Annotated in this window: 49 protein-coding genes and 1 tRNA gene (2 of these 50 cut by a window edge); 30 read left to right on the forward strand and 20 right to left on the reverse strand. The window is 68.4% G+C overall.

Annotated features, from left to right (window positions below; all coding sequences use genetic code 11):
- The 3 genes from ACNI65_RS25700 to ACNI65_RS25710 all read left to right on the forward strand — a co-directional run.
- Positions 1-1,815: the 3' portion of a peptidase inhibitor family I36 protein gene (locus ACNI65_RS25700; protein ID WP_416760398.1), read on the forward strand. It extends 201 nt beyond the left edge of the window; only the last 1,815 of its 2,016 coding nucleotides appear in the window; its start codon lies off the left edge, out of view; it ends in the stop codon at positions 1,813-1,815.
- A 206-nt stretch (positions 1,816-2,021) separates the two neighbouring features.
- Positions 2,022-2,462: a hypothetical protein gene (locus tag ACNI65_RS25705; RefSeq protein ID WP_416760400.1), complete on the forward strand. Its 441-nt coding sequence runs from the start codon at positions 2,022-2,024 to the stop codon at positions 2,460-2,462.
- A 736-nt stretch (positions 2,463-3,198) separates the two neighbouring features.
- Complete coding sequence (locus tag ACNI65_RS25710) at positions 3,199-3,585, forward strand: VOC family protein (protein ID WP_416760401.1); 387 nt, start codon at positions 3,199-3,201, stop codon at positions 3,583-3,585.
- A 43-nt stretch (positions 3,586-3,628) separates the two neighbouring features.
- Here ACNI65_RS25710 and ACNI65_RS25715 read toward each other — a convergent pair whose 3' ends face one another.
- Positions 3,629-4,042 carry a DUF3224 domain-containing protein gene (locus tag ACNI65_RS25715; RefSeq protein WP_416760402.1) on the reverse strand — a complete coding sequence of 138 codons (414 nt, stop codon included), beginning with the start codon at positions 4,040-4,042 and terminating at the stop codon, positions 3,629-3,631.
- Between the two features lie 189 nt (positions 4,043-4,231).
- Between ACNI65_RS25715 and ACNI65_RS25720 the strand changes: the two genes are divergently transcribed.
- From ACNI65_RS25720 to ACNI65_RS25730, 3 genes are all read left to right on the forward strand, one after another.
- Positions 4,232-5,026: an AraC family transcriptional regulator gene (locus ACNI65_RS25720; protein WP_416760404.1), complete on the forward strand. Its 795-nt coding sequence runs from the start codon at positions 4,232-4,234 to the stop codon at positions 5,024-5,026.
- Positions 5,027-5,180: 154 nt separating this feature from the next.
- Positions 5,181-5,774: a Panacea domain-containing protein gene (locus tag ACNI65_RS25725; RefSeq protein WP_416760405.1), complete on the forward strand. Its 594-nt coding sequence runs from the start codon at positions 5,181-5,183 to the stop codon at positions 5,772-5,774.
- Positions 5,775-5,782: 8 nt separating this feature from the next.
- Positions 5,783-6,238, forward strand: coding sequence for a hypothetical protein (locus ACNI65_RS25730; RefSeq protein WP_416760407.1), 456 nt, complete (start codon positions 5,783-5,785; stop codon positions 6,236-6,238).
- A gap of 12 nt (positions 6,239-6,250) precedes the next feature.
- On the opposite strand, the gene ACNI65_RS25735 is transcribed toward ACNI65_RS25730, so the two are convergent.
- Positions 6,251-6,382: a hypothetical protein gene (locus tag ACNI65_RS25735; RefSeq protein ID WP_416760408.1), complete on the reverse strand. Its 132-nt coding sequence runs from the start codon at positions 6,380-6,382 to the stop codon at positions 6,251-6,253.
- 327 nt (positions 6,383-6,709) lie between these two features.
- Between ACNI65_RS25735 and ACNI65_RS25740 the strand changes: the two genes are divergently transcribed.
- Positions 6,710-7,930, forward strand: coding sequence for a hypothetical protein (locus ACNI65_RS25740; protein ID WP_416760409.1), 1,221 nt, complete (start codon positions 6,710-6,712; stop codon positions 7,928-7,930).
- An 18-nt stretch (positions 7,931-7,948) separates the two neighbouring features.
- Here the strand turns inward: ACNI65_RS25740 and ACNI65_RS25745 are convergent, their stop codons facing one another.
- From ACNI65_RS25745 to ACNI65_RS25765, 5 genes are all read right to left on the reverse strand, one after another.
- Positions 7,949-8,611, reverse strand: coding sequence for a 3-keto-disaccharide hydrolase (locus ACNI65_RS25745; RefSeq protein WP_416760411.1), 663 nt, complete (start codon positions 8,609-8,611; stop codon positions 7,949-7,951).
- Positions 8,611-9,255, reverse strand: coding sequence for a gluconate 2-dehydrogenase subunit 3 family protein (locus tag ACNI65_RS25750; protein WP_416760412.1), 645 nt, complete (start codon positions 9,253-9,255; stop codon positions 8,611-8,613). The genes ACNI65_RS25745 and ACNI65_RS25750 overlap by 1 nt, the downstream gene beginning before the upstream one ends.
- A 2-nt stretch (positions 9,256-9,257) precedes the next feature.
- Positions 9,258-11,072: a GMC family oxidoreductase gene (locus tag ACNI65_RS25755; protein WP_416760413.1), complete on the reverse strand. Its 1,815-nt coding sequence runs from the start codon at positions 11,070-11,072 to the stop codon at positions 9,258-9,260.
- Between the two features lie 90 nt (positions 11,073-11,162).
- Complete coding sequence (locus ACNI65_RS25760; protein ID WP_416760414.1) at positions 11,163-12,041, reverse strand: helix-turn-helix transcriptional regulator; 879 nt, start codon at positions 12,039-12,041, stop codon at positions 11,163-11,165.
- A complete protein-coding gene (locus ACNI65_RS25765; RefSeq protein ID WP_416760416.1) occupies positions 12,038-12,439 on the reverse strand; it encodes a VOC family protein in 402 nt (133 codons plus the stop codon). The genes ACNI65_RS25760 and ACNI65_RS25765 overlap by 4 nt, the downstream gene beginning before the upstream one ends.
- A gap of 153 nt (positions 12,440-12,592) precedes the next feature.
- On the opposite strand from ACNI65_RS25765, the gene ACNI65_RS25770 reads away from it, so the two are divergent.
- The 9 genes from ACNI65_RS25770 (at position 12,593) to ACNI65_RS25810 (ending at position 21,809) form a co-directional block, all read left to right on the forward strand.
- Positions 12,593-12,973: a hypothetical protein gene (locus ACNI65_RS25770; RefSeq protein WP_416760417.1), complete on the forward strand. Its 381-nt coding sequence runs from the start codon at positions 12,593-12,595 to the stop codon at positions 12,971-12,973.
- Between the two features lie 103 nt (positions 12,974-13,076).
- Complete coding sequence (locus ACNI65_RS25775) at positions 13,077-13,514, forward strand: hypothetical protein (protein ID WP_416760418.1); 438 nt, start codon at positions 13,077-13,079, stop codon at positions 13,512-13,514.
- Positions 13,515-13,542: 28 nt separating this feature from the next.
- Complete coding sequence (locus ACNI65_RS25780) at positions 13,543-13,995, forward strand: SMI1/KNR4 family protein (RefSeq protein ID WP_416760419.1); 453 nt, start codon at positions 13,543-13,545, stop codon at positions 13,993-13,995.
- The gene (locus ACNI65_RS25785) at positions 13,992-15,212 is read left to right on the forward strand and encodes a serine hydrolase domain-containing protein (protein ID WP_416760420.1); all 1,221 of its coding nucleotides are present in this window, start codon (positions 13,992-13,994) and stop codon (positions 15,210-15,212) included. The genes ACNI65_RS25780 and ACNI65_RS25785 overlap by 4 nt, the downstream gene beginning before the upstream one ends.
- A 10-nt stretch (positions 15,213-15,222) precedes the next feature.
- Entirely contained in the window at positions 15,223-16,299 is a 1,077-nt protein-coding gene (locus ACNI65_RS25790) for an alpha/beta fold hydrolase (RefSeq protein WP_416760421.1), read from the forward strand.
- A 143-nt stretch (positions 16,300-16,442) separates the two neighbouring features.
- Positions 16,443-19,514, forward strand: coding sequence for a two-component regulator propeller domain-containing protein (locus ACNI65_RS25795; RefSeq protein ID WP_416760422.1), 3,072 nt, complete (start codon positions 16,443-16,445; stop codon positions 19,512-19,514).
- A 143-nt stretch (positions 19,515-19,657) separates the two neighbouring features.
- Entirely contained in the window at positions 19,658-20,008 is a 351-nt protein-coding gene (locus ACNI65_RS25800) for a GntR family transcriptional regulator (RefSeq protein WP_416760423.1), read from the forward strand.
- The gene (locus tag ACNI65_RS25805; protein WP_416760424.1) at positions 20,005-20,886 is read left to right on the forward strand and encodes an ABC transporter ATP-binding protein; all 882 of its coding nucleotides are present in this window, start codon (positions 20,005-20,007) and stop codon (positions 20,884-20,886) included. The genes ACNI65_RS25800 and ACNI65_RS25805 overlap by 4 nt, the downstream gene beginning before the upstream one ends.
- A gap of 26 nt (positions 20,887-20,912) precedes the next feature.
- Positions 20,913-21,809, forward strand: a complete 897-nt coding sequence (locus ACNI65_RS25810; protein WP_416760425.1) for a hypothetical protein — start codon at positions 20,913-20,915, stop codon at positions 21,807-21,809.
- Between the two features lie 35 nt (positions 21,810-21,844).
- Here ACNI65_RS25810 and ACNI65_RS25815 read toward each other — a convergent pair whose 3' ends face one another.
- The 3 genes from ACNI65_RS25815 to ACNI65_RS25825 form a co-directional block, all read right to left on the reverse strand.
- A complete protein-coding gene (locus ACNI65_RS25815; RefSeq protein ID WP_416760426.1) occupies positions 21,845-22,060 on the reverse strand; it encodes a hypothetical protein in 216 nt (71 codons plus the stop codon).
- A 31-nt stretch (positions 22,061-22,091) separates the two neighbouring features.
- A complete protein-coding gene (locus ACNI65_RS25820) occupies positions 22,092-22,226 on the reverse strand; it encodes a hypothetical protein (protein ID WP_416760427.1) in 135 nt (44 codons plus the stop codon).
- A 198-nt stretch (positions 22,227-22,424) separates the two neighbouring features.
- Complete coding sequence (locus ACNI65_RS25825) at positions 22,425-22,862, reverse strand: Lrp/AsnC family transcriptional regulator (protein ID WP_416763706.1); 438 nt, start codon at positions 22,860-22,862, stop codon at positions 22,425-22,427.
- Positions 22,863-23,129: 267 nt separating this feature from the next.
- On the opposite strand from ACNI65_RS25825, the gene ACNI65_RS25830 reads away from it, so the two are divergent.
- The 6 genes from ACNI65_RS25830 to ACNI65_RS25855 all read left to right on the forward strand — a co-directional run bounded on the left by ACNI65_RS25830 (position 23,130) and on the right by ACNI65_RS25855 (position 29,779).
- Positions 23,130-24,224 (forward strand): saccharopine dehydrogenase NADP-binding domain-containing protein, encoded by a 1,095-nt coding sequence (locus ACNI65_RS25830; protein ID WP_416760428.1) that lies wholly within the window; start codon positions 23,130-23,132, stop codon positions 24,222-24,224.
- Positions 24,225-24,380: 156 nt separating this feature from the next.
- The gene (locus ACNI65_RS25835) at positions 24,381-25,886 is read left to right on the forward strand and encodes an aldehyde dehydrogenase family protein (RefSeq protein WP_416760429.1); all 1,506 of its coding nucleotides are present in this window, start codon (positions 24,381-24,383) and stop codon (positions 25,884-25,886) included.
- Complete coding sequence (locus tag ACNI65_RS25840; protein WP_416760430.1) at positions 25,879-26,982, forward strand: 2-oxoadipate dioxygenase/decarboxylase family protein; 1,104 nt, start codon at positions 25,879-25,881, stop codon at positions 26,980-26,982. The genes ACNI65_RS25835 and ACNI65_RS25840 overlap by 8 nt, the downstream gene beginning before the upstream one ends.
- Entirely contained in the window at positions 26,976-28,403 is a 1,428-nt protein-coding gene (locus ACNI65_RS25845) for an FAD-binding oxidoreductase (RefSeq protein WP_416760431.1), read from the forward strand. Before ACNI65_RS25840 ends, ACNI65_RS25845 begins: the two co-directional genes overlap by 7 nt.
- 84 nt (positions 28,404-28,487) lie before the next feature.
- Positions 28,488-28,572: transfer RNA gene (locus ACNI65_RS25850), tRNA-Leu, on the forward strand.
- Between the two features lie 133 nt (positions 28,573-28,705).
- On the forward strand, positions 28,706-29,779 hold the full coding sequence (locus ACNI65_RS25855) for a LacI family DNA-binding transcriptional regulator (protein WP_416760432.1): 1,074 nt from the start codon (positions 28,706-28,708) through the stop codon (positions 29,777-29,779).
- 47 nt (positions 29,780-29,826) lie between these two features.
- Here the strand turns inward: ACNI65_RS25855 and ACNI65_RS25860 are convergent, their stop codons facing one another.
- Positions 29,827-31,380, reverse strand: a complete 1,554-nt coding sequence (locus tag ACNI65_RS25860; protein WP_416760433.1) for a tryptophan halogenase family protein — start codon at positions 31,378-31,380, stop codon at positions 29,827-29,829.
- Between the two features lie 229 nt (positions 31,381-31,609).
- Between ACNI65_RS25860 and ACNI65_RS25865 the strand changes: the two genes are divergently transcribed.
- The 6 genes from ACNI65_RS25865 (at position 31,610) to glk (ending at position 39,938) form a co-directional block, all read left to right on the forward strand.
- Positions 31,610-34,066, forward strand: coding sequence for a TonB-dependent receptor (locus ACNI65_RS25865; protein ID WP_416760434.1), 2,457 nt, complete (start codon positions 31,610-31,612; stop codon positions 34,064-34,066).
- A 20-nt stretch (positions 34,067-34,086) separates the two neighbouring features.
- Positions 34,087-35,394: an ABC transporter substrate-binding protein gene (locus ACNI65_RS25870; protein WP_416760435.1), complete on the forward strand. Its 1,308-nt coding sequence runs from the start codon at positions 34,087-34,089 to the stop codon at positions 35,392-35,394.
- Between the two features lie 8 nt (positions 35,395-35,402).
- Positions 35,403-36,404, forward strand: a complete 1,002-nt coding sequence (locus ACNI65_RS25875) for a carbohydrate ABC transporter permease (RefSeq protein ID WP_416760436.1) — start codon at positions 35,403-35,405, stop codon at positions 36,402-36,404.
- Positions 36,391-37,287 carry a carbohydrate ABC transporter permease gene (locus tag ACNI65_RS25880; protein WP_416760437.1) on the forward strand — a complete coding sequence of 299 codons (897 nt, stop codon included), beginning with the start codon at positions 36,391-36,393 and terminating at the stop codon, positions 37,285-37,287. Before ACNI65_RS25875 ends, ACNI65_RS25880 begins: the two co-directional genes overlap by 14 nt.
- A 13-nt stretch (positions 37,288-37,300) precedes the next feature.
- Positions 37,301-38,740 (forward strand): GH1 family beta-glucosidase, encoded by a 1,440-nt coding sequence (locus ACNI65_RS25885; RefSeq protein ID WP_416760438.1) that lies wholly within the window; start codon positions 37,301-37,303, stop codon positions 38,738-38,740.
- A gap of 193 nt (positions 38,741-38,933) precedes the next feature.
- On the forward strand, positions 38,934-39,938 hold the full coding sequence (glk, locus tag ACNI65_RS25890; protein ID WP_416760439.1) for a glucokinase: 1,005 nt from the start codon (positions 38,934-38,936) through the stop codon (positions 39,936-39,938).
- Between the two features lie 47 nt (positions 39,939-39,985).
- Here glk and ACNI65_RS25895 read toward each other — a convergent pair whose 3' ends face one another.
- The 4 genes from ACNI65_RS25895 to tkt form a co-directional block, all read right to left on the reverse strand.
- Complete coding sequence (locus ACNI65_RS25895; RefSeq protein WP_416760440.1) at positions 39,986-41,833, reverse strand: S8 family peptidase; 1,848 nt, start codon at positions 41,831-41,833, stop codon at positions 39,986-39,988.
- A gap of 221 nt (positions 41,834-42,054) precedes the next feature.
- On the reverse strand, positions 42,055-43,053 hold the full coding sequence (gene gap, locus ACNI65_RS25900) for a type I glyceraldehyde-3-phosphate dehydrogenase (RefSeq protein WP_416760441.1): 999 nt from the start codon (positions 43,051-43,053) through the stop codon (positions 42,055-42,057).
- Between the two features lie 216 nt (positions 43,054-43,269).
- Positions 43,270-44,328, reverse strand: a complete 1,059-nt coding sequence (locus ACNI65_RS25905) for a hypothetical protein (protein ID WP_416760442.1) — start codon at positions 44,326-44,328, stop codon at positions 43,270-43,272.
- 235 nt (positions 44,329-44,563) lie between these two features.
- A complete protein-coding gene (gene tkt / locus ACNI65_RS25910) occupies positions 44,564-46,624 on the reverse strand; it encodes a transketolase (protein WP_416760443.1) in 2,061 nt (686 codons plus the stop codon).
- A 203-nt stretch (positions 46,625-46,827) separates the two neighbouring features.
- Here tkt and murU point away from each other — a divergent pair, with 203 nt between their 5' ends.
- Positions 46,828-47,520, forward strand: a complete 693-nt coding sequence (murU, locus tag ACNI65_RS25915) for an N-acetylmuramate alpha-1-phosphate uridylyltransferase MurU (protein WP_416760444.1) — start codon at positions 46,828-46,830, stop codon at positions 47,518-47,520.
- A gap of 68 nt (positions 47,521-47,588) precedes the next feature.
- Here murU and ACNI65_RS25920 read toward each other — a convergent pair whose 3' ends face one another.
- The 5 genes from ACNI65_RS25920 to ACNI65_RS25940 form a co-directional block, all read right to left on the reverse strand.
- Complete coding sequence (locus ACNI65_RS25920) at positions 47,589-48,692, reverse strand: Abi family protein (protein WP_416760445.1); 1,104 nt, start codon at positions 48,690-48,692, stop codon at positions 47,589-47,591.
- Between the two features lie 226 nt (positions 48,693-48,918).
- Positions 48,919-50,055 (reverse strand): YbdK family carboxylate-amine ligase, encoded by a 1,137-nt coding sequence (locus ACNI65_RS25925; protein WP_416760446.1) that lies wholly within the window; start codon positions 50,053-50,055, stop codon positions 48,919-48,921.
- Entirely contained in the window at positions 50,052-51,293 is a 1,242-nt protein-coding gene (locus tag ACNI65_RS25930; RefSeq protein ID WP_416760447.1) for a cation:proton antiporter, read from the reverse strand. The genes ACNI65_RS25925 and ACNI65_RS25930 overlap by 4 nt, the downstream gene beginning before the upstream one ends.
- A gap of 253 nt (positions 51,294-51,546) precedes the next feature.
- On the reverse strand, positions 51,547-54,777 hold the full coding sequence (locus tag ACNI65_RS25935) for a two-component regulator propeller domain-containing protein (protein ID WP_416760448.1): 3,231 nt from the start codon (positions 54,775-54,777) through the stop codon (positions 51,547-51,549).
- A 159-nt stretch (positions 54,778-54,936) separates the two neighbouring features.
- On the reverse strand, positions 54,937-55,917 hold the full coding sequence (locus ACNI65_RS25940; protein WP_416760449.1) for a potassium channel beta subunit family protein: 981 nt from the start codon (positions 55,915-55,917) through the stop codon (positions 54,937-54,939).
- A 147-nt stretch (positions 55,918-56,064) separates the two neighbouring features.
- Here ACNI65_RS25940 and ACNI65_RS25945 point away from each other — a divergent pair, with 147 nt between their 5' ends.
- Positions 56,065-56,714 carry the 5' portion of an alkaline phosphatase D family protein gene (locus ACNI65_RS25945; RefSeq protein ID WP_416760450.1) on the forward strand. It continues 1,138 nt past the right edge of the window, so only the first 650 of its 1,788 coding nucleotides appear in the window; its start codon is at positions 56,065-56,067; the stop codon falls past the right edge of the window.

The raw sequence follows: 56,714 nt of genomic DNA on the forward strand, positions 1-56,714 counted from the left end.
TACGAGAACGCCAACTACGCCGGCGCCGGCCTGTGCCGCAGCACCACGACGAGCTGGATCGGCCCCACCTGGAACGACCGCGTGTCCTCCATCCGCGTGCCGGCCGGCTACAAGGTGGAGCTGTTCGCCGACATCAACTTCGGCGGCCGCTCGGTGACGCTGACGGCGGACAACGCCAACCTGACCGGCGTCGGCCTGAACGACGCGATGTCGTCGATGAAGGTCACCAAGGTGGTGGCGTCGGCGGTGACGCTGGCCTCGGTGCAATTCGCGCAGTCCATGCTGTACGGCAGCGCCGACAGCCAGCTGGTGCTGGTCGGCAACAAGCCGGCGCTGCTGAAGGTCAACGTGACGGCGCCCGCGGGCACGGCCATTCCGTCCGGCGTCGCGCGCATCACCAACACGGTCGACGGCACGAGCCGCGACCTGCCGCTGACGCCGCCGCGTCGCGGTCTGCCGACCACGGTGTCGGAAACCCAATCCTTCGACGATGCCTACAGCGTCAGCATCCCGGCCGAGCTGGTGAAGAACGGCCTGAAGGTCACGGTGACGGTGGGCAGCGCCGCGGCGCAGAGCTTCACGCCGCGCGTGGGCGGGGCCACGCCGATGCGTTTCGTGCCGATCGCGGTGCGCATCGCCGGCACGACCGGCCAGCTGCCGGCGGACCAGACCGCGCACCTGCGCGCGCTGTTCCCGGTGTCGACGGTGACGCTGCAGTCGCATCCGACCTTCGTGTCGGGCAAGGTCACGACGATGCCGACCACGGACGCGCAGTGGAGCGATGCCTTCGGCAAGATCCTGGGCGAGCTGGCGGACCTGCACCGTATCGAAGGCGCGGCCCGCCACGACTACTACTACGGCTTCATTCCGAAGCGCACCTGGGGCCTGGCGGGCCTGGGCTACGTGCCGGGCAACTCGGCGGTGGGCTTCGACATGCCGAGCAGTCCCGACACGGTGCGCGACGTCGTCGCGCATGAGCTGGGCCACAACTTCTCGTTGCCGCACGCGGCCTGCGGCGGCGCGGGTTCTCCGGATCCGAAGTACCCGTACCCGGACGCCAACCTGGGCAAGCCGGGCCGCTACATCTGGAGCTACCTGTCGGACACCAACTCGTTCTACGACCCGCGCCCGACGGACCGTCACGACATCATGAGCTACTGCGGCGGCACGGTGTTCTCGGACTACAACTACCGCCTGATGCAAACCTTCCTGACGCCGGCGGACACGGCGAAGGCGCAGGCGGCTCAAGCCAAGGCGGTGGCGCAGGACGTGCTGCTGATCAGCGGCAGCATCAGCGGTCGCAAGGTCGAGATCAATCCGGCGAAGACGCTGTTCGCGAAGCCGGACGTGTCGTCGGGCGCGTATGTGCTGCGCGTGCAGACGAGTGCCGGCCAGATCGTCGATCAGGCCTTCACGCCGCAGTCGCTGGACCATGACGGCGACAACCAGCACTTCAGCGTGCTGATGCCGAAGGTGGACAACATCGCGAGCATCAGCGTGATCAAGGACGGCGCGACGCTGGCGCAGGCGCAGGCCAAGGTGGTCAACGGCCGCGCGAAGACGCTGGCCGCGGGCGCGGGCCGTGCGCAGGTGCAGGTGAAGGAAGCTGGCGGCAAGGTCACGCTGCGCTGGGATGCGGACGCAGTGCCGTTCCTGAGCGTGACCTGGACGGACGGCACCCGCCGCCTGAACCTGGCGCAGGACCTGCAGGGCGGTGAGGCGACGCTGGACACGCATGAGCTGCCGGCCGGCGGCCGCTTCGAGCTGATCGTGTCGGACGGCCTGAACGCGCAGCGGGTCGAGCAGGCGCGCTGAGCGTCACGCTGCTTCGAGGGGGAGATCCATCGGCTGACGCCGGTGGCGCACTCCCCAAAACGAACGCCTGGCTCATGCCAGGCGTTTTGCCTTTCCGAGCGCTTTGCACTCGATGCCGCTCTGGGCCTCAAGGCAGAATCCGGACGAACAGAGCTTCCCGGCATCAGGCCTGCCGGGCGCTCAACCAGAGGAATGGAGCAGCACCCATGGCACTGACGAAGAAGGGCGAGTTCTGGTACGGGACCACGTCGGGCGATACCCAAGCCGAGCTGCGCAGCTACAGCGTCGCGAATGGCTATGAGGCCACCCGGTTTGCCACGTCCAAATGCGACTGCGGCTGCCGGACCTTCGCGCTGCAGACGGATGAAGAAGCCGGTGTGGCGATCCGCACCTGCACCGACTGCGGGCAGGAACACCTGATGGGTGACAGCGCGGAGTACGTTGACGACGCCGCACCCGAGGGGCACGAATGCGTGTGCGAGAACGAGGTGTTCGAGCTGGTGTCCGGCGTCTCGGTGTACGAAGGAACGCATGACGTGCGCTGGTACTACATCGCTTGCCACTGCGTGGAATGCAATCTGGTCGGCGTCTTCGCGGACTGGAAGTGCGATGCAGGGGATGCGGCGGCTTTTCTTGCGAAGGTGTGAGCACGAAGTCGTCGATGGCCCGACTGCATCAATGAGCGCTTGCGCTGCGATGCCTCGGCGGCTTTAGGCTGGAAGCAGTCGGTGGATGAGTATCCCCAGGCGTCGCTAGCCAAGGAACTTTCAGCCGCTGAGAATCAGCGCAAATATGAACCCCACGCGACTATTTCTCCGCCTCTACGTCAACTGCGAGAGCGCAGACGATGCCAGTTCCATGGATGGCCGGCTCATGGCACAGCTATCGCGCTTCTCGCCTGAGCCACACGCCGAACCTCGACGCTATTGGAAGATGCCGGAGATGTTCGAGTTCACATACAGGCTGTCCCCCGCCTGCGCCACAACCGTCGGCGAGTTTGTCGCCCGTTCTTCCGGTGGTTGGAGTCATTCCACTGCGGACAACGAGTCCTCATCCGTTTGGAATCGACAGTCTGACCATGTGTTGCTCGTACCGGAGGTTGCGTGGGCACATTTGGAACTCCACGAGGTAGGGAGCTAGGTCGCTTCGACGCATGGGGCGCCGCTCGATGCATCCTCCATGCGGCTTCAGGCTGGGAGCGGGCATGGTGATGGGTGTCGGCGGCAGGTGTCGAAGCCTGCACTCCCCGAAGGGAGACCATTGTGATGGTGCGTATACCGTTCCGCGACGCCGACGGGCACATGCTATCCGAGCGTGTCCGTTTCCGCTGCAATGCAGCCCTTGCTCCGATACTCGCGCCTTCCTCACTTCCCGCCCGCTCACGTGATCCATCACATTGAAAACGGCGTCTCCGATCTCGAGAACTCGCTTCGGTTCTGGACGCCATTCCTGCGGCAGCTCGGCTACGAAGAGTCGCAGCGATGGGCGGGTGGGGTCAGCTATCGCCACGGGCCCGCATATCTGTGTTTCGTGCAGACCGCCAAGGAACATCTGGACGCCGGATTTCATCGCCAACGCATCGGGCTGAATCACCTCGCGTTCCATGGCCAGTCCCGGGCGCACGTCGATCAACTCTCCCGATGGGTGGAGACTGCCGGCGTCCACACGCTCTACGCGGATCGTTATCCCCACGCCGGAGGACGGGATCACTACGCGCTCTATTGCGAGGACCCGGATCGCATCAAGGTCGAAGTCGTGGCGCCGGACTGAATCGCCGGCCTGCGTCCTGACACGCTTCGACGCGCAGGCGAGCTCAACCCGCCTTGCCCGGCAGCGTGTACTCGAAGCGATACGAATGCGCGCCACCCGGCGCGATGTCGATCGTCATGCGGCCGGTCAGTCCGACCAGCTCACCGGTGCCCGAGTCCGGCACGACGGTGATCGACTGCGTCGGCATGCCGCGATTCATCGTCGAGCTGTGCTGCAGCACGAAGGTCCCGGCCTGACCGGCCAAGGTACCGCGCACGGTCTCCATCGCGACGTATCCGGCCGAGCCGTCCACCGCGCTGCGGAAGGCGAGCATCTCACCCGAACTGATGGCCTCCAATGGGCCATGGAATCGCTTGTCCAAGGTCATCCGGCCGAGTCCGGCTTGAGACGCTGCCTCGGTGGGCGGCTGGGGCGAGAGTTGGACCTCGAACGGTCCGTTGACGGTCAGGGCAACCAAGGCAGGCTCCTTTGTTGGATCAGCCGGCGTCGCATCGGCAACGTGGGCTCCGAGTAGGGCGCACAACGCGGCGCCGATCAGGGCTCGAGAAAACGTCATGGCATCATCAATCGAATCGGCCGTGAATGGCCGCGATCCCGGATTGAATCAACGAACCCGATGCCGACGATTGGAAAAACGCGACAGCCCGTGAGCCGCGAGGTGCGTGGTGTTCTGCATCGATTGCCGGCAGGCGAGTTCGCGCATTCGCGCATGGCGCCGCCGCCGGAGTTGGCCGATCGGATCGAGCACTTCTGGCGTGTGCGCTGGAATCTGGAAGGGCTGGCGCCGCAGGTGCAGGAGACCCTGCCTCACCCCAACGTCCACATCGTCATCGAACCCGGATCGTCCGCGGCATGGGGCGTGCATACCGCGCGCTGGACGCGCGAGCTGTCGGGCCGCTCCCAGGCGTTCGGCATCAAGTTTCGGCCGGGCGCGTTTCGAGGGGTGCTGGGAAGACCGTTGTCTGAACTGGCCGATCGGTCGGTGCCGACCGCAGACATCTTCGGCGCCGTCGCGCTCGTGTTGAACGAGGTCCTGGAATGCGAAGACGAACAGGCGGCCGAGCTCGCCTCCGACTTCCTGCGCGCGCGACTGCCCGAGCTGGACGCACCCGGGTTGCTGGCCGGCCGCATCGTCGACAGCGCGGCCGAGGATCTTGAGCTGCACTCGGTCGACGCGCTCGCGCGCCGCTTCGACATGACCCCACGTACGTTGCAGCGCTTGTTTCAGGAGCATGTCGGCGTCGGCCCGAAGTGGGTCATCAAGCGCTATCGCATACATGAGGCCGTGGCGCGCGTTCAGGCCGGACAGCCCGCTTCATGGGCAGCGCTGGCGCAGGATCTCGGCTACTTCGACCAGGCCCACTTCATCGCGGACTTCCGCCGTTTGATCGGTGAGACGCCTGGGGACTATGCGCGCCGCGCGAGTCACGCCCCATCGTGACGCCGAATCATGTCCTCGATCTCCGGGCTGACCACGCTGACCAGGGTGGCGATCGCCGCGGACGCCGTGGAGCAGATGTCGCGCAACTCGGATCAATGAAGTCGACCGGCCCGCGTTTTGACCCGATGGATTCCCGGCAGGATAATCACGGGCTATGCCGATCCTCACCCAAAGCGAACGACAGCGCCTGCTGCAAGCGGTGGTGTTCTTCGCATCCCACACCCAGCACTGCGGCAAGATCAAGCTGTTCAAGCTGCTGTACTTGCTGGACTTCGAGCACTTTCGGCAGACCGGCAAGAGTGCGACCGGCCTGGACTATCAGGCCTGGAAGTTCGGCCCGGTGCCTATCGAACTGATGGAAGAGTGGGAAGACCTTGGCCCTGATCTGGCCAACCTCGTTCATATCGTCGGAGAGAAGGTCTTCGATTACGCGCGCCAAGCTGTGAAGGTCAACGACGGCGTCGGGTTTGATCCGGAACCGTTCAGCCCGCGGCAGTTGCGAATCATGGAAGGCTTGGCCAAGCAGTACGACGACACGTACTCGCCGAAGATGATCGACGTCACCCACGCGCAGAACGGTGCCTGGGATCGCGTCTGGCAGAACGGCGAGGGTGCGCACCGCGCGATTCCTTACGAGCTGGCGATCAGCGCGACCGACCCGCACGCGGACGCGGTGCGCGAGTTGGCGCAGGAACAGGCCCAGTATCGAGCAGCCCTGTTGGCCGCGCGCCAAGCCGAGGCCAGCTGATCCCAGACATGGCGACGGTTGCTGTAGCCCAGCCGGGGCAAATCTGGCGCGACGACTGCTACTACCTGAACCGCACGACGGGCGAGTGCGAGCGCAAGTACCTGCTGGTGCTGGCAGTGGACCCTCGCAGTGGCGACTGGGTAACGGCAGTGTTCACCAGCAAGTCGCATGGGCTGATGGAGGAACCCGCCTGCAATCAAGGACCGCCGCGTGCAGGCCACTTTGTCGGTGCGCCTGGGGGCGTGCTGCAACAGCCCACTTGGGTGGATTTCAACAGCCTGCAGGACCTTGAGGCGGGCGACATGACCAAACTGCAACGCTCGGGTCGTCTGAGCCAGCTTCCACAGAACTTGCCCACACCGCCGCTCTGCGCCGTGCTGCGCTGCTTGCTGCAATACGACGATCTGACCGGCCGACAGGCCCGACTGGTCGGCGATGTGGCGGCGCTGTTGCGCTGCCCCTAGGCCCGCGTCGCTTTATCCATACAGCACGAACAAGACCACGAAGTAACCCAGCGACAGCGCCATGCACACGAGCTCCACGCTCACGCCGGTGCGCCGGGGACTCTTGCGAAACCAGGCCGACACGGCTTCCACGCGACTCCGCATCGGATGCGTCTCAGGGAGCGAGCGACAGGCAGTCCGCAACAGGCTCAGTAGGGCGGCCCCCGTCGCCAGGACCGCCAACGGGATGGCTATCGAGAAGGCGATCCAGGTCATCGTGTCTCAGCGCCTCGCTTGAATTCAGATGGCCCCATTGTCGCGGCCAAGCCCGCGCCATGTCGCATCGTTGATGCTCATCTTCTCAAGCCATTCAAGCCATCCGGACCCCAACGACCCTCAGCATTTCGGAAGCCCCTTCTCAGCGTGATGCTGATGGCCACCGGGCTGAATCGCCGCTAAGTTGAGGCGATTCGCGTCAACCAGGGGAGTCAGATGAAGACGTACGACGTCAGGCCCGACGCGCGGGAACCCCAGGCCCGCTCGAACGCGAGGACCGCTGCGCAGCGCAGCGCCGCGACGGCGTCATCGGGTGACACGCCGAATGCGCGCATCCCTCAGCTCGCCCAGGTCATCCAGCGCTCGGCCCGCATGGCAGCGCAGCGCCAGACCCTCGATGCCCTGAGCGCCGGCTCGGCCCCGGTGCAACTGGAGCGCAAGCACAAGTCGACGAAGAAGACGAAGAAGCAGCGCAATGAGGAGAAGCGGCGCCTGGCCGCTGTCGATCGGCTCAACCGCGGCAGTCCTGGTGCCTATGACCACATGGATCCCGAAGTCCGAGCCAACCTCCTGGCCATCGACGAGGCGCAGCCTCGCAAGACGGCCACTCGGCGGAACATGGCGTCCCGGGAACAGCGTCTCAAGGAGGCCAATCTGCCGTCGTTCGTCGAAGTCGGGGCCGGCACGGGGTCGGCCAGCACGCATCTGCGCGATCTCGCGGCAGCCGGGCACGACCCGGGGTCCTACATGGCGACTGACATCAGCCGTGCCGGCGGCAAGGGCAAGTTCTTGAGCGACTCTCGCAAGGCGGGCATCCGCAGTCGCGGGGGCGTTGATGCGAATCGACTCGAAGAGTACTTTCCCGAGGGCAGCCTCAAGGGCATCATCGGCGCCAACGCCTATGGCGACCGGTCGCAGCCCGGGGCCAGTTATGGCCTGGTCCGCGACACCGACACGACCGGCGGCACGGCCTGGGACGATCGATTCCTTCGTTCGGCGCACAAGGTGCTGGAACCCGGCGGCACCGCGCGACTCATGGCGCGAAGCAACTTCCTCGCCGACAAGGCCCAGGACCGCAGCGCCAGGCTCAAGAGGACCAACAAGTACCTCTCACCGACGGAGGCCGATCTGGGCACTGCGCCGCAGCTCGGCTATGACGTGTCCGTGAGTCCCGCCGAGCAGCCCGACACGGCCCATTTCTTCCGGCCGGATACGCACCCGGGATCACGCAAGGAACTCGGGGCCTACAACACGGAGTTCGCCTTCACCAAACGGGATGACCCCGGGACGCTCTCCATCCAGCAGTGGCTGGATGACAGTGGTTCGGATTCGGGCTTCAGCTCCGACGGCGAGGAACGGGATGGGGATGAATCCGATGGAGACGCGGAACTGGAGGCCTATCTGCTGCGCACGCAGAACTGGTCGATCGGCATCTGAGGGGAAGCAGCCCTTCGCTCACGGCAACACCTTCACCTTGATGTTCCTGAAATGCGCCTCGCTCTCCGGGTCGTGGCCTTGCAGCGCGAAGGTGCCGCTGGCGAGATAGCGCTTCTCCAATCCCTTCTTGCGGACGATCGGGGACTCCTCGGTGTAGTCCGCGGTCATCTCGCTGTTCACGAACGTCGTGACTTGCTTGCCCTCGACCCGCACCGTCAGCGTGAACCACTGCCCGTCGGGTGACACCACCTTCGGGTAGTCCTGCACCCCCCACAGGCCCCCCGTTCGACTGGGATCGCTGTGCGAGTTGTTGACCTGCACCTCATAGCCCAGCTCCGGCCATCCCACCTCCTGCCATCGGGTGTGGAAGTACACCCCCGAATTCGCCTTCGGGAAGGTCTTGACGTCGACCTTCAGTTCGAAGTTCCTGAAGTCGTGCTGCTGCACCGGCCCCATGTAGAACAGATGCGAGCGCGGACCGCGCACGACGATCGCGCCGTCCCTCACGCTGAAGGAACCGGGCTGGTCGCTCGCGCGCCAGTGTTCCAGGCTCTTGCCGTCAAACAGCAGTTGCCAGCCGGCGGCGGATTCTTCCGGAGTGAGCGTGTTGGGCATGTCGGCAGCCTGGGCAGTGGCGGACAGGACGAGCGCGGCCGTGGCCGCCAGGGGAGCAAGACGCATCAGGTGACTCCTACGATCTTCAGGACCTTGGGCGGCGGGCCGTCGAAAGTGACGGACGGAATGTTGCCGACGTAGCCGACATCCTTCATGCCGGCAGGCGTCGTGTAGAAGCCGCCCGCGGTCAGGTCGCGGAAACGCTTGAAGAAGCGCGCGGCGGCGGCGAACTCGGGTCGGGCGTTCTCGATCCAGCAGATGTCGTCAGCGATCCGCGACTGCTGCGTGACATCGAGCTGATCGAAGCGCTTGCCGTTGAAGCGCCGGCCGCTTTCCGCTTCCAGCCAGGCCAGGCCGTCCACGATGACGGGCTTGTCCTTGGCCTGATTCGGATAGGGCGCGCTGATCCACTCGTCGATGAAGCGGTGCACCTGCAGTTGCGCGGCGCTCGGCGATTGATCGTCGGCCGGGATGATCAACCCGCACAGCGCCTGCGCGGTGCGGTTCTGCGCGGCATCGAAGGTCAACGGCCACAGCTCGCCGCTCTTGTAGGAGCGGGTCAGGTCGGGGTCGGTGCCGTAGCCCACGGGCTTGCCGCCCTTGCCGGTCTTCGCGCCCGAACGACGCGCGGGCGTCGTGCCCGCCGACACGTCCAGGCTGAGCGCCGCGCTGGCCGCCAGCATCCATTGCAGGGTCGTTCTGCGGTCCATGCTCAGAGCTCCTTCCTGCGGAAGCGGTCGACGATGTGATCGGCCTGGCGCCACGCCAGCGCCATGATGGTCAGCGTGGGGTTCTTGTCGGCGTTCGACGCGAAGGGCGCACCGTCGGACAGGAACAGGTTGGGCACATCCCAGGTCTGACCCCAGCGGTTGGTCACGGAGGTCCTCGCGTCCGCGCCCATGATCGCGCCGCCGACCTCGTGGATGATCGATCCGCCCGGCGCGATCGCCTTGCGGCCGTCCAACTCGGGGCCGCCATCGAGCACCTTGCCGCCCATGGCCGCGACGATGTCGGCGAAGGTCTTCTGCATGTGCGCGGCCTGACGGGTCTCGTGCTCGGCCCAGCGCCAGTGGAAACGCAGCACGGGAATGCCGAAGCGGTCCTTGGTCGTCGGATCGATCTCGCAGAACGAGTCGTCGTTGGGGATCATCTCGCCGCGGCCGGCGAAGTAGACGAAGGAACCGAAGGTGCGGCGCACGTCCTGCTTGAACTTCGCGCCGTAGCTGCCCTTGGTCAGCCACTCGAGGTTGGCGCCGGTGCCCGCGCCCGGCATGCGGCGACCGGTGCCCAGCTCGATGTGATAACCGCGGGGGAAGCCCAGTCCCAGCTCGGACCACTTCGCGCCCTGCTTGCCGTAGAGCCACCACGGGGCGTACATGTGCGAGCCGCCGGCTCCGTCCTCGTTGTGCGGGGGCAGGTTCTCCAGCAGCGGCACCTGCGCGGACAGGTCGCTGCCCACGGTGTCCATCACGTACTTGCCGACCTTGCCGCTGCTGTTGGCCAGGCCTTGCGGATGGGCGCTCGACTTGCTGTTCAGCAGGATGCGCACGGACTCGCACGCGCTCGCGGACAGCACCACCGCGCGTGCCTTGGCCTCGATGTGCTTGCCGGTCTTGCGGTCCACGAAACGCACGCCGCTGGCCTTGCCGTCCTTGGTCGTGACCTCGTAGACCATCGCGTCGCACAGCACGTCGAGCTTGCCGCTGGCCAGCGCCGGCGGCAGATGCACCGCGGGGCTCTGGTAGGTCGCGCCGATGGAGCAGCCGCGCACGCACGGCGTCGCCCAGAAGCAGGCCGCGCGCTCGCGCATGGACTGCGCGACCAAAGCCTGCGCCCGCGGGTTGCCGGGGTGGAGCAGGGCAGGGATGCGGGCGTCGTCGAGCTTGGCGGTCAACACCGCGCGATGGATGGGCACGACCGGGATGCCCAGCTTGGCCGCGCGCTGCGCGACGAGGCGTTCTCCGACACGCGCGGCCGGCGCGGGCAGCAGGCAGCCCTCGGGCGAGTCGGGCGTGTTCTCGAGGCCCTCATTGCTGCCGTAGATGCCCACGAGCATCTCGACCTTGTCGTAGTAGGGCGCGAGCTCCTCGTAATCGATGGGCCAGTCGAAGCCCAGGCCATCGCGGGTGTGGGGCTTGAAGTCGTAAGGACCGTTGCGCAGCGAGATGCGGCCCCAGTGATTCGTGCGGCCGCCCAGCATGCGGGCGCGCCACCAGTCGAAGCGCTGCTCGTCGTTGTCGGAGGCCTGGGTGTAGGGCTCGCCGGGGACCTGCCAGCCGCCGTCGACGGTCGCGTCGTAGAAGCCGAAGGGTTTGTCTGGCGTGCTGGCGCCGCGCAAGGGGGCGTCATGCGAGGCCTGGAACATCGGCGTCTCGGTGCGGAAGTCGTAGTAGCGGCCGGCTTCCAGCATCAGCACCTTCACGCCCTCGAGCGCCAGCGTGTAGGCCGTCTGGCCGCCGCCAGCGCCTGAGCCGACGACGATGACGTCGTAGTCGCGCGCCATGTTGCGCGTCGTCACAAAACCCATGCGCCCTCCTGATGAGTCGGCGGAGTTTGCCACCGGGTCGTCGAGGGCGGAGCACCGCTCGGGCGAGCCGCGGTTGGTAGTTCCCCTGCCTCAGGAGGACGCGCGCAGATGGCCGCGCACGGCGGTGGGCGCGAAGCCGAAGCGGTCGCGGAAGCGCACCGCGAATCGTGACGGCGAGTCGTATCCCACCGACGAGGCGATGTCGGAGACGGGCCGTGTCGTGGCTTGCAGCAGCACCAGCGCCGAGGCCATGCGCACATCGGCGATGAGCTCGCGCAGCGTGACGCCTTCAACCGCGAGGCGCCGCCTCAACGTGGCCTCCGACATGGCCAGCGAGCTCGCGATGGTCTCGGAGCGCCAGTCGCCGTCGAGCTGCGTGGACAACATGGCGCGGATCTGTCCGGAGATGCGCGCGTCATTGGGCGGGACGCGCAGGACGAGTCCCTCGGCGAGCAGCCAATGCGCGACTTCCAGCATCTGCTGGCGCACGACCGCTTCCGGCCGCGACGGATCCGGCGCCATGCCCTGGCGCGCGCGCTCGAAGGCCTCGACCAGCCCCGACGGCACGCGCCGCAACAGGCCCACCGGCGAGCTGTCAGCCGAGCCTGCAGGCAGACGTTGCACCGTTGCGAGGAAGTAGGGATCGTCCAGCACCGCGCCGCCGAACATCAGCCAGCGCGCTTCGTAGCGTTCGCCGTCGGTGATGCGGTTGTGGAAGTCGACGGTCTGCCCGCCGGCCAGCAACAGCATCTGGCCGGGCAGGGCGCGGACGGCGCGCCCCGATGCCGGCTGCACGGACTTGATTCCCCGATCGACAAGGATCACGGCGGGACGCTCCACGCGGATGCGCACGATCTCCAGGCCTTCACCCTGCATCACATGCGCGGCCACGCCCAGGCCGGGCCGCACGTGCAGGGTCCGCGCGAGTTCCGCGCCGGAGGCGGACATCGCGTGGTTGCGGCGGCTCAAGCTGAGCTCTTCACGCGATGGAGGGCGCAGAGCTTGTTCCCATCCGGGTCGCGGACATAGGCGAGGTAGAACTGCCCGAGCGAGTCGACGCGCAGACCGGGCGGATCCTCGATGGAGACGCCGCCTTGAGCGACGGCGGTGTCGTGGAAGGCGCGGACCTGCTCCGGCGAGTCGCATCGGAAGGCGAGGGTGCCGCCGTTGGCGAAGGTGGCGGGCTCGTCGTTGATCGGTTGCGCGATGCCGAGGGTGCCGCCGTCATGGCGGTAGAAGAGGCGGTGATGACCGGAGCGGGCCTGATGCGGCATGGCGGCGCCGACGCCCAGCACGCCGAGCACCTGGTCGTAGAAGCGCCGGGCGCGGTCGATGTCGTTGGTGCCGATGACGATGTGATTGAACATGAGCGGTCCCTGTGGATGAGAGGTCCAGTGTAGGAAGCGCGCGCCGCGGCCGCGCGCCGCGACCGATCAAGTTTGGTGCTGATTCGATCAGGGGTGCAGTCGATGGTTGTCGATGGGCGAGAACATAATCGCGCGCCTATCTCGTCCGACACCATGACCACAACCGGGATCCGCTTTGCCTTGCGCGCCGCGCTCTTGATCATCTTCTCGTTGGGCGTGAGCCTCACGTTGCTCTACGTTTCGTACGACATCTACGAGCATGGAAGCTTCAGCCGACGAGGGAAGCTGTACTCGGTGCACGAGCACCCTATCGGGTTCTGGCTTTCCGTGGCGATCGCCGCAATGGGCGGCGCAATCGGCCTTGTGGGGACGTTGTTCGTCATATGGAGAGTATGGAGAGCGACGCCAGCCCATAGGCGCGACATTGAGGCCCCAAACCCGTTCGCTTATGGCCGGACGCGCCGCTGGATCGTGGTGGCGTTCTGGATCCTGGTGATCCCGTTCGTGATCGGAATGGTGGTGAGAGCCTCATGACGGCGAGATGGCCATGGCGTGACCGAAGAATCGAGTCTTGCCGCGCGGGATCGCGGCGGCGCAATCAGATCGGCGATACAGATCGATGACAGGGAGGAAAACAATGAAATTCAATCTGCCGGCCGTCGCCGCGATGGTGCTTGCCTTGACGCTCGCAGCACCGGCCTTCAGCCAATCCAGGCTCAAGGACGCGAGCGCGAATCGAGAGCTGAGCGATCAGATCATGGCGCTGGTCGTGAAGGGCGACATCGAAGGTGGCCTCCGATTGGCCAAGCCCTATCTGGTCATTCCGGAGTCCGAGGTCGATACCTTGATCGGCCAGACGAAGATGCAGTTGCCGGCGCTCGAGATGCGTTTTGGCAAGCCGGTGGGCGTGGAGTACATCGGGCAGGACAAGGTGGGCGAGCACGTGATGCGCATCGTGCAGATCTGCCGGTACGAGAAGCACCTGATGCGGTGGAACTTCTACTTCTATCGCACCCCGACGGGCTGGGTGCTCAACGCCTTCCACTTCGACGACAAGTTGCAGGCGTTGTTCTGAGCGGAGATGCCCGGAGCAAGGAGTTCAAGTGCCTTCCTGGAAGTTCAATTTCCCATTGATGGATGAACGGTGCGTCGATGCCTTCGAGCGCCAGATCGGCGAGCGACTTCCCGACGAGTACAGGCACTTCCTGCTCCGTATCAACGGTGGGGAACCAGTCGAAGGCTTCTTCGAGGTTGCAGACTGGGGCTCCACCCTCATTCACATCTTCTACGGCCTGGACACCGGCCATGACGGCTACAACCTGGATCGGAACCATGCCGTCTTCAGGCAGGTGGCTCCCGAAGGTTTCATCCCCATCGCCTGCGATCCGGGTGGCTACATCGTCTTCCTCGGCGTGAAGGATCCCTGGTCGGGCAAGCTCTACTTCTGGGATCGCGGTGAAACGCTGGATGAGCTCGTGGCCCTGTCACCGAGCTTCGAGACGTTCCTCGCATCGCTGCGTCCGGTACCAACCCCTATCCACCCATCCCCCCGATGAGCGACACCCCTTTTGACGCCCTCCATGCGTCGCTGCGCGCCGAGGTCGACAACGAGTTCCTGCCCAACGTCAGCATGGCGCTCCTACGCGGACGCGAGGTGGTGGACCGCTTCTGCTACGGCGCCGCCGATCGCGAGGCCGGCATCCCGCTGCGCGAGGACCACCTCTTCCGCATGTTCTCCAGCACCAAGCTCATCACTGCCTGCGCCGTGCTGCTGCTGGTCGAGCAAGGCAAGCTCGGGCTCGACGATCCCGTGGACCGCTTCCTGCCCGACCTCGCCGATCGACAGGTCCTGCGCCCCGGCGCCAAGGACCTCGCCGACGTCGAGCCGGCCCGCACGCCGATCACCACACGCCATCTGCTGACCCACACCTCGGGCCTGTCCTACGGCGTCTTCGATCCCGGCTCTCCGATGTACGAGGCCTACAACCGCGCCGCCGTCCTGCGACGCGATCGCGATCTCGCCGGGATGATGACGGCGCTCGCGCCGCTGCCGCTGTGCTTCCATCCGGGCACGCAGTGGGAATACTCGGTGTCGATGGACGTGCTGGGTCGGCTGGTCGAAGTCATCAGCGGTGAGCGCTTCGGCGCCTTCCTCGCCCGGCACATCTTCGAGCCGCTGGGCATGGTCGACACCGACTTCTGGGTGCCACCGTCCAAACGGGACCGGCTGACCGTGCTCTACGAGGGCGCGGACGAGCGGGACCCCGACAAGCCCGGCCTGCCGCGCGTCGACGACAAGCCCTATCCGGGTGCCTATCTGAACCCCGCGAAGCTGGAGTCCGGCGGCGGTGGGCTGATCAGCACACTGGACGATTCCATCCGGTTCCTGCGCAGCCTCATTCCCGGCCCCGGCAGGCCGACGCTGCTGCGGCCCGAGACGATCGCGCAGATGTTCAGCAACCAGCTGGCACCGGGCCTGCATGTCCGCTTCGACCTCGCTCCGCCCAACCGCGGATGGAAATTCGGCCTGGGCTCGGCGGTGCGCGACGCCGCCGCGCGCGGCGAGCCGCCCGAGATCCCCGGTGAGGCGAGCTGGGGCGGCCTGGCCGGCACGCTGTGGTGGATCCATCCGCAGCGCGGCATCGCCGCCGTGCTGCTGACGCAGCGCTTCTTCGGCCACGCGCATCCCTACGCGGCGCGCTTCAAGCGCAACGCGTACCGGGCCCTGCTGCACGGGGGCGTGACGGATGGCGCGATGGTCGGTCAACGATAGAGTCCCGCCGATGCAACGCTTCTTCCGATCGATGGGCCTCGCGCCTCTCTTCGCCGCCCTCCTGATGCTGGCCGGCGTGACCCACGCGGCGCCGGCCGCCGAGACCGGGCTTCTTCCCGCGTGCGCCGCGCCGGGTCAGGCCATCCGTGAAGCCGGCTACGTCACGATTGGCGGCATCCGCCAGTGGATGACGATCGACGGTCAGGACTGCGCCAATCCCGTGGTGCTCATCGTCCATGGCGGGCCGGGCAATCCCAACACGCCCTTCGCGAAACAGCTGTTCGGCGACTGGTCCCGGCACTTCACCGTGGTCCAGTGGGACCAGCGCGGCGCCGGCAAGACCTACGCCGAAAGCAAGCCCGCCGAGGACGAGACGCTCACCATCGATCGCCTGACCGACGACGGTGTGGAGGTGGCGCGATACGCCGCGCGGCGTCTGGGCAAGCAGCGGGTCATCCTGATGGGCGGATCCTGGGGATCGGCGCTGGCCGTGCACATGGCGATGCGCGCGCCCGAGCGCTTCCAGGCCTACGTGGGCACGGCCCAGCTGGTGAACTATCAACTCGATCTCGCGGCCAGCCATGCGAGGACGCTCTCGCTGGCCGAGGCGGCCAACGATGCGGACAGCTTGGCCAAGCTGCGCAAGATCGGTCCGCCGCCGTGGACCGATCCCCGCGCGTTCGGCGTGTTGCGCCGGATCACCCGCAAGTACGAAGCGCTGAGCAGCGATCCCGCGCCGAAGGGGTGGTTCACCTTCGGCCCCGGCTACGACACGCCGGCGTATGAGGCGGCCTACGAGGCGGGGGAGGATTACTCCTTCCTGAACTTCGTCGGCTTGAAGGGCGATGGCATGGGGCCGCGCATCGATCTGCGCCGGCTCGGGCTGCGCTTCGCGATGCCGGTCTACCTGCTCCAGGGCGAGGAGGACCTCGTCACGCCGACGGTGGTGAGCCGCGCCTACTTCGACGAGCTGATCGCGCCGAGCAAGCGCTTCATCCCGCTGGCGAGAACGGGTCACGATCCCAATCCCACGATGATCGACGCGCAGTACCGGGTGCTCGAAGAGCTTCGAGGCACCGTGCCCTGACACCAGCCCTCACCCCAACCCCTCTCCCGCTCCGCGGGCGAGGGGCTGCTTGCCACGATCCGCCTTGCGGGCGCTGACCGCCGATCGGGCCCCGTTCTGCTCGCACAATCCGGGGGCCACTTTTTCTGCCCCCCGGTTCTCCCATGCGCCTTGCGCTCATCGCTGCCCTGTGGGTCGGCGTGTCTGTCTTCTCCCCCGCGATCCCGGTCGCCGCCGCCACGGCTGAAACGGCCGTCGCGGTCTCGACCGTCGGCGCACCCACGCCGGTCCGGCAGCCGCTCGCGCACCTGCATCACACGGCCTGGACCGCCAAGGATGGGTTGGCGGGCAATGTCCTGGACATCGCCCAGACCACCGACGGTTACCTCTGGCTGGGCACGGGCAGCGGGCTGATGCGCTTTGACGGCGTCCGCTTCGAGTCCTTCGAGTCGCTCGCCGGCCAGGCCTTGCCCTCGCGCGGCGTGCATGCGCTGCAGGCGATGCCGGACAACTCGCTCTGGATCGGATTCGTCGAGGGCGGCGCGGCCCAGGTCAAGGACGGCCGCGTGCTGCGTGTCGATCAGGACAGTCCGCTGAGCACCGCGAGCACCCGCCGTTTCGCACTGGACCAGGACGGCGTGCTTTGGGCCGTCGACGGAAGCGCCGTGCTGCGCTTCACCGGACAGCGCTGGGTCGCCTGGAGCGAGGGCCTCCCCGAGCCGCGCGGCTTCCATCCGATGGAGATGCTCGCCGACCGCGCGGGCAACGTGTGGGTGTCGGCCAACCAGGGGCTCTTCGTCAAACCCCGCAAGAGCGACCGCTTCATGCAGGTCCCGATCTCGGACCTGAGCTTCCCCGGACTGGCTGTCGCGCCGGACGGGCGGGTCTGGGTGTCCGACGCGGCACAGGGTCGCGGCGTCCTGAGACTTCCGGACGTGCCCGAGGCCGGCGGCGCCTGGGGGCCGCTGCGGGACTGGCGCCCGGTGGCGGGCGGCATCACGCGGCCCTTCTTCGACGGGCAGGGCCATCTGTGGCACGGCACCGGCGATGGCATCGCGCGCGTGACGCCGCCCCCGACCGGGCCGCTGGTGCCCGGCGCGCTCGAGCGCGTCGCGCCCTCGTCCGGCGGCGTCTCCGGCTATTACCTGTTGAGCGCGTTGCAGGACCGCGAGGGCAATGTCTGGATCGGCACCAACGCCGGCCTGGACCGCTTCCGGGCCACGCGCCTGTCGCAGGTGCCCTTCCCCGAGGCGCCGGCCGCGGTGTCGATGGCGGTGGACGCGTCCGGCGTTCCCTGGTTCTCGGCGCATGAGCGGGGACTGTTCCGTTTCGGGGCCAGCCTCGAGCGCGTGGACACCGGCGTGCCCGGCGCTCCGACCTACATCGCGATGGACGCGCAAGGCGATCGCTGGTTGGGATATCGCAGCGGATTGCGGGAATGGAAGGACGGGGCCAAGCCCACGCTGCGCCTGCCGCCCGAGGCGCCGGAGTGGAACTTCTCCGTCATCAACCTGCATGTCGACCCTCAGGGCGTGGTCTGGATGGTGTGCAACGGGATGGGCTTCTTCCGTTACGACCATGGGCGCTGGGAACGTTTCCATCAGCGGCCCGGCGTACCCAAGGAGCCGCCGGTGAGCCTGGGCAGCGATGACACGGGCACCGTGTGGATCGGCTATCTGGGCGGACGGCTGCTGCGCGTGCGCGGCGACGAGCTGACGATGCTCACCGCCAAGGACGGCCTCCAGGTCGGCACCGTCAAGTCGATCACCTCGCGCGGCGCCCATGTGTGGGCGGGCGGGGATGCGGGTCTGCAGCGCCTGGACCTGCCCGGCATGCCGGCCATCCGGGTCCGGGACGGCGCTGGTCTCGAAGGGATCACCGGCATCGTCGAGACTGCGCAGGGGGACGTGTGGCTCAACGGCCTGACGGGCATCACGCGCATCACGGCCTCGGAGATCCAACGCGCGCTCGGTGACGCCACGTATCGGGTTGCCGTCACGCGCTTCGACACGCTGGACGGGCTGCCTGCCTTCGCCGAGCAGGCCTGGCCGCTGCGCACGGCGATGGAGACGCCGGACGGGCGGCTGTGGTTCTCGTCGACCAACGGCGTGGTGACGGTGGACCCCGCGACGCTGCGCCGCAATGAGCGGGCGCCGGAGGTTTTCGTCCAGCGGGTCGCGACGCCGGATCAGACCTTCCTCGACATGAAGTCGGGCCTGTCGCTGTCGCCGGGCACCCGCGACCTGACGCTGGTCTACACGGCGACGAGCCTGGCCATTCCAGAGCGGGTCCGCTTCCGTTATCGGCTGGTTGGCCTGGACACGGCGTGGCAGGACGCGGGCGCGCGGCGCAGCGCGTTCTATACGAATCTGGGGCCGGGGAAGTACCGCTTCGAGGTCGTGGCGAGCAACGAGGACGGCGTCTGGGGCACGACGCCGGCGGTGGCCGAGCTCGAGATCCAGCCCACGCTGACGGAGCGGGCCTCGTTCCGCGCGGGGCTCGCGCTGGCGGTGCTGGTCGCGGTCGCGCTGGTGGTGCGCTGGCGCACGCGCGCGTCGGCCCGCGTCGATCAGGAGCGGCTGCGCGCCCGGCTGGAGGAGCGGGTCCGGGTCGCCCAGGACCTGCATGACACGCTGCTCCAGGGCTTCCTGGGGCTGGTGCTGCGCATGCAGGCGGTGGCGCGCGCGGTGCCGCGTCAGGCGCCCGAGCGCACGAGCGAGGACCTCGATCGGCTGATGGCGGTGGCGGACGACTTGCTGGTGGAAGGGCGCGACCGGATCTCCGACCTGCACCGGCCGCCCGCGGCCGGGCCGGTGGAGGAGATGCTCGGACCGCTGGGTGAGGATCTGTCCCGGCACCACGGGATCGCTTTCGAGCTGCGCGTCGAGGGGACGCCGCGCGTGCTGCCGCCGGAGCTCCGGGACCAGCTCGGGCTGATCGCGCGCGAGGCGCTGTTCAACGCCTTCCAGCATTCGAAGGGCACGCGGGTCGCGGTGACGGTCGATTACAGCGGGGCGGATCTCCAGGTCAGCGTGGAGGACGACGGCGTGGGCATCCCGGCCGAGGTGCTGGCCGGCGGCGGTCGACACGGGCATTGGGGACTGCCGGGCATGCTCGCCCGGGCCACCCGGGCCGACATGCAGGTGACGATCGATCGCGTGGACGAGCGGACGACTCGGGTGGCGGTGCGGGTGCCGGGGGCGGTGGAGCGGGGTTCGGGCGGGGCCGCTTCCTGACCCGCTTCCTGGACCCGGTTCCTGACCCGTTTCCGCTTCATCCCCCCTTTTCTGCAGTTCGTCGCCGGACGCTGGGGGCGGGGAGGGGCGCTTGATATGGTGTGCTACATCAGCAACACACCGGCGCCCTGGCGCCTCGCGTCATGCAAAGCTGGAACGATCAAGCGCCGATCTATCAGCAGCTCGCCGACCGTCTGGCGTCGCAGCTGCTCGACGGCGATCCCCCCGAAGGCGAGGCGCTCCCCTCCGTGCGCACCCTCGCCAGCCAATACCTCATCAACCCCCTCACCGTCAGCCGCGCCCTCCAGGCCCTCGTCGACGAAGGCCTGCTCGAGAGCCGGCGCGGCATGGGCATGTATGTCCGCGACGGCGCCCGCATCCGGTTGCTGCACAGCGAGCGCGAACAGTTCCTCCAGCAGGAATGGCCCCGCCTCAGAGAGAAAATCCGCCGCCTCGGCCTGGGGCCCCAGGACCTGAATTGGGAGGACGCATGAACACGCTCATCGAGGCCCGCAACCTCAGCTTGCGATACGGCAAGAAGGCCGCCCTGCAGGACCTGACCTTCTCCATCCCCGCCGGCCGCGTCGTCGGCCTGCTCGGCCACAACGGCGCCGGCAAGACCTCCCTCATGAAGACCCTCGTCGGCCTCAAGCGCCCCGAGGGCGAGCTCCGCGTGCTCGGGCTGGACCCGCACACCCAGCGCGGCCAGCTGCTGACCTCGCTCTGCTACATCCCCGACGTCGCCGTCCTGCCCCGCTGGGCCCGCGTCTCGGAACTCATCCGCCTGATGGAGGGCCTGCAGCCGCGCTTCTCCGCGGACCGCGCCCGCCAACTGCTGCGCCGCACCTCCGTCACCGAGAAGGACCGCGTGCGCCACCTCTCCAAGGGCATGGTCACGCAGCTGCACCTGGCGCTGGTCGCCGCCATCGACGCGAAGCTCATGATCCTGGACGAGCCCACGCTGGGCCTGGACGTGATGTCGCGCAAGAGCTTCTACGAGATGCTCATCGACGAATGGTGCGACGGTGAGCGCTCGGTGCTCATCTCCACGCACCAGGTCGAGGAGGTCGAGTCGCTGCTGTCCGACGTCATGATGCTGGACGAGGGCCGCCTGGTCCTGAACATCTCGCTGGCCGAGATGGACCAGCGGTTCGTCGCGCTGTCCCACGACCCCGAGGCCGCCGACGCCGTCGCCGCCAACCACCCGCTGCTGCGCTACCGCACGCAGGGGCGCCCCACGGCGCTCTTCGACGGCGTGCCGCCGCAGTCCGTGGCCCACCTCGGCCAACGCGTTCGCCCCGGCCTCGTCGAGCTCTTCCTGGCCCTGACGCGCAAGCCCGAGAACGAAGCCCGCCAGGCCAGCGAGGCCTGATCCGCGACCCACCGCAAGGACATCCCATGACGCTCTTCAACACCCTGCTGCTGCGCGAGTGGCTGCAATACAAGCGGGCCTGGATCGGCCTGGTGCTGGGCCCGGTGCTGGTGCTGCTCGCGCTGGTCCCGTTCAGCCAGGTCAACGGCGTGGACGTGCCCAGCCCTGAGCCGATCGCGCTGATCGCCGGCCTGATCACCGTGGGCCTGGTGCTCATCCTGTCGCTGGCCGTGTCCGGCTATCAGCTGATGGGCGTGGCCCGGCGCGACCAGCAGGACCGCTCCATCGAGTTCTGGGCCTCGCTGCCCGGTTCCCACACCGCCAGCGTGGCCGCGCCGCTGCTGGCCCACGGACTGCTGGTCCCGCTGGCGGCCACCGCGCTGGCCATCATCGGCGGCGGCATCGTCGGCACATCGATGGCGTTCAAGGAATTCGGCCTGGCCGCGCTCCATCAGACCCAGTGGGCGGCGCTCTTCCAGGCCACGCTGTGGGTGGGCCTGCGCCTGCTGCTCGGCCTGGCGATGGCCGCCTTGTGGCTCTCACCCTTCGTGCTGGCGCTGATGGCGGCGTCGGCCTGGATGAAGCGCTGGGGCGCGCCGCTGCTGTTCATCGCGGTCGCGGCCTTCCTCAAGATCTACCAGGGCGAACCCGCCGCCGAGGGCCTGCGGAACCTGCTGGGCAACCAGGTCAAGGGCGCCGGTCAGTCGATGATCGAGGGCGGCATGTCCATCATCGTCAAGGGCGAGGGGGAACACGTCGACATGCAGGACTTCTTCGACATGCTGTTCCGCCTGCCCGACGCCGCGCGCGACAGCCTGCCCCAGGTGCTGCACCTGGCGGTCAGCCCGCAGTTCGTCGGTGGTCTGGTCGTCGCGGGTCTGTGCTTCACCCTGCTGGTGCTGCAGCGTCGACGTAGTTTCTGAGCTTGAGCCTGGGCCCTGGCCAGGGCCCAGGGAGATCAGGCCGTCGCGGTCGACGACACGAGCGCGGCGGGCACGCTGACCTGGCGCAGGTCGCCTTCAGCGTGGTCGAGCCAAGCCACGACGACCGCCACCGCCAGCAGCGCCAGCACGACGCCGGCCGCGGGCAGCAGCACGCGGCGCCAGCGATGGGCGGAGACGGAGGGAAGGGGCAGGTGCGGCGCGTGGCCGCCGGGATGGGCGGGGGCTTTCATGGCGGAACTCCGGAAGAGAACGCCGACGAGCTCAGGGCAGCACGGCGCCGAGACCCCACAGCAGCGCCGGATAGACCGCGCCCCAGGCCACCGCGAGGATCGCGAGGGCTTTCATGCCGAGGAAGATCGGCGGGACGTGCTTGGCAGTGACGGATGGCTTCGACATGGTGCGCTCCTTGAGCTGGCGGCTCATGGTTTGCAAACGGCGTGCCAGTCCGGCCCGTTGACCTCGCCACCGGCGGAAAAACACAGCGTTACCGGTGCTTCACGCGATCGACGCACGCCGCCGTGACCGACGTCACGGCCGTCACATCGGCTCACATCGCCAAGCAACGCTCACGGCTGAGCGGCGCGATCGGACCGCTCAGGCGCTCCGGTCGACCCGCAAGGCCAGCAGCACCGACGTGTGGGTCTTGATGACGCCCTCGATCTCGCCGATCTCGTCGAGCAACGCGTCCAGCCGCGCGGTGCTGTCGGCCTGCAGCAGGGCCATGTAGTCGAACTCGCCGCTGACCGACGCCAATTGCCGCAATTCGGGCAGCCGCGACAGCCGCTTCACCACCTCGCGGCCCGCGCGCGGCTGCACCGTGATGCCGACGAAGGCCCGCACGCCGCGCTCCACCGCCTCGCCGCCCAGGCGCACCGTGTAGCCGGCGATGAGCCCGTCGGACTCCAGCCGCGCCAGCCGGGCCACCACCGTGGTGCGGGCCACGCCCAACTTGCGTGCGAGATCGGCCGTGCTTTCCCGCGCGTTGGCCTGCAGCAGCGCGATCAGGTCGCGGTCGATCTGGTCGCGCAGCATCGCCGGCGCGGCGGCGGACTCGGTGCTCTCGGGCGTGGACTTGCGAGCGTTCATGGGCGGGCGTTCATGGGCGGGCGTTCGGGGACGTTCAGGAGACCTCGGGAATTACCCTCGTTCTCGCCGAAATGGCGGAATCGGATGACGGATCGTCAGCATAGGGGTGTTTTTCGTCGAACTCGCGCTTTCTTTCGTCAGGAGGGGTCGGGACACTGCGTTCATTCGCCTTTCTCTCGAATCACATCTTTCCAGGATCACAAGGAGCACGACATGAAAGTGGCACTGCTGGGCGCCGGACACATCGGCCAGACGATCGCGCGCTTGCTGCAAGGCAGCGGCGACTACCAGGTCACCGTGATGGACAAGAACGCCGGCGCGCTCAAGCTGCTGGCCGCGCAGGGTCTGACGACCCAGGCCGTCGACACCGAGGACAAGGCCCAGCTGGCCGCCGCGCTGCGCGGCAACGAGGTCGTCGTGAACGCGCTGCCCTATCACCTGGCGATCACCGCCGCGCACATGGCGCTGGAAGCGGGCTGCCACTACTTCGACCTGACCGAGGACGTCGCCGCGACCAAGGAGATCAAGCGCATCGCCGAGGGCGCCAAGACCGCCTTCATGCCGCAATGCGGCCTGGCGCCCGGTTTCATCGGCATCGTCGCGCACCACCTGGCCAAGCGCTTCGACACGCTGCAGGACGTCAAGATGCGCGTCGGCGCGCTGCCCGCCTTCCCGACCAACGCGCTGAAGTACAACCTGACCTGGTCGGTCGACGGCCTGATCAACGAGTACTGCCATCCCTGCGAGGCGATCCATGACGGCGACACCATCGCCGCGCTGCCGCTGGAAGGCCTGGAGCACTTCTCGCTGGACGGCACCGAGTACGAGGCCTTCAACACCTCCGGCGGCCTGGGCACGCTGTGCGAGACCTGGGGCGGCAAGGTCCGCAACCTGGACTACAAGACGGTCCGCTATCCGGGTCACCGCGACCTGATGATGTTCCTGCTGGACGACCTGGCGCTGAAGAACGACCAGGAGAAGCTCAAGGACATCATGCGCAAGAGCATGCCCGCGACGATGCAGGACGTGGTGCTGGTCTTCGTGACCGTGTCGGGCATGAAGAACGGCGTGCTGATGCAGGAAGTCTTCGCCCGCAAGATCTTCGCGGAGCGCGACGGCGAGCAGCCCTTGTCGGCCATCCAGATCACGACCGCCGCCGGCATCTGCGCCGCGGTCGATCTGTTCCGTGAAGGCAAGCTGCCGCAGAAGGGCTTCATCCGCCAGGAAGAGGTCGCGCTGCCTGATTTCCTCGCCAACCGCTTCGGCAAGGCCTATCAACAGAGCCGCCAGGTCGAATCCATCGGCTGAAGGAGCCGGCCTACTGCGCGGGCGCCAGGCGTCGTTGGGCGGTGCTCGGGATCCTCACGTACAGGAAGTACGTTCCGGTCCCTGCGCTCCGTCCGCCTAGCCTGACACCCGCTCGCGACGGCCGGGAGATCGGTTGCTTAGAGAGAGAATGCTTCGATGACTTCCACCACCACCGACTTGCTGGCCGCGCTGGGCGTGCCGGCCGCTGCTTTCACCGGCGGCCAACGCGCCGTGCGCAGCCCCATCGACGGCGCCGTGATCGGCCAGGTCCATGACGCGGCCGCCGCCGACATGACCACCGCCATCGGCCGCGCCCACGAGGCCTTCCTGGCCTGGCGCACCGTGCCCGCGCCCAAGCGCGGCGAACTGGTCCGCCTCTTCGGCGAGGAACTGCGCGCCAACAAGGCGGCCCTGGCCCGCCTCGTGTCGCTGGAGGCCGGCAAGGTCACCAGCGAGGGCGAGGGCGAAGTCCAGGAAATGATCGACATCTGCGACTTCGCCGTCGGCCTGTCGCGTCAGCTCCACGGCCTGACCATCGCCAGCGAGCGCCCCGGCCACCGCATGATGGAGCAGTACCTGCCGCTGGGCGTGGTGGGCATCATCTCGGCCTTCAACTTCCCGGTCGCGGTCTGGGCGTGGAACTCGGCGCTGGCGCTGGTCTGCGGCGACACCTGCGTCTGGAAACCCAGCGAGAAGACCCCGCTGACCGCGCTCGCCACGCAGGCGCTCTTCGAGAAGGCCGTCGCCCGCTACGAAGGCGCGCCCCGGTTCCTGTCGCAAGTCATCCTGGGCGGCGCCCCGGTCGGCGAGGCCCTGGTCGACGACGCGCGCGTCGCGCTGGTCTCCGCCACCGGCTCCACCCGCATGGGCCGCGCCGTCGGTCCGCGCGTCGCGGCGCGCTTCGGCCGCTGCCTGCTGGAACTCGGCGGCAACAACGCGATCATCGTGACGCCCAGCGCCGACCTGGACCTGGCCGTGCGCGGCATCCTGTTCGGCGCCTACGGCACGGCCGGCCAGCGCTGCACGACGACGCGCCGCGTCATCGCCCACGCGTCCGTCCACGATGAGCTCGTGTCCCGCCTGGACCGCGCCCGCGCGCAGCTGAAGATCGGCAGCCCCGTCGAGCCGGGCAACCTGATCGGCCCGCTGATCGACCAGGCCGCGTTCGACGCGATGCAATCCGCGCTGGCCGCCGCGCGCGAGCAGGGCGGCGAGGTCAGCGGCGGTGAACGCGCGCTGGCGTCGCAGTACCCCGAGGCCTTCTACGCCGTGCCCGCGCTGGTGCGCATGCCCGCGCAGACCGCGATCGTCAAGCACGAGACCTTCGCCCCCATCCTCTACACGCTGAAGTACGAGACGCTGGACGAGGCCATCGCGCTGCAGAACGACGTGCCGCAGGGCCTGTCCTCGGCGATCTTCACCAACGACATCCGCGAGGCCGAGACCTTCGTCAGCGCGAGCGGCTCGGATTGCGGCATCGCCAACGTGAACATCGGCACCTCGGGCGCGGAGATCGGCGGCGCCTTCGGCGGCGAGAAGGAAACCGGCGGTGGCCGCGAATCCGGCTCCGACGCGTGGAAGGCCTACATGCGCCGCACGACCAACACGGTCAACTACTCGCGCGAGCTGCCCCTGGCCCAGGGCGTGAAGTTCGATGTCTGAGCGGGCGGCGGAGCTGAAGGCGCTGACCGCGCTGAACGCGCAGGTCGCCATCGCGGCGGGCAGCGGACTGTTCCGGTTGCTGGCCGACGCGCTCGGTCAGGAGCCGGCACGCGCCGCGTTCGAGCGCGTGCGCGTCGTGCCGGCGCTGCTGCGCCCGGCCGGCGAGTCGGTCACGCGCGCCGAGCTGGCGCAGGCGCTGAACATGGCCCTGTTCCTCGACGTCACCGAGCGCGTGCCGATGGCCGCGGCCTACGTCGCGGACCTGCAGCGCGACGGGCAGCAGCTGGTTTTCGACCACGGCGCGTTGCGCACGGTGGCCTGGCCGTCCGGCGCGCTGCCGCCGGGCGAGGCCGCGATCACCCGCGTGCTGCGCCCGCTGGGCTTCACGATGGCCGCGACCTATCCGCTGCCTCGGCTGAAGATGACCGGCCGCGCCTGGCGCCACGCCGACTTCCCGGAGGACATCGCGCAGTTCTTCGTGTCCGAGCTGCATCCGGAGCGCTTCTCCGGCAGCTTCCAGGGCGCGGTGTCGCGCGTGCTGGCGACCTCGCGTGATCCGCTGACGCCGGCGGACCTCGCCGCGCTGGAGCAGCTCGCCCGCGACGGCGCGCTGCCGATGGCTGCGGCGGTCGTGCTGCTGCCGCGTCTGATCGGCTGCTTCGCGCGTCAGCACGGGCTGTTCGAGGCGGACGACTACCAGGCGCTGCTGGCCGAATCGGCCGAGATGGCCTGGATCGCCACCGAGGGCAACGCGTTCAACCACGCGACGGATCGCGTCGCCGACATCGAGGCGGTCGTCGCGGCGCAGCGCGCGCTGGATCGCCCGGTCAAGGACTCGATCGAGACTTCGGCCACCGGCCGCGTGCGGCAGACCGCGTTCAAGGCGGCGCGTGTGATGCGCGAGTTCCTGGATCGGGGCCAGCGCGTGATGCTCGAGGTGCCGGGCAGCTTCCACGAATTCATCCAGCGCGCGCCGCTGGACGCGTCCGGGGCGCTCGATCTGGCCTTCGATGCGGGCAATGCGACCGGCATCTTCAAGATGACGGCCGGCGCCGAGAAGGGCGCCGACACCGCAGGCGAGGCCGCGGCGTGCTGAACGACCCGGGCCAGCTCGGCGGCTTCCTCGCCGAGGCCCGCGCGGCCTGCGGCGAGGCCTTCGTGCAGGACGGCGCGACCATCGAGCCGCGTTACCTGCAGCCCGCGCGTTACGCGGCGGGGCAAGCGGCGGCGCTGGTGCGACCCGGCAGTCGCGACGAGGCGGCGCGGGTGCTTGCGCTGGCGGCGGCCTGCGGGCTGCGCGTCGTCGTGCAGGGCGCCCATACCGGGCTCGTGCGCGCGGCCACGCCCGATGACGCGCAAGGCGAGGTGCTGCTCAGCACCGAGCGGTTGCGCGAGGTCTTCGAGCTCGATCCGCTGGACCGCACGCTGCGGGTCTCCTCCGGTTATCGGCTCTCCGAGATCAATGAGCGGCTCGAGCCCCACGGCCTGTGGTTCCCGGTGGACCTGAGCGCCGATCCCTCGATCGGCGGCATGGTCGCGCACAACACCGGCGGCACGCGGATGCTGCGTTACGGCGACGTGCGCGCGAACACGCTGGCGTTGGAAGTCGTGCTGGCCGAGCCCGCGGGTCAGGTCGTGCGCTTCGGGCAAGGGCTGCAGAAGGACAACTCGGCGCTGGCGCTGGGCCAGCTGTTCATCGGCTCCTCAGGCAGCCTGGGGCTGGTCAGCGAGGTCACGATCAAGCTGTCGCCGCTGCCGCGCCAACGCGCGGTCGCGCTCGTGGCGCCGGCGTCGCTGGACGAAGTCTTCCCGCTCTACGCGGAGGTCATGCAGCGCTGGGGCGGGCTGGTGTCCGCTTTCGAGGGCATCAGCCGCGCGGCGCTAAAGGCCGGCCTGCATGGACAGGACGTGACGCGCTGGTTCGACGGCCAGTTGCCCGACTACGCGATGCTGATCGAGTTGAGCAGCGAGCTGCCGGCAGATCAGCTCGATCTGAACGGCTTGCTGCAGGGCTGGCTCGAGACCGCCTTCGAGTCGGGGCGGGTGCGGGATGCGGTGCTCGATGCCGATGAGGCGATCTGGGGCCTGCGTCATCGGATCAGCGAGGGCCTGCGGGTGCAGGGCAAGGTGATCGGGCTGGACTTGTCCTTGCCGCGCCGGCATTTCATGGCCTTCCGCGAGCGGGGCGCGGCCTGGCTGGCGTCGCGTTTCCCCGCGCTGCGCCTGGCCGACTTCGGACACCTGGGCGACGGCGGCATGCACTTCAACATGGTGTGGCCGGCGGGGGCAGAGAGCTGGGACGCCGAGCAAGAACTGACCCTCCGCGAGGGGCTGTACGCGCTGGTCGCGGAAATGGGCGGATCGATCAGCGCGGAGCATGGGGTCGGGCCTCAACTGCAGGCGGCGTATCGGGCGCATTGGGCGCGGGTCGAGCCGGGTGTACTGGATTGGGCGCGGAGAGTACAGATGTTGTGGGATCCGCACGCTCGATTGGGGAAAGTGAATTGGGGCGGCTGAAACGCTTGTCAGATTCCGAAATCGTGCTACAGTCCAATTCTTCGCTGCAACGCAAACGCAGTTGACGCAAAACAAATCCTGAAAGCCCAGGTGGCGGAATTGGTAGACGCACTAGTTTCAGGTACTAGCGGGTAACTCCGTGGAGGTTCGAGTCCTCTCCTGGGCACCAAACATGAAAAGCCGGCTTCTAGCCGGCTTTTCTCTTTTCCGCTCACGGAAGCGATGTGCGGCGGACATCGGGCTCTCCCTTCCACGCGTAACGAATCGCTGTGGCAAAGTCGGCCAAGCTTTACCGACTGGATATGCCCCCACCGAAACCCGCCACCATCATCGACGTCGCGCGCGAAGCGGGCGTTTCCATCAAGACGGTATCCCGGGTTCTGAATCAGGAGCCGGGGGTCCATTCCGAGACACGGGAATCGGTGCTGAAGGTCGTGGCCGACCTGAAGTACCGGCCGAAGCAGTCGGCGCGCAGCCTGGCGGGCGGGCGGTCCTTCCTGATCGGGCTGCTGTATTACGACCCGTCGGCCGCGTTTGTCGGCGGTGTGCAGCAGGGCGCGACGCTGCGCTGCCGCGAGGCGGGCTATCACCTCGTGGTCGAGTCCCTGCACAACGACGCCCCCGACCTCGCGATGCAGGTGGACCGCATGGTCTCGGCGTTGCGGCCGGACGGCATGATCCTGACCCCGCCGCTGTGCGACAACCCGCAGGTGCTGTCCGCGTTGCGCGAGAGCCAGACGCCGTGCGTGCTGATCTCGCCGGCGGCCGATGATCCTGACCATCCGAGCGTGCGCATGGATGACGTCCACGCGGCCGAGGAGATCACCAACCTGCTGATCAGCCTGGGCCACACGCGCATCGCGATCATCAAGGGCGCGAAGGAGCAGGTGGCGTCCAAGCGCCGCTACCAAGGCTACGCAGCGGCGCTGAAGGCGCATCGGATCGTGCTGGACAAGGACCTGGTCGTGCAGGGCGACTTCACCTTCGATACCGGCGTCGAGGCGGCGTATCAGCTGCTGAGCCGGCGCCAGCGCCCGACGGCGGTCTTCGCGAGCAACGACGACATGGCGCTGGGCGTGCTGGCCGCGGCGCAGCGCCTGGGGCTGTCGGTGCCGGGCGACCTGTCGATCGCGGGTTTCGACGACACGCCCGCCGCCGCGCGCGTGTGGCCGCCATTGACCACGGTGCGCCAGCCGATGGACGACATGGCGCGTGCCGCGGTCGATCTGCTGATCGGCGCGCCGCGCGCCGCCGAGGCGGACACCGAGTCGGCACCGAAGTCCAGGCACCGCGTGCTGCCGCACGAGCTGGTCGTGCGGGACTCCACGGCCGCGCTGGGCGCGAAGGCGGTGCCGCGCACGAAGAAGACCGGCTGACGTGTCTGCCGCGGCCTGATCGCGATCCGGTCGCGATCAGCTTGCGATCACGCCGCGCGCCGCCCGGTCCGCGCCAGCATCTGCTCGATCAGCGCGCGATGCGGCGGCAGATCCCGCAGCGCATGCGCCCCGAGCTGCGCGATGGTCGTGAACTCGCGCCGCGCCTCCTCGCCACGCGTCAACGGCGCGGCCCACGCGCCGGGCGCGGTCTTGAATTCCATGCCGTAGAGCACGTACTGCCAGCTCGCGGGCAGGTACATCTCGACGTCGGTGATGAAGTCCAGCCGCTGCGGCGGCCGGCAGCGCCACATCGCGAGCTTCTCCCGCAGCGACTCGGTGAAGGACGCCGGGTCCGCGTTGTCGCGCCAGAACGCCGTGTCCGTGCGCTGCGTCAGGCCGTAATGCAGCTTGATGAAGTCGACGATGCGCGCGTAGCGCTCCCTCATGAACGCATTGAAGTGGCGGGCCACCGGCGCCGTGTCGCCATTGAACGGGAACAGCTGGCCGATCAGGTAGGCGGCCGTCTCGATGAGCCCGATGCCCGAGGACTCCAGCGGCTCGAGGAAGCCGCCCGAGAGTCCCACCGCCACGCAGTTCTTCACCCACTGCGTCTCGCGATAGCCGATCTGCAGCGTGAGCTGGCGCGGGGTCAGCGCATCTGAAGCGGGGCCGATGTAGCGGCGCAGCGTGCGCTCGGCCTCGGCGTCGTCGCAGTGCCGGCTGCTGTAGACATGGCCGATGCCGCGCCGCTCCTGCAGGCCGATGTCCCAGATCCAGCCGTGCTCCTGGGCGCTCGCGATCGTGTACGAGGCGATCGGCGCGTCGGCCCGCGCGTACGGCACTTGCATCGCGAGCGCGCGATCCACGAAGAGCACATCGCGCATCGACGAGAACGGCGAGCCCAGCGCCTCGCCGATCAGCCGGGCGCGGAAGCCGCTGCAATCGATGTAGAGCCCCGCGCGCAGCGTGCCGGCCTCGCGGGTGTGCACCGCGGCGATTGCGCCCTGTTCATCGAGGTCGACGCGGTCCACCGTCGCGATCACCCGCTTCACGCCGAGCGCCTGGCCGTGCTTTGCCAGCAGTGCGGCGAAACGCCCCGCGTCGAAGTGATACGCGTAGTTCAGCGGGCCGAGGAAATCTCCGTCGCCGGCGCGCTTCGGTGCATGGCGCGCGTCGGCGACGGCCTTCTGCAGGGTGACCGATTCGGCGAATGAGCGGCCCTCGCCGGCCTCGCCGCGCAACCAGTAGGGCAGCAGCTCGGGCGCGCCGGGGCGCTGGCTGGGCTGGCTGAACGGATGGAAGTAGTGATCGGCGCCTGGCGTGCCGGGCGGCCGCACCCAGTGGTCGAAGCGGATGCCCTGCTTGTAGGTCGCCGAGCAGGCCTCGAGGAACTCCGCCTCGCCGATGCCGATCGCCGACAGCGTCCCGCGGATCGACGGGAAGGTGCCTTCGCCGACGCCGATGATGCCGATGTCGCTGGACTCGACCAGCGTGATGCGCACGCCCCCGGTGGCGGTGCCCAGCTGCCGCGCGAGGAAGGCGGCGGTCAGCCAGCCGGCGGTGCCGCCGCCGACGATGAGGATGTCCTGGATCGGGGTCATGTCTTGTCTCCGTGAACGTTGTGGCGCGCGGGCGACAGCCCCGTGTCCATCGGGGCTGTGACCGCGTCGGGTCGTCGTAAGCGAACTACGGGTAAATGATAGGGTCCAAAATGACAACGATGTCAATCGACGCGTTGACAACGTTGTCATGCGCCGCCTACGATGTACTCAAACTACAAGAACAAGACCCGGAACAGAGCTTCACCTCAAGAGCCCACCTGGAGACAACATGACTGACCGCTTCATCCGCCGGCCGCGACTTGGCCTGACCACGCCCGTCCAGTTCGCCGTTCTCGCGCTGCTGGCCGGCGCCGCGCATGCGCAATCGACCGAGGGCGCCGCGCCGGCGCCTCAGGCCGACACGAGCGCCACCGCCACCGCCACCGCCGCATCCCCCGACGCCAAGGACAACAAGGCCCTGCCGCAAGTGGTCGTGACCGCGACCAAGCGCGCGACCTCGCTGCAGAAGACCCCGATCGCGGTGACCGCGCTCAGCGCGTCCACCATCGAGGACAACCACGTCAAGAGCATGCTCGACGTGTTCAACCTCGTGCCCAGCATGCAGGGCACGGGGCAGGGCGACCACGGCATCGTGAGCATCACGCTGCGCGGCATCGGCAATGACTCCGCCAAGACCGAATACGCCGACCCCGAGGTCGCGCTCTTCGTCGACGGCGTCTTCGCGCCGCGTCCCGAAGGCGCGGCCACGATGCTCTTCGACCTCGACGGCATCGAGGTGCTGCGCGGTCCGCAGGGCACGCTGTGGGGCCGCAACTCCACGGTCGGCACGATCAACATGAAGACGGCCAAGCCCGTGCTCAAGGACAACTCGGGCTACCTCGAGCTGGGCACCGGCACCTACAACCGGCTCGGTGCCAAGGGCGCGATCAACATCCCGTTGAGCGACACCCTGGCCGCGCGCGTGGCCTTCATCCACGAGCAGCACGACGGCTACGTCGACTACCAGAAGCCCACGCAGTACACGTTGGCGCAGCAGCAGGCCGCGTACAACGCACAGAACACCGCGGGCACCTTCCCCCCGTTCCAGCCGCTGAACTACAACCTCTTCGTCACCGGTGGACCGAAGTACAACGCGCAGGACCAGACCGCCGCGCGCCTGAGTTTCCTGTGGCAGCCGGTGAAGGCTTTCCGCTGGGACCTGTCGCTGGAGCAGTTCGCCGATCGCGGAACGCCGTCGATGAGCCTGATGCAGACGCCGCGCGCCGGCGAGAAGCTGTGGTCCGCGCTGATCGACACCGCGCCCTCGCTCAAGCGGGACTCGACCTCCATCCGCAGCCGCATGGAATACGACCTCGGCGGCATGGCGCTGGCCTATGTCGCGGGCTACACCCACTTCAAGGGATCGGGCACCTTCGACCAGGACTTCGGCGTGCAGATGCCGACGAGCTTCACCACGGGCGCCACCCATCAGGAAGACAACACCGTCTGGACCAGCTACCGCAGCCAGAGCCATGAACTGACGCTGCAGAGCACGCAGAAGCAGACCATCGACTGGGTGCTGGGCCTGTACTACGCGGCCGAGGACAACGGCATCCGCTTCGACATCCCGATCATGAACGGCACCCAGCAGGGCACCGTCAGCTGGCAGGGCTCGTTCATCCAGCCCAAGGAGACGGTCGATTCCAAGGCCGCCTTCGGCCAGGCGACCTGGAACCTCACCGACGCCTTCCATGTCACCGGCGGCCTGCGCTACACGCATGACGATCGCAAGAACATCGGCGGCCGTGGCTGGACCTGGGCCTACAACGCGGCCGCGCCGCAGATCCCGCTCAACCCGACGATCGATCCGACCGATCCGGCCAACGGCTACCAGGCGGGCAACATCAACGACGCGCATTACACCGGCAGCAAGACGACCTGGCTGGCCCGCGCGACCTACGACATCAGCAAGGACTCGATGGCCTACGCCAGCGTGTCCACCGGCTACAAGTCCGGCGGCACCGGCGACGGCGGCCTGCCCTACGGCCCGGAGACGCTGACCAACTACGAGGTCGGCTACAAGACCTCGCTGCTGGACGGCCGCATGACGTTCAACATCAGCGCGTATCACATGAAGTTCAAGGACTTCCAGTTCAGCGCGCCGGTCATCGTCAATGGCAATCGCCAGTTCGCGTACTCCAACGCCGAGGGCGCGAAGGTCTCCGGCCTGGAAGTCGAGACCGCGTGGATGATCACCAACGACGACAAGCTGCAGTTCACCGCGTCGTACACCAAGACCAAGCTGGGTCAGCTGGTCGCCGCGTCCAACGACTACCAGCTGCCGACCTGCTTCGATCCGACGCTGGGCGGCACCTGCCTGAACGTCACCGGCAACGAGCTGCCGCACGCGCCCAAGGTCTCGATCCAGCTGATGTACGAGCATGTGTTCCCGCTCGCCAACGGCGACCAGGTCGCGCCGCGCATCAGCTATCACTACCAGTCGGCCAACTGGCTGTCGGTCTTCAACCTGGGCGACGGCGACCGTCAGAAGGCCTACTCGACGGCCGACATCGCGGTGCGCTACTCGTCGAAGAAGAACTGGTACGTCGACGCCTTCGTGCGCAACGTCTCGGACGAGAAGATCAAGACCAGCGCGGGCAGCTCGGTGAGTTACGCCAACCCGGTGTGGACCGCGCAGTACGCGGCGCCGCGCACCTTCGGCGTGAACGCCGGCTACAACTTCTGAGCATCGTGCCCAGCGGCTCCATGAATCGGCGATCGGCGGCGTGCGCGCTGCTGGCCGCCGGCATTTCGGCCGCGCTCCCCGGGACCGTGTCTTCCGCGACGTCCGCGATGTCCGCGGCGGCGCCGGTTCCCCCGACGCGCGCACCGAGCTCGGTGCTGCGCGTCGCCACCTTCCCCGACCTCGACCGCGCCGCGATCGCGGCCGCGCCCCGCTGGCGCGCGCTGCATCCGGAGGTCGAGCTCAAGCTCGCGTCGATGCAGTACGCCGATCACCACCTGTCGATGACGACGGCGCTGGCCACCGGCTCCGGGCTGCCCGACGTGATGGCGATCGACCTGCGCTACATCGGCAAGTTCGCCGGCTCGGGCGGCTTCGTCGATCTCAACCAGGCGCCCTACCTGGCCGCCTCCCATGCGGGCGACTACGTGCGTTTCGCGCTCGCGCAGGGCGTGGGCCCGGGCGGGGCGCAGGTCGCCATCCCTGCCGACATCGGGCCCGGCACGCTGATCTATCGCCATGACCTGCTGGAACGCGCCGGCGTGAGCGAGGCCGAGATCACGCGCGACTGGGCCTCCTACCTCGCCGCGGGCGAGCGCATCCGCAAGGCCACCGGCGCCTACCTGATGGCCGACGCCGCGGACCTGCGCGACATCGCGCTGCGCCAGGGGCTGCAGGACGGCGAGGGCCTGTACTTCGATGCCGACGGCCGCGTGCTGGTCGAGTCGGCGCGTTTCCGCCACGCCTTCGAGCTGGGGCGGGCCGCGCGGCGGGCCGGGCTGGACGCGCGCGCGATCGCCTGGACCAACGACTGGGCCGCCGGCTTCAAGCAGGGCCGCATCGCCACGCAGATGATGGGCGCTTGGCTCGTCGGTCAACTGCGCAACTGGATCGCGCCGCAGACCGCGGGTCTGTGGCGATCGGCGCCGCTGCCCGGCGGCGTGCGCGCGGCCTACGGCGGCTCGTTCTACGCGATCCCGAAGAAGGCCGCCAACAAGTCCGCTGCCTGGGATTTCATCCGGCTGATGACCGCCGACGCGCAGGTGCAGCTCGATGCGCTGCGCCAGCTCGACAGCTTCCCCGCGATGCGCGCCGTCCACCGCGATCCGGTGATGGACGAGCCCATCGAGTTCCTCGGTGGCCAACGCGCGCGCCTGCTGTGGCGCGAGACCGCCGATCGGATCCCGGCGATCCCGGTCAACCGCTTCGACGCGCTGGCCACGACAGTGATCCGCGACGAGTTCGAGCGGGTCGTCGCCAAGGGCAAGGCCATCGCCGAGGCGCTGGCCGATGCGCGTCATCTGATCGAGCGCCGCGCGCGCCGCCGCTGAGCCCGTCGATGCGCGCCCTCCGCCTGCCCCTGCCTCGGCGCCTGCACGCGCTGATCGCGTCCGCCGCGCGCTCGCGCCGCGTCGCACCCTACCTGTTCATCGCGCCGTTCTTCGCGCTCTTCCTGGTCTTCAGCCTCTTCCCGCTGCTGTTCTCGGTCTACCTGTCGCTCCAGCAGTGGAACCCGGCCGAGGGTCTGCACACGATGCACTGGGTGGGGCTGGAGAACTACGGCTACGCGCTCACCGATCCGTGGTTCTGGGACGCGCTCTACAACACCGCGTGGTTCGCGCTGGTGGCCGGCGTGCCGCAGCACCTCGTGGCGCTGCCGCTGGCCTTCTTCATCCATCGCCGCATCAAGCGCGGCCGCGACCTGATCGTCGGCGCGTATTTCGTGCCCTACATCACCTCCAGCGTCGCCATCGCGCTGATCTTCACGACGCTGTACTCGAAAGACTACGGCCTGATCAACGCGGCGCTCGCGGAGCTGACTCGCATCCCCTTCATCGGCAGCCCGCTGGCCTCGCTGACAGCGATGCGCGAGGGCGGCATCGACTGGCTGGGCGACGCCGACGTGACGCGGCCCGCGGTGGCCTTCGTCGTGTTCTGGCGCTACCTCGGCTGGAACCTGGTGCTCTACCTGTCGGGCCTGCAGGTCATCGACAAGGACCTCTACGAGGCCGCGACGCTGGACGGCGCGAGCGAGTGGCAGCAGTTCCGCCACGTCACGCTGCCGCTGCTCAAGCCGATGATGTTCTTCGCGGTGACGCTGACGATCATCGGCAACCTGCAGCTCTTCGAGGAACCCTTCATCCTCGTGGACGGTGAGAAGGGCGTGGCCTCGTCGGTGATGACGACGGCGATCTTCATGTACCGGACCGCCTTCTCGGACGGCGACTTCGGCACCGCCTCGGCGATGTCGTGGCTGATGTTCGTGCTGATCGCCGCGCTGACCTGGGTCAACGCGCGGCTCTTCGGCCGCGATCCGAGGAGCAGCCATGGCGCGCGCTGAGATGACGTGGTCGTCGCCACCGGTGCCCGCGCCGCGCGCGCGTGACGGGCAGCGTCGCCGGCGTCCCGCCGGACGGCCGTGGCTGGCCTGGCTGATCGTGGCGGTGGGCGCGCTGGTGCTGGTGTCGCCGCTGTACTTCACCTTCGTCTTCGCGACGCACGGCCGGGCCGAGATCTTCGACACGCCGCCGCCGCTGTGGTTCGGCGGCGCGGCGGCGTCCAACCTCACGCTGCTCGAGGAGCGCCTGCCCTTCTGGCGCAACCTGGGCATGAGCCTGTACGTGGCCTCGATGACGACGGCGCTCAACCTGCTGCTGTGCTCGCTGGCGGGTTACGCCTTCGCGGTCTACGAGTTCCGCTTCAAGCGCGCGCTCTTCGCGGTGGTGCTGGGCTCGATGATGCTGCCGGCCTTCCTGCACATGATCCCGAGCTTCATGGTGATGGACGCGCTGGGCTGGATCGACGAACCGCGCGCGCTGTACGTGCCCGCGGCGGCGAGCGCCCTGGGCATCTTCCTGATGCGGCAGTACATCGGCTCGGCCATCCCGCCGGACCTGCTCGACGCGGCGCGCATCGACGGCTGCGGTGAGCTGCGCATCTTCTGGAGCATCGTGCTGCCGCTGCTGACGCCGGCGCTGGGCACGCTCGGACTGATCACCTTCATCGCGAGCTGGAACAACTTCGTCGCGCCGCTGGTGGTGATGCGCTCGGCCGAGCACTTCACGCTGCCGCTGGCGCTGCGCTCGATGCAGGCGCCCAACAACACCGAATGGGGCGCGCTGATGATCGGCAGCGCCATCGCGATGCTGCCCCTGCTGGTGGCGTACTTCTTCAGCGCCCGGCGGCTCGTCGCCGGGCTGACCTCCGGCGCCGTGCGCGGCTGACCGAACCTCCGCCATGACTTCCTCGATCCCTTCGATCGCCTCGATCCCCCCGACAACAACGACCACGACGCCGACCATGCACGCGAACGACGCCAACCCCGCCGCCGACACCGCCACTTTCCACTCGCTGATCCAGTCGCTGCCGGCGGACTTCCAGTGGGGCTCCGCCACCAGCGCCGCGCAGATCGAGGGCGCGGCCCGCGAGGACGGCAAGGGCGAATCGATCTGGGATCACTTCTGCGCGCAGCCCGGCCGCATCAAGGACGCCTCCAACATTGACGTGGCCTGCGACCATTACCGCCGTTATCCGGAGGACGTGAAGCGCATGCAGTGGCTGGGGCTGGACGCCTACCGGTTCTCGTTCTCGTGGCCGCGTGTGCAGCCGCTGGGCCGCGGCGCCTGGAACGAGGCGGGCTTCGACTTCTATGACCGCCTGATCGACGAGCTGCTCGAGGCCGGCATCAAGCCCAACGCGACGCTGTATCACTGGGACCTGCCGCAGGCGCTGGACGCCTCCATCGGCGGGCTGCTGTCGCGCGACGTGGTGCCGCTGTTCGCCAACTACGCCGCCGAGATCGCGCGCCGTTTCGGCGACCGGCTCTCGACGATCGCCACGCTCAACGAGCCCTGGTGCTCGGCGACGCTGGGCTACGAGACCGCGCAGTTCGCGCCCGGCCACACCAACCGCGCGGAGGCCTACCAGGTCTCGCACCACCTGCTCATGATGCATGGCGCGGCGATGCAGTCGATGCGCGCGGTCGGGTCGAAGGCGCAGCTGGGCATCGTGCTCAACCACACGCCGTCCTTCCCGGCCGATCCGCTCAGCGAGGACGACCGCCGCGCCGCGCGCATCGATGACGGCACCAACGTGCGCTGGTACATGGACCCGGTGTTCCGCGGCCAGTACCCGGCCGACATCGTCGAGTACCTCGGCGCCGACGCGCCGCGCGTGCAGGACGGCGACCTCGCGCTGATCCAGCAGCCGCTGGACTTCCTGGGCATCAACTTCTACACGCGCAGCGTGCTCAACGCGCAGCAGCAGTTCGTGACCCCGCCGGGCGAGCTCGGCTTCACCGACATGGGCTGGGAGATCTATCCGCAGGCGCTGACGCAACACCTGCTGCGCATCACCCGCGAGTACACGCCGCCGCCCATCGTCATCACCGAGAACGGCATGGCCAACGCGGATGCTGTCGTCGACGGCCGCGTGCCCGACGCGGCGCGCATCGCCTACCTGCGCGGCCACCTCGAGGCGCTGGCCCAGGCGGTGGCGCTGGGCGCCGACGTGCGCGGGTATTTCTACTGGAGCCTGCTGGACAACTTCGAGTGGAACTCGGGCTACCTGAAGCGCTTCGGGCTGTTCCACGTCGACTACGCGACGCAGGAACGCCTGGCCAAGGACAGCGCCCACTGGTACCGCGATCTGATCACGGCGTTCAAGGCGGGCCGCTGAATCTGTCGCCGCGCGACGCTGAACGGCTCTGAGCGGCGCCGGTCACTGGCCCTCGTCGGCCAGCGCATCGGAGTCGCCGGGTCACGCGGCCGGACTGTGGCAGCATGCGGGACTTCCGCGTGAGCGGGCGGGGCGGGCACGCCTCGTGCCGCGTCACGTGAGGACAGACTGCATGGGTGAAGGAGTGTTGGGCATGAGGCAAGGCGATCCCGGCGACGTGACGGCGTCGCGGCTGCTGGCGGACGTGGGTGCCACGCATGTGCGTTTCGCCAGCCAGGGCGGTGCGTCCGAGCCGCTGGAGCATGTCGCGCGCTACGTGTGCCGCGACTTCGACACGCTCGCCGACGCGATCTTCTATCACCTGCATCGCGAGGGCCTGCCGCGCCCGCGCAGCTGCGCGATCGGCATCGCCACGGCCATCACCGGCGATCACGTGCGGATGACCAACCACCACTGGAGCTTCTCCACGCGCGCGCTGCAATCGGCGCTGGGCGCGGAGCGGCTGCTGGTGATCAACGACTTCACCGCGCTGGCGCTCGCGCTGCCCGCGCTCGGGCCGCAGGCCATGCGCAAGATCGGCGGCGGCGAGGCCGTCGCCGGCGCGGCCCGGGGGCTGGTGGGGCCGGGAACGGGACTCGGCGTGTCGGGCCTGCTGCCGTCGGAGGACGGCACGACGATGGTCGCCGTGGGCGGGGAGGGCGGTCACGCGACCCTGTCCTCCTATGACCCCGAGGAGCGCCCGGTGCTGGACCTGCTGCATCGGCGCTTCGGCCATGTGTCGGCGGAACGCGCGGTGTCGGGACCGGGGCTGGAGAACCTCTACACCGCGCTGGCGGAACTGCGCGGGCTGAAGCTCGCGCCGGGAGAAGGCCGCGACGCGCCCGCGATCACCGCGGCGGCGCTGGCCGGCGAGCCCTTCAGCAGCGAGGTGCTGACGATGTTCTGCGCGCTGCTGGGCGACGTCGCGGGCCACGTGGCGCTGACGCTGGGCGCGCGCGGCGGGCTCTACATCGGCGGCGGCATCGTGCCGCGGCTGGGCGAGTGGTTTGACCGCAGCCCGTTCCGCGCGCGGTTCGAGTCCTGCGGCCGCCTGACCTCGTACCTGCGCGCCATTCCGACCTACGTCGTGCACGAGGCCGACCAGGCCGCGCTGCTTGGCGCCAGCCGGGCGCTGGACCGGGACGTGCTCACGCACTGAGCCCGGCGCCGGGCCGGCCGGAGAGACCGCAGGCCCGGCCTTCCGATTTACTTCGAACGACGCTCGGCGCTCTTGCGCGAGATGCGCGCCAGGCGCTGCTGCTTGGCCGGCCAGCGCAGCGCCACGATCGCCAGGGCGAGCGCGGCCAGCCACGCCGCGTTCATCGCGCCGCCGCCACCGCCGCCCGACGAGGTGTCGGTGGGCGTGGTCGGCGTTGTCGGGGTGGTGGGCGTCGTGGGCGTGGGCGTGGTCGTGGTCGGTGCGACGGCGGCCACCGCGGCGCTGGCGTCCAGCATGCCGGCGCCGCAGTTGGCCGTGTTGCAGTTGCACTCGAGCTGCGGCTGCGTGCTGTTGCCCGCGACGCAGGCGGCCACGCCGGAGACCGCGCTCGGGAAGGCGCGGGCCGTCGACTGCAGGGTGCTCTTGATCTGCGCGGGCGTGAGGCCCGAGTTCGCCGACAGCATCAGCGCCACCGTCGCGCTGACCAGCGGCGTCGAGAAGCTCGTGCCCGTGCCGTAGGTGTAGGCGTTGCTGCCCGCCACCGGCGACGTCGTGCCGCTGTTGGTGGCAGTGACGATCGGATAGAGGCAGGGGCTGCCCGAGGTCGTGTTGACGCAGTTGCCGCCCGGCGCGCTGATCGTGATCTGCGGACCGAGGTTGGAGAACCCGACCTTCGTGCCCGAATGCCGCAGGCCCGCGACCGCGATCACGTTGTTGCAGTTGGCCGGCGTGCCGACGGCGATGCCGCCTGCCTTGGTCGGATCGTCGTTGTCCACGCCGTTGCCTGCGGCCACCACGACGGTCGAGCCCGCGCCCACGGCCGCGTCGATGGCGCTCTGGTAGGTCGTGGAGCAGGCGCCGTCGCCGCCCAGGCTCAGATTGATGACCTTGGCGACGTTGGTGTTGGTCGGGAGGCCCGGCACGGTCACGCCGGCCGCCCAGCGCATGCCGGCGGCGATGTCGGAGGCCCAGCCGCCGCACTTGCCCAGCACGCGGATCGGCAGGATCTTGGCGTTGTAGGCCAGGCCGGCCATGCCCTGGCCGTTGTTGGTGAGCGCGGCGATCAGGCTGGAGACGCGCGTGCCGTGCCAGGAGCTGTCGCTGATGTCGTCCTTGGAGCACGTGGTGCCCAGCAGGCCCGCGTCGATGTCGGCCTGGCTGACCCAGTCGCCGGGGTCGCTCGGATCGCTGTCGGCGCCGTTGCCGTCATTGGCCGCGGCGATCTGGCTGGCGGTGGCCGTGTTGCCGTTGTTGTAGCCGACCAGGTCGTAGCCGGACAGGAACTGACCGCTCAGGTCGGGATGGTCCAGGCGCACGCCGGTGTCCAGCACCGCGACGGTGACGCCGGTGCCGGTGGCCTTGTCCCAGGCGGCGGGCGCGTTGATCGACGAGATCAGCGTCGAGTCCGGCGGCTTCAGGTACCACTGGCCGGCGGTGACGTTGAGCGAGGTGGCCGTGGCGTACAGCGGGTCATTGGGCACCGCGAAGTGTTTCCACCAGCGGTCGACCTCGACGAGCTCCACGTCGGGATCGGCGGCCAGGCGGCGGGCCAGCTCGGCCGAGCTCATGCCGGCGGCGACGTAGACGTGGGTGCGGCTGTCCAGGCTCACGCGGGCCTGCAGCGAGGCGGCGTGGCGCAGGCCCAGCGTGGTGCCGCGGACCTGGGCGATGTCCTTGGCCTCATAGGCGGTCGCGCGCACGGAGAGCGGGCGCGCCTTGACCGCGTCGGCCTGGGCCTTGAAGCGCACGATGACGCGCGCGAAGTCGGGCTGCTGGTCCGGTCTCACCGCCGTGCCGCTGGCCGCTGCCGCGGTGCTGGCTCCGAACAGGCCCGACAACATCGCACCCGCGACCATGGCGGCCGCCAGGCGCTTCGGCAAAGACAGCACGAACATGCGAGAACTCCACAAATCTGGGTTAGCCAGTTTATGGGGGTCGCTGCTAAGAAGTTGCTAATCCTCTGACACATTTGCGGGCTCACCTCACCCTGAAGAGGGGATTTCTCACGCAAACGAGGAACGCCCTCCCGCCAAGTGGTGACGGTTCGTATCCGCGACGCGAGCGGACATGAAAAAACCCCGCCAGGGCGGGGCTTCGGGGGAGGGGCGAGGGTCGCTTACTTGGCGACGACCTTGACCATCTCCAGCACCTTGTTCGAGTAGCCCCACTCGTTGTCGTACCAGGACACGAGCTTGACGAAGGTGCCGTCCAGGGCGATGCCGGCGTCGGCGTCGAAGATCGAGGTGCGCGGGTCGCCGCGGAAGTCGGTGGCGACGACCTTGTCCTCGGTGTAGCCCAGCACGCCCTTCAGGGCGCCTTCGCTCTGGGCCTTCATCTCGGCGCAGATCTCCGCGTAGGTGGCGTTGTTGTTGAGCTCGACGGTCAGGTCGACGACGGAGACGTCGGAGGTCGGCACGCGGAAGGACATGCCGGTCAGCTTCTTGTTGAGCTCGGGGATCACCACGCCCACGGCCTTGGCGGCACCGGTGGAGGACGGGATGATGTTCTCGAGGATGCCGCGGCCGCCGCGCCAGTCCTTGTTGGACGGGCCGTCGACGGTCTTCTGCGTGGCGGTGGTGGCGTGCACGGTGGTCATCAGGCCGCGCTTGATGCCCCACTTGTCGTTGAGCACCTTGGCCAGCGGGGCCAGGCAGTTGGTGGTGCAGCTGGCGTTGGAGATGATGGCCTGGCCGGCGTAGGTCTTGTCGTTGACGCCGTAGACGAACATCGGGGTGTCGTCCTTGGACGGGGCCGACATGATGACCTTCTTGGCGCCGGCGGCGAGGTGCTTCTCGCCGGTTTCCTTGGTCAGGAACAGGCCGGTGGCCTCGACGACGATGTCGGCGCCGACCTCGTTCCACTTCAGCTCGGCGGGGTCCTTGACCTGGGTCAGGCGGATGCGCTGGCCGTTGACGATCAGGGTGTTGCCATCGACCGCGACTTCGCCGTCGAAGCGGCCGTGCACGCTGTCGTACTTCAGCATGTAGGCGAGGTAGTCCGGCTCGAGCAGATCGTTGATGCCGACGATCTGGATGTCCTTGAAGTTCGCCACGGCGGCGCGGAACACCATGCGGCCGATGCGACCGAAGCCGTTGATACCGATCTTGATGGTCATGAGGAAAGTCTCCTGCGAGTGAAATGAAACCGTTGTCGCCCGGGGGCGTCGGGTGACGCGCCTGCCGGGCCGGTATTTCCGTCGCCCTGCCGTCGCGCCGCCGAAGTGTTCTGTGTCCCCGCTCTCGACAGGCCGCTCGGAGGAGCCGCCCGGAAAGCCGGAAACGTGCGATTTGAACAGATAGTCGGCGCCCGACGTTTCGAGCGGGTTACCAGGTTACGGCGACGCGACCGCAGTGGTTTCATCGCCCAGCTTCAACTTGCCGCAAGGCACGTCGATCTGGATCGTCTGGCCGAACAGGTCGTTGGCCATCTTGTCGGGCTTGAGGCGTAGATCGCGGGCCTCCAGCCATTTCAGGAAGGTCAGCCGGTTCGGATTGACCGGTTGCCCTGCTTCCACCTCGTTGGGCAGGCGCGGCCCGTAGATCGTGTAGTTCACCTTGAACGGGCAGTTCATGGTGTCGAAGTCGAAATCGGCCTTCAGCGTGTCCAGGTCCTGGACCATGCCCAGGAATCTCGTCAGCGGCAGCTGTGCGTTGTTGAGGGCATAGACGCGATAACCGGGGGGCAAGGTCGTGAACTGCTGGCGCATCACCACGGGGCCCTTGAGCGCGTCGGTCTCGCCCGTCAGGCAGGGCATCCGGGACCGGGCGGCCCACGCGACGGTGGCACGCACCGCTTCGGGGGAGGCGTTGGTGTAGAGCACCTTGACCTCGGGGATGCCCGAGGCGTCCGACGACCCGCCCGAGGGCTGACGGGTCGGGAAGAAGGTCAAGGTCAGCACCACGTGTTCGACGTCACGCGAGCTGCTCGACTCGTCGATGCGGACGCCGTCCGCCGGCTGCACGATGCAGGCCGTCGGAATGCTGGGGCGATCGGGCGGCATGGGCAGCGGAGCCAGGCCGCTGTTGTTGAAGTTGAACTCCTGCACGGCCTGGACACTGCCATCCGAGGGCTGCAGGCAAGGCAATCGGTAGCGGTCCACGTAGCGCCGAACGACCTTGAGCTGATCCTCGCGCAGGGTGTTGGCGAGGATCTCGATCTCGGGCGCCGCAGTCGGTGTCGAGAAGCGCAGCAGCACACGCGCCCATGGCGAACCGCGGTCCAGATCGCTGCGCGGGGGAAAGGTCGGCGGCTCGGCGGGGCGTTGCAGGCAAGCGAGCGATTGGGCCTCGCTGGCGGGGGTGGCCTCGGTGCGGGCTTGCGCGCAGGCGCTGTTGGCGCTCAGCAGCAGCGCGAGCGCGCCGGCCAGCGGGGCGATGTGACGGTGCGGCATCGGAATCCTTGTTGTCCTGTCCCTGTGCCCGCGCGGCGATCGATCGCCGTCATCCGGGCGCGGCGCAGTCTATGCGTGCGACCTTGGGCGCGGCCTCAGGGCTTTCGGGGGTGATGACCGGGATCCGACGGGCGGAAACGACAAAGGGGTGCCAGAGGCACCCCTTGGAGGGAGACGGCGGCGGACCCGAGCGGATCCGCGCCGTCGATGGCGTGGGCGATCAGCCCTTCCCCAATCAGCCCTTCAGCCGCGCCTGACCGATCACGACCTTCACCGTGTCGGCGACGTTCTCGGGCGTGAAGCCGAAGTGCTTGAACAGCACGTTGGCCGGGGCCGATTCGCCGTAGGTGTCCAGGCCGACCACGGCCGACACGCCGTACTTCCACCACAGGTCCGTCACGCCGGCCTCGATGGCCACGCGCGGCAGGCCGTCCGGCAGCACGCTCTTCTTGTACTTGGCGTCCTGGCGGTCGAACAGGCTCGTGCAGGGCATCGACACGACGCGCACCGCGATGCCGGCCACGGCCAGCTGCTGCTGCGCCGCGATGGCCAGCTGCACTTCCGAACCGGTGGCGATCAGCACCGCTTGCGCCTTCTTCTTCAGGCCGATGTCGGCCGGCTCGCTCAGCACGTAACCGCCGCTGGTGATCGCGTCCACGGCCTCGCCCGACTTCTTCAGGTAGGGCAGGTTCTGGCGGCTCAGCGCCAGCACGCTCGGACGCTGGGCATTGGCCAGGGCCAGGGTCCAGGCCACCGCGGTCTCGGCGGTGTCGGCCGGACGCCAGACATCCAGGCCGGGGATCAGGCGCAGGCTGGAGACATGCTCGACGGACTGGTGCGTCGGGCCGTCCTCGCCCAGGCCGATCGAGTCGTGCGTGAACACGTGGATCACGCGCTGCTTCATCAGCGCGGCCATGCGGATGGCGTTGCGGCTGTAGTCGCTGAAGGTCAGGAAGGTGCCGCCGTAGGGGATGAAGCCGCCATGCAGCGCGACGCCGTTCATGATCGCGGCCATGCCGAACTCGCGCACGCCGTAGTTGATGTGGCGGCCGCCGTTGGAGCTGCCGTCTTCTTCCAGGCGGAAGGCGGGGGTGCTCTTGGTGTTGGTCAGGTTGGAGCCGGTCAGGTCGGCCGAGCCGCCCAGCAGCTCGGGCATCGCAGCGGTGAAGGCTTCCAGCGCGAGCTGGCTGGCCTTGCGCGTGGCGACGGTCTCGGCCTTGTCATGCGCGCCGATGACGGCCTGCGCGGCGACGTCGGCGAAGTTGGCCGGCAGCACGCCCGCGATGCGGCGCGAGAACTCGGCGGCCTGCTCGGGGAATTGCGTCGCGTAGGCGTCGAACTTGTCGTCCCAGGCGGTCTCGACGGCGGCGCCGGAGGCCTTGGCGTCCCAGTCGGCGTAGACCTCGGCGGGCAGCACGAAGGGCTCGTGCGACCAGCCCAGCGCCTCGCGGGTCAGCTTGATCTCCTCGGCGCCCAGCGGCTCGCCGTGGGCCTTGGAGGTGTTGGCGCGGTTGGGGCTGCCCTTGCCGATGTGCGTCTTGGCGATGATCAGCGAGGGCTTGTCCTTGCTGGTCTTGGCCAGCGCGATGGCGGCGTCGACGGCGTCGACATCGTGGCCGTCGACCGGGCCGATGACGTTCCAGCCGTAGGCCTCGAAGCGCTTGGCGGTGTCGTCGCCGAACCAGGGGCCGACCTGGCCGTCGATGGAGATGCCGTTGTCGTCGTAGATCGCGATCAGCTTGTTGAGCTTCCACGAGCCGGCCAGCGAGCAGGCTTCATGGCTGATGCCTTCCATCAGGCAGCCGTCGCCCAGGAACACGTAGGTGTGGTGGTCGACGATGGCGTGACCGTCCTTGTTGAACTCCTTGGCGAGCTGCTTCTCGGCCAGCGCCAGGCCGACGGCGTTGGTGATGCCCTGGCCGAGCGGGCCGGTGGTGGTCTCGACGCCCGGGGTGATGCCGACTTCCGGGTGGCCCGGGGTCTTGGAGTGCATCTGGCGGAAGGCCTTGAGCTCGGCGATCGGCAGGTCGTAGCCGGTCAGGTGCAGCAGCGCGTAGATCAGCATCGACCCGTGGCCGTTGGACAGCACGAAGCGGTCGCGGTCCGGCCACAGCGGATTGGTCGGGTTGTGGCGCAGGTGGCGCTTCCACAGCGCGACGGCGATCTCGGCCATGCCCATGGGGGCGCCCGGGTGGCCCGAGTTGGCCTGCTGGACGGCGTCCATCGCCAGGGCACGGATGGCGTTGGCCATCTGGGTGGTGTTGGGGGAGGCGACGGCAGCGCTGGTCTCAGCCATGTTGGTCTCGGCGGGAGTTGGGGCAAACCCGGCATTCTAGTGATCCTCCGCAAACCCGCTTCGGGCGCCCCGCTTTGTTGCGAATCCTCGCCATAGCCGGGCTATGGCTCCGGTTCGCGCCTAGCGGTGCATCCCGAATCGGATTCGCGGCGGACCACTAGAGTCGATCGCTAAACTGCGGGGCTCAAATTTCTGGGTTTTCGATGCGAGCCATGATCCTCGCGGCCGGGCGCGGCGAGCGCATGCGGCCGCTGACCGACCACACGCCCAAGCCCTTGCTGAAGGTGCGCGGCAAGCCGCTGATCGAGTGGCACATCGAGGCCTTCGCCCGCGCCGGCATCCGCGACATCGTCATCAACACCGCCTGGCTGCACGAGCAATTCGAGGCCACGCTCGGCGATGGCGCGCGCTTCGGCGTGCGGCTGCATTACAGCCATGAAGGCGAGCGCTACGGCCGCACGCTGGAGACGGGCGGTGGCATCGCCACGGCGCTGGACCTGTTGTGCGCCGATGGCGACGAGGCCTTCTGGGCGGTCTCGGCGGACATCTTCATCCCCGAATTCGTCTTCGATCCGGCGACCGCCGCGGCCTTCGTGGCGAGTCCTCTGCTGGCGCATCTGTGGTTCGTGCCCAAGCAGCCGCGGCATCCGACGGGCGACTTCGGCATCGATGCCGAGGGCTTCGCGACGATTGACGGCGACCTGGAGGTCTACAGCAACATCGGGCTGTACAAGCGCGCGTTCTTCGATGGCGTGACGCCGGGAGAGCATCAGCGCATCCGCTTCAGCCTGGACCGCGCGATCGCCGCGCGCGCCGTGACGGCCGAGCTCTACACCGGGCCGTGGGCGAATGTGGGGGCGCCGGAGCAGTTGGCTGAGTTGAACGCCATCGGTTGAGGCCTCGTCGGTTTGAGATCGCAATTTGCGATCTCAAAGCGGTGGGCGAAGCGCCGATCGCATCGAACCTACGACCATCCCGGCTCCGATCGCCAAGTCGCCGGGAATCCCAGTTCCGATGACGACACGGACGGGTACTTCGAGAAGATCGCCTCGAGGTCTTCCACCCACGTATTGGGCAGGCGAGTCTGACGGAGCAGGTACTGAATCACAGTGGCGGTCGCGAAGAAGCTCTTCTGATCGCGGAACTTGATGCCCGCCTTCTTGTAGTTCGCGGGAGCGACACCCAGCTTCACGCGAAGGATCTGACCATGATGCGCCGCCAGATTCCGCACGACGGTCAAGCTGTGGATCCAGGACTTGAAGACGTCGGGTTCGTCGATCGCAAAGCGCCTGGAAATGGCCTTCTTGTCGTTGACGTCGCGAAGGATCGAGTAGGTACGCGACCACAGTCCAAAACTCACGCACTCCGCAACAGCCCAACTTGGCGGAAGGTACGGCTCGTCGTACTTCGCCAAGTAGTGTTCGACAAACCGCTTTCCCTCTGCTCGCCGGACCTCCTCCTCGATCTTGCGGATGAGATGGCCCATACCCCAATCGCGAGTGGGCTTGAAGATGCCGGGCAGCAAGAACCAGTGTGGCGAGTGCTTCAGGCTGAGCGCATCTGCAATAGCGGTGCGAATCGCAACCTCTAGTCGATCGATCGCGGCCGCAGTCGCCGCTCGCAACTCTCGGTCAAATTCACAGCGATCAATGATCTGACCAAACGATGAGCCGGATGGAAAGCGCTGCGAACTCGCATCGACGAGGTGATGCCAATAGCCCTTCAGCCGGTACGCTCCGACACCGCGCAAAAAGTCGAGTGCTATCCGCTTTGTGCACTTGCTGACGACCAAGCCTCGGTCCTCAAGCTTCTGGAGCAACACCTCCGGTGAAGAGGCCTTCTTCAGATAGGACACCTTCTGCTGGGACACGCGCTGCCCACCAAATAGAAAACCCGCCTTTTGCACGTCTGCTTTCGCAGAACCCTGGCCGAAAACCAGGACGTGTGGCGGGTGTGTTGCGGCGAAGTCTAACGCGATGCCATTGGTCGTCGCAAGTCCGGATCGGCATCGCATCCCCAGAGACGAGTCCAGCCGCAAAGCCTGACCATCACGAGAGACACCCATCATGCAAGACCTGACACCTTCGCACGATGGGCTGTTCGAAAGCAGATCAAAGGGCCGTGTCCAAGCCGCAGTTGACGCAGATCAGCTGCGAGTTAGAAATGGCGTGTGTGCAGCGAAGCACTGTGGCGTCGACGCGCCAGATCTTTCAGTTCACCGGATGCCAGCGCATCCACGCCATTCGCAGGTTCGCCACGGCGAAGGGGCATGTGCCTGTCGCCACGAACAGCGCTCACCGCGCCGTCGCCACCGGCCGCCCGGCCCAGCGCTCGCACTGCTGCCGCACGAGCTCGTTGAGCAGCTGCTCGCGCTCGACCACGCCGCGCGCCCACGTCGCGTCGTTGCCCTGCCAGCGCATCTCCTCGCGGACATAGCGCAGCGCGGGCTCCGCCTTCAGCGCCACCGCGTGCGGCTCCAGCGCATGCAAGGTCACGTTGAGGTCCTCGCGCAGGCTGCGGTGCTCGCCGCTCTTGGGATCGACGAAGGTTCCGTCCAGCCCGAACCGGCAGGCCTGGAAACGGTTGAACGTGTAGGGCAGGTAATCGTCCTCGTGCAGCGCGAACGGCTGATCGTGCGAGATCCACCGCGCCAGGCACTGGATCAGCGCCGCCAGCGCCGACGCCTTCTCGATCGTCAGCGGCGTGTCGAGCACGCGCACCTCGATCGTCCCGTACTCGGGCTTGGGCCGGATGTCCCAATAGAAGTCCTTCATGCTCTTCACGACGCCCGTGTGCGTCATCTTCTCGAAGAACACCAGGAAGTCGTCCCAGGTCAGCACGAACGGCGCGCGCCCCGACAACGGGAACGCGAACACCGAGTTCAGCCGCGCCGAATGGAAGCCCGTGTCATTGCCCTGCACGTAGGGCGAAGACGCCGACAACGCGATCAGGTGCGGGATGAATCGCGACAGCCCATGCAGCAGCCGCAGCGCATGGTCCGGGCCCTCGCAGCCGATGTGCACGTGCTGCCCGAACACCGTGAACTGCTTGCTCAGGTAGCCGTACAGCGACGAGATCTCCTGGAAACGCGGCTTGTCGAAGATGCGCTGCTTGCTCCAGTGCTGGTACGGGTGCGTGCCCCCGCCCGACAGGCCCAGGTTGAGCTTGTCGGCGCTGCGCACCAGCGCGTCGCGCGTGATCGTCAGCTGCTCCAGCACCTGCTCGTAGTTCGTGCACACGTTGGTGCAGAGCTCGATCATGCTGTCGGTGATCTCCGGCGTGACATCGCCGGGCACGGTCTCGCCCTTCATCACGCGCAGCAGATCCTTGGACCCCGGCATCAGGTCGTAGTCGTGGCGGTTGACGATCTGGAGCTCCAGCTCCACGCCCATCGTCAACGGTTTCGAGATGGCAAACGGTTCGAGGCTCATCGCTTCGCAGCCTCCTTCACAGGCGTTTCAGGGTGATGCTCGCCGGCCAGGCGCAAGCCCCATTGCACGGCGATCGGTCCGACCAGCTCCATCAGCGCGATCGTGGACAACACGACCGGCGCCAGCATCGCGGCGACCGGCGGGTGATGCAGTTGCACCTCGCTGAACAGCACCAGCATCGTGCCCGACACCGGGCTCAGGCACACCGCCAGCGCGATGCCCTGGCGCGCGTCGATGCCGCTCAGCCGGGCCATGCCGGTCAGCGCCAGCGCCTTGGCCAGCAGTCGCAGCAGCAGCAGCGCCAGCGCCAGCACCGCGCCCGTCGCCAGCGCCTGCAGCGTCCACGCGGAACCGACCGCCACGAACAGCATCAGCACCAGCACGCCACCGGCCGTGCCGAAGTGGCGCGGCCAGACCCAGGGACGCTCGGTCGTGTTGCGCAGGATCATCCCGGCCAGCAGCGGCACCAGCAGCGTCGACAGGTTCAGCACCCGCGCCACGCTCAGCGCCACCAGCACCAGCCCCAGCAGCATCAGCACGGAGTTCTCGTTGCGCAGGTCCAGGCGGCGCATCAGGTTGGCGGTCAGCCGCGCCAGCAGCGCCGCCACGATGATCGAGCCGATGAACGCGTACAGCGGCTGCGCGACGGCCTCGAGCCAGTCGCCCTTCTGGTCCAGCGCCAACCAGCCCAGCAGCAGCTTGTGCGCGAGCACGCCGTAGATCGTGTTCAGCGCCGTCAACGCCAGCATGCGCTCGCTGACCTGACCCGCCGCGCGCAGCTCCGCGCCCACGCGCCCGACGACAGCCGCGCTGGAGGCGATCGTCAGGATCGCGCAGCTGAACGACACCAGGGGGCTCACGCCCAGCAGCGTCAGCCCGTAGCCGACGACCACGAACGAAGCAAGCGCCTCGGCCGCGCTCGCGCCCAGCAGCGCCTTGTTGCTGCGCAGCCAGCGCAGGTTCACGCGAGAGCCCATCTCGAACAGCAGCAGCGCCAGCGCGAGATCCACCACCAGCCGCAGCCGCACGTCCAGCGCGCCGTTGGCGAAGATGCCGTGGCCCAGCGCGGCCAGCACCATGCCCACCACGCTGTAGCCGACCACACGCGGCAGTCCGAGTCGGCGGTTGACGAATTCGCCGAGCACGCCGGCGGCCACCATGGTCAGCGAGGCCCAGAACAGCCAATCCGGGCGCGGCGGCCAGGTGCTGAACTGCAGGAAGTTCGCAAGGTCGTTCATCAAAACGAAGGTTCTCCTCGATTCGTGGACGGCGGCCAGTCCGGCCGGGGATGCCCCCGATCATCGGCCCAATCCCGTGACTTGCGTGCAAGCCACGGACAGGCGCTGGCAGCCTTTACTTGTCGGCTTTACCGATTGCCGGTCATCGGCACTCGGCAGGAGCGCTGTTTGCCGCGCTCATGCCGCTCTCGTCACACGCTCGGCAATCGGCGGGTCCACCGTGCCGGGGAACGCGCGCCTGAGGCCGTCAGGGTCAGGACTTGCCGGCGGGATCGGCCGGCGGCGAAGAGCGCACGACCGTCAGGTCGCCGCTCGCCAGCCAGTCTGCCATTGATTGGCCGTTGTCACGGCGCAATGCGCCCCCGGGGTCCTGCGTGCCGGTCACGCCCTCCCACCCGTTGCGTCCCGCGCGCTTGACCGCGTAGAGCGCCTCGTCGGCCAGCGCGACGGTGGCGGCCCAGTCCAGCGCGCGCGGATGCGCTGGCGACAGCGGGAACGCCGCGAAGCCCACCGAGCAGGTCACGTCAACCTGCCGGCCCTCGCCCAGGTCGAAGGGCGCGCCGCTGACCTGCCGCCGCGCGCGTTCGGCCAGCTCGGCCGCGAACCGGCGCGAGGTGTCGCGCGCCACGATCAGGAATTCCTCGCCGCCCCAGCGCACGAGATAGTCCGCCTCGCGGAACACGGCGGTGAGGCGCTCGCGCATCTGCTGCAGCACCGCGTCGCCGGCGGCGTGGCCGAGCCGGTCGTTGAGCGCCTTGAAGTGGTCCAGGTCCAGCAGGAAGAAGATGAGGTCGGCATCATCGGCCGGCGCGAGCGCCTGCTCATGGCGGCGCACCGCGAGCGCCACGTCCGCCTCGATGTGCTGCGTGAGGAAGCGCCGGTTGCGCAAGCCGGTGAGCGGATCGGACAGGCTGGATTCCTCCAGCGCCGCGGTCTTGGCCTGCAGGTCGCCCGACAGCCGTTCCAGCTCTGCGGTGCGCGCGCGCACCTTGATCTCCAGCGCCAGCTGCGAGCGGCGCAGGTACGCGGTCCGCAGCGCCACCAGCGCGTAGACCAGCGCGATCACCGCCGCGCTGCCCAGCGTGCGCGCCCACCAGGTCTGCCACCAGTCCGGCATCACGCGCACGGGGATGCTGAGCTCCAGCGGGCTCCACACGCCGTTGCGGTTGGTGCCGCGCACCCGGAGCCGGTATTGGCCGGGGTCGAGGTTGGTGTAGACCGCCACGCGCAGGTCCGCGCCGGTGCTGATCCACTCCGGATCGAAGCCCTCGAGTTGATACGTGTAGCGGTTGCGCTCGGGCTCGCTGAAGTCGAGCGCCGCGAACTCGATGCTGAAGCTGCGGTTGCTCGCGTCCAGCGTCAGGCCGTCGCGCGGGAGCTTGCCCGCGGCCAGGCGCTGGCCGTCCACGCGCAGCTCGGTGGCGACGAGCGCCGGCTGATACGCCCAGGCCTCGAAACGCTCCGGCGTCACGACGAGCACGCCCTTGCTGCCGCCGAACAGCAGCCGGCCGTCGCGCGTCTTCAGGTAGGCGCGGAACCAGCCGGTGCCGATGTCCACGCCGTCCGCGTTGGTCAGCTCGTAGTAGCTGTCCTTGGCCGGGTCGTAGACGAAGCTCTGCGACCAGATGCGCCCCTCGGCGTCCTCGAGCAGGTTCGCGCCGAACGCGCGGCCGAGCACGCCGTGCTTCTCGCTGATCCGATCGAACTCGGCCTCGCGGCCGTCCCAGCGGGTGAGCAGGTGCAGCCCGGCGGCGGTGTCGACCCACAGGCGCTGACGCGAATCCACGAGCAGGCCGACGATCGAGTGGTGGCTCATGTCGCGGCCCGGCCGGGCCCGCGCGGGCAGGAGCTCGGTGCCGCCGGCCTCCAGGCGGAAGAGGCCCTTCTCGGTGCCGACCCACAGCCCGCCGTCCTCGGTCTCGGACAGCGCGTTGACGTCGCCGGTGAGCGGCTGGCCGCCGTCCTGCAGGAGCCGCGTCGGCGTGGCGGTGGCCGCGGAGCCCGGCGGGAGCTTGAAGAGGCCGTCCTGCGTGCCGATCCACAAGGTGCCGTCGCGGCCCGCGAGCAGCCGCCGCGCGCGGCCGGTGCCGGCCTGGATCACGCCGAGCAGTTGCCGGTCGCGCGTGTAATGGTGCAGGCCGCCATCGCTGCCCAGCCAGATCGTGCCGTCCTTCATCTGGACGAGGCTGGAGATGCGGCCGCCCGACAGTCCGCCGCGCTGACCGGGGGCGGGCCGCAGCGTGGCGATCGAGCGCAGTTGCTCGTCGAGCACGGTGACGCCGCTCTCGTTGCTGCCCAGCCAGATCTCGCCGGAGTCCAGCTGCACCATCGCGCGGGTGCTCGGATCGATGAGCTGGGGCAGCTTGCCCGGGTCGCGGCCGCGCACCCAGGTGCTGGTGTTGGCGGGGTTGTGGCGCTGCAGGCCGCCGCCGTAGCCGCCGGTCCAGATCCAGCCCGCGCGGTCGCGCATCAGCGCGCGGACCTCGTTGCCGCCGAGGCTGCCCCGGTTGAGCGGGTCGTGCTTCATCACGCGCAACAGCTCGCCGCTGGCGACGTCGCGCAGTTCCAGGCCGCCGTTGCGGCCCAGCCAGAGGTGGCGGTCGTCCAGCGCGACGAAGCTGTTCACCGAGCCGTTGCCGGCGTCCTCGGTGCGTTCGAGCAACTGGCCGCGGCCGGTCTTCGGGTCGACGAGCACGAGGTCGCCCTGCTGCGTGCCGGCCCAGATGCGGCCATCGGGCGCCTCGAACAGGCTCAGCACGATCTTGCCGGCGAGTCCGGGCTGGCCGGGCGTGGAGAAGACGGGTTCGAAGCGGTCGGAGCCCGCGCGCTTGCGCGACAGCCCTTTCCAGGTGCCGACCCACAGGCTGCCTTCGCGGTCCACGGTCAGGGCCTGGACGCGGTCATCGGGCAGGCTGCCGGGCGTCCCGTCCTGATGACGGAAGTGCTGGAAGCGGCCCTCGACCGGGTCGTAGCGGTCCAGGCCGTGGCCGATGGTGCCGATCCACAGCACGCCGTCGCGGTCCTCGGCCAGCGCGCGGATCGTGCCGGCGGACACGGCGCTGCGCGGCTGCTGCGGATTGGCGTCGGAGCGGAACAGCGAGAGCTTCTCGCTTTGCGGGTCGTAGGCGGCGAGGCCGTCGGCCTCGGTGCCGATCCACAGGCGGCCGTCGCGCGCGACCAGCAGGCAGCGGATGAAGCCCAGGCTGCGGGCGGAGCGCACGCCGTTCTCCAGCGGCGTGCCGGGCTGGCGGAAGTGGTAGCCGTCGAAGCGCACGAGACCGGCGCCGGTGCCGATCCACAGGAACCCGGCGCGATCCTGCGCGAGCGCGGAGATGACATTCAGCGGGACCGGCGCGTCGATGCCGACGGTCTCGAAGCGGGGCTCGGCGAGGAGCGGGACCTCAGACGCTGGAAGCGGTGCCGAGGCGGCGCGCGAGGGCTCGGGCAACGCCGCGGCCCCGCCCGACGCGATGACCAGGGTCAAGGCGACGGCGGTGCACAGACTCGGCAGCAGGGAAAGGGCACGTCGTCGCAGCATCGCGGAGGATGCTAGCTGCCCGGTGTGCCGGATTGCGGCACCGGCGCGACACGCAGGCCCCGTCAATGAGGGGCCTGACGGGCGGTCTGCGGATAAACCCGGGGCTTATTTGGCCAGCGGCAGCGTGATCGCGTCGATGCGGGCGAGGATCTCCGGCGTCAGCTTGGGCGTGACCGCCAGCGCGCCGAGGTTGTCCTGCAGCTGCGACAGCTTGCTCGCGCCGAGGATCACCGTGGACACACGCGGGTTGCGGTTGATCCACCCGATCGCCAGCTGCGCCAGCGAGCAGCCCAGCTCCTGCGCGATCGTCGCCAGCTCGCCGACCGCCGCGTTGCGCTGCGGTTCCTGCAGCTGCTCGCGCAGCCAGGACATGCTCTCCAGCGCGCCGCGGCTGCCCTCGGGGATGCCCTGGCGGTACTTGCCCGTCAGCAGACCCGACGCGAGCGGGCTCCAGGTCGTCAGGCCCAGGCCGATGTCCTCGTACAGGCGGGCGTAGTCCTTCTCCACGCGCTGGCGATGGAACAGGTGGTACTGCGGCTGCTCCATCACCGGCTTGTGCAGATGGTGGCGTTCGGCGATCTCCCAGGCGGCGCGGATCTCGTCGGCGCTCCACTCGCTGGTGCCCCAGTACAGCGCCTTGCCCTGCGTGATCATGTCGCTCATCGCGCGCACGGTCTCCTCGATGGGCGTGTGCGGATCGGGACGATGGCAGTAGACGAGGTCGATCTCGTCCAGCCCGAAGCGCTTGAGCGAGCCGTCGATGGCCTGCATCAGGTACTTGCGGTTGAGCGTGTCCTTGTAGTTGACGGTCGTGCCCGACTTGTCGATGCCCCAGTAGAACTTCGTGGACACGACGTAGGTGTGGCGGCCCCAGCCCAGCTGCTTGAGGACCTGGCCCATGATCTCCTCGCTCTTGCCCAGCGCGTAGGCCTCGGCGTTGTCGAAGAAGTTCACGCCGGCGTCGCGCGCCGCGGCCATCAGCTCGACGGCCGAACCCGTGTCGACCTGGTTGTGATACGTCACCCAGGAGCCCAGGGACAGTTCGGACACCTGCAGGCCGCTGCGGCCCAGTCGACGGTATTGCATGCGTTTCTCCTCAAAGAGGCGCGCAGCGTAGCGGATGCCGCGCACGGGTGCTGGTCGGCATGCCGAATGCCCCCGTCCTCGCTGTCGTCGTGATGTCACCGTTGACGACAAGACTGCAGCGCGCCCCCTCCGACCCGCGAGATCGCCATGAGCCAGAAACCCCTGTTGAACCTGATCCAGAAGGACGCCGAGTCCGGCCCCGCCGAGTCGATCGACCACACGCGGCGCCATCTGGTGCGCGGCGCGCTGGCGGCCGGCGCGCTCGCGGGCCTGCCGCTGGCGGGCTGCGGCGGAGACGGCGGCGGCAATGACGCGCCGCAGGTCGCGGTGGTCTTCAGCCATGGGGTGGCCAGCGGCGATCCGCTGTCCGACCGGGTGATCCTGTGGACCCGCGTGCTCGCGGCGGACAGCGCCGATGCGCGCGATGTGCCGGTCACGTGGGAAGTCGCCAGCGATGCCGGCTTCACGGCGATCGTCGCCAGCGGCACCGCGACCGCGCGCGCCGCCAGCGACTTCTGCGTGAAGGTCGACGCGATGGGACTCGCCGCGGCCACGCGCTACTGGTATCGCTTCAAGGCCTACGCCGCGGTCTCCTCCGCCGGCCGAGCGAAGACACTGCCCGCTGCCAACGCCAACGTCGCGCAGGTGAAGCTGGCGGTGTTCTCCTGCGCCAACTATCCGACGGGCTTCTTCAACGTCTACGCCGAGGCCGCCAAGCGCGCCGAGGCCGAGGCCTACGACGTCGCGCTGCACCTGGGCGACTACCTCTACGAATACGGCCCCGGCCAGTACGCGAG

It is taken from the genome of Roseateles sp. So40a (assembly GCF_048081605.1).
In the GTDB taxonomy this organism is placed as follows: domain Bacteria; phylum Pseudomonadota; class Gammaproteobacteria; order Burkholderiales; family Burkholderiaceae_C; genus Roseateles.

What these genes read in the sequence shown, in the direction of transcription:
- ACNI65_RS25705 (WP_416760400.1), top strand. Translation starts at nt 2,022, where the DNA reads ATGGCACTGACGAAGAAGGGCGAGTTCTGGTACGGGACCACGTCGGGC.
- ACNI65_RS25725 (WP_416760405.1), top strand. Translation starts at nt 5,181, where the DNA reads ATGCCGATCCTCACCCAAAGCGAACGACAGCGCCTGCTGCAAGCGGTG.
- ACNI65_RS25730 (WP_416760407.1), top strand. Translation starts at nt 5,783, where the DNA reads ATGGCGACGGTTGCTGTAGCCCAGCCGGGGCAAATCTGGCGCGACGAC.
- ACNI65_RS25735 (WP_416760408.1), bottom strand. Translation starts at nt 6,382, where the DNA reads ATGCGGAGTCGCGTGGAAGCCGTGTCGGCCTGGTTTCGCAAGAGTCCC.
- ACNI65_RS25740 (WP_416760409.1), top strand. Translation starts at nt 6,710, where the DNA reads ATGAAGACGTACGACGTCAGGCCCGACGCGCGGGAACCCCAGGCCCGC.
- ACNI65_RS25745 (WP_416760411.1), bottom strand. Translation starts at nt 8,611, where the DNA reads ATGCGTCTTGCTCCCCTGGCGGCCACGGCCGCGCTCGTCCTGTCCGCC.
- ACNI65_RS25750 (WP_416760412.1), bottom strand. Translation starts at nt 9,255, where the DNA reads ATGGACCGCAGAACGACCCTGCAATGGATGCTGGCGGCCAGCGCGGCG.
- ACNI65_RS25755 (WP_416760413.1), bottom strand. Translation starts at nt 11,072, where the DNA reads ATGGGTTTTGTGACGACGCGCAACATGGCGCGCGACTACGACGTCATC.
- ACNI65_RS25765 (WP_416760416.1), bottom strand. Translation starts at nt 12,439, where the DNA reads ATGTTCAATCACATCGTCATCGGCACCAACGACATCGACCGCGCCCGG.
- ACNI65_RS25770 (WP_416760417.1), top strand. Translation starts at nt 12,593, where the DNA reads ATGACCACAACCGGGATCCGCTTTGCCTTGCGCGCCGCGCTCTTGATC.
- ACNI65_RS25775 (WP_416760418.1), top strand. Translation starts at nt 13,077, where the DNA reads ATGAAATTCAATCTGCCGGCCGTCGCCGCGATGGTGCTTGCCTTGACG.
- ACNI65_RS25785 (WP_416760420.1), top strand. Translation starts at nt 13,992, where the DNA reads ATGAGCGACACCCCTTTTGACGCCCTCCATGCGTCGCTGCGCGCCGAG.
- ACNI65_RS25790 (WP_416760421.1), top strand. Translation starts at nt 15,223, where the DNA reads ATGCAACGCTTCTTCCGATCGATGGGCCTCGCGCCTCTCTTCGCCGCC.
- ACNI65_RS25795 (WP_416760422.1), top strand. Translation starts at nt 16,443, where the DNA reads ATGCGCCTTGCGCTCATCGCTGCCCTGTGGGTCGGCGTGTCTGTCTTC.
- ACNI65_RS25800 (WP_416760423.1), top strand. Translation starts at nt 19,658, where the DNA reads ATGCAAAGCTGGAACGATCAAGCGCCGATCTATCAGCAGCTCGCCGAC.
- ACNI65_RS25805 (WP_416760424.1), top strand. Translation starts at nt 20,005, where the DNA reads ATGAACACGCTCATCGAGGCCCGCAACCTCAGCTTGCGATACGGCAAG.
- ACNI65_RS25810 (WP_416760425.1), top strand. Translation starts at nt 20,913, where the DNA reads ATGACGCTCTTCAACACCCTGCTGCTGCGCGAGTGGCTGCAATACAAG.
- ACNI65_RS25815 (WP_416760426.1), bottom strand. Translation starts at nt 22,060, where the DNA reads ATGAAAGCCCCCGCCCATCCCGGCGGCCACGCGCCGCACCTGCCCCTT.
- ACNI65_RS25820 (WP_416760427.1), bottom strand. Translation starts at nt 22,226, where the DNA reads ATGTCGAAGCCATCCGTCACTGCCAAGCACGTCCCGCCGATCTTCCTC.
- ACNI65_RS25825 (WP_416763706.1), bottom strand. Translation starts at nt 22,862, where the DNA reads ATGCTGCGCGACCAGATCGACCGCGACCTGATCGCGCTGCTGCAGGCC.
- ACNI65_RS25830 (WP_416760428.1), top strand. Translation starts at nt 23,130, where the DNA reads ATGAAAGTGGCACTGCTGGGCGCCGGACACATCGGCCAGACGATCGCG.
- ACNI65_RS25835 (WP_416760429.1), top strand. Translation starts at nt 24,381, where the DNA reads ATGACTTCCACCACCACCGACTTGCTGGCCGCGCTGGGCGTGCCGGCC.
- ACNI65_RS25840 (WP_416760430.1), top strand. Translation starts at nt 25,879, where the DNA reads ATGTCTGAGCGGGCGGCGGAGCTGAAGGCGCTGACCGCGCTGAACGCG.
- ACNI65_RS25855 (WP_416760432.1), top strand. Translation starts at nt 28,706, where the DNA reads ATGCCCCCACCGAAACCCGCCACCATCATCGACGTCGCGCGCGAAGCG.
- ACNI65_RS25860 (WP_416760433.1), bottom strand. Translation starts at nt 31,380, where the DNA reads ATGACCCCGATCCAGGACATCCTCATCGTCGGCGGCGGCACCGCCGGC.
- ACNI65_RS25865 (WP_416760434.1), top strand. Translation starts at nt 31,610, where the DNA reads ATGACTGACCGCTTCATCCGCCGGCCGCGACTTGGCCTGACCACGCCC.
- ACNI65_RS25870 (WP_416760435.1), top strand. Translation starts at nt 34,087, where the DNA reads ATGAATCGGCGATCGGCGGCGTGCGCGCTGCTGGCCGCCGGCATTTCG.
- ACNI65_RS25875 (WP_416760436.1), top strand. Translation starts at nt 35,403, where the DNA reads ATGCGCGCCCTCCGCCTGCCCCTGCCTCGGCGCCTGCACGCGCTGATC.
- ACNI65_RS25880 (WP_416760437.1), top strand. Translation starts at nt 36,391, where the DNA reads ATGGCGCGCGCTGAGATGACGTGGTCGTCGCCACCGGTGCCCGCGCCG.
- ACNI65_RS25885 (WP_416760438.1), top strand. Translation starts at nt 37,301, where the DNA reads ATGACTTCCTCGATCCCTTCGATCGCCTCGATCCCCCCGACAACAACG.
- glk (WP_416760439.1), top strand. Translation starts at nt 38,934, where the DNA reads ATGAGGCAAGGCGATCCCGGCGACGTGACGGCGTCGCGGCTGCTGGCG.
- ACNI65_RS25895 (WP_416760440.1), bottom strand. Translation starts at nt 41,833, where the DNA reads ATGTTCGTGCTGTCTTTGCCGAAGCGCCTGGCGGCCGCCATGGTCGCG.
- gap (WP_416760441.1), bottom strand. Translation starts at nt 43,053, where the DNA reads ATGACCATCAAGATCGGTATCAACGGCTTCGGTCGCATCGGCCGCATG.
- ACNI65_RS25905 (WP_416760442.1), bottom strand. Translation starts at nt 44,328, where the DNA reads ATGCCGCACCGTCACATCGCCCCGCTGGCCGGCGCGCTCGCGCTGCTG.
- tkt (WP_416760443.1), bottom strand. Translation starts at nt 46,624, where the DNA reads ATGGCTGAGACCAGCGCTGCCGTCGCCTCCCCCAACACCACCCAGATG.
- murU (WP_416760444.1), top strand. Translation starts at nt 46,828, where the DNA reads ATGCGAGCCATGATCCTCGCGGCCGGGCGCGGCGAGCGCATGCGGCCG.
- ACNI65_RS25920 (WP_416760445.1), bottom strand. Translation starts at nt 48,692, where the DNA reads ATGATGGGTGTCTCTCGTGATGGTCAGGCTTTGCGGCTGGACTCGTCT.
- ACNI65_RS25925 (WP_416760446.1), bottom strand. Translation starts at nt 50,055, where the DNA reads ATGAGCCTCGAACCGTTTGCCATCTCGAAACCGTTGACGATGGGCGTG.
- ACNI65_RS25930 (WP_416760447.1), bottom strand. Translation starts at nt 51,293, where the DNA reads ATGAACGACCTTGCGAACTTCCTGCAGTTCAGCACCTGGCCGCCGCGC.
- ACNI65_RS25940 (WP_416760449.1), bottom strand. Translation starts at nt 55,917, where the DNA reads ATGCAATACCGTCGACTGGGCCGCAGCGGCCTGCAGGTGTCCGAACTG.